The following is a 56,475-nucleotide window of genomic DNA, read 5'->3' as shown; positions in this document are numbered from 1 at the left end:
GATGGGTGTTGCCGGTGACGTCGATCAGGAGGTTGCGGAACAGGCGGTCGACGAGCCAGGGCAGCGGCGGCTGGCCATGGCCCGGCGCCGGCACCTGCGCCATGGCGATCTCCATCTCGTAGAGCGAGTCGTGCCGGGCCTCGTCGATGCGCGGCGCCTGGCTGGTCGGGCCGATGAACATGCCGGAGAACAGGTAGGAGAGCGAAGGATGGCGCTGCCAGTGCAGCACGATGCTCTTCAGCAGGTCCGGCCGGCGCAGGAACGGGCTGTCGCCGGGATTGGCGCCGCCGACCACCACGTGGTTGCCGCCGCCGGTGCCGGTGTGGCGGCCGTCGATCATGAACTTGTCGGCGCCGAGGCGCGTCTGCCGCGCTTCCTCGTAGATCGCCTGCGTCGTCGCGACGCAATCCTCCCAGGAAGAGGCGGGATGGATGTTGACCTCGATGACACCGGGATCGGGGGCGACGCGGATGACGTTGATGCGTTCGTCCTGCGGCGGCGCATAACCTTCGATGTGCACCGGCAGGCCGAGCGCGGCGGCGGCACGCTCGGTCGAGGCGATGAGATCGAGATAGTCCTCGATCGTCACCGTCGGCGGCATGAAGACGCAGAGCCGTCCGTCACGCGGCTCCACCGAGATGGCCGTGCGCACATGGCCGTCGTTTTCTTCGGCATGACCTCCGTGCTGCGGGCTGACCGGTTGCGTGTCGGCGAAGGGCTGGAAGTGCGCCGCCTGCAGCGGCCGGCCCTCGTCCTTGCCGAAATCGGGCAGGGGGCCGCGCGGCACGCTCGGGTCCATCGGATTGATGTAGGGATAGTGCGACGGCGGGATGAAGGCGAGCGAATTCAGGGGCAGACGGTAGCCGACCGGGCTGTCGCCGGGCATGAGGAAGATGCGGCCGCGCCGGGTCGTCCACTTCTCGCTGGCCCAGCGGCGACCGTCGGCGCGGGCGTTCCAGGCCTGCACCGGCAGCACGTAGCCGGTCGGTGTCGTCAGGCCGCGCTCGAAGACGCGGGCGATGCGCTGCCGGTCCTCGGGATTCTCCAATTCGGAGTTCGCCGGATCGACGTTCTCGGGCAGGCTGGCTTCCTTGACCAGCCATTCCGCCGGGTCCTCGAAGGCCGGCAGTACGTTCTCGGTCGCGATATCCAACTCGCCGGCGATCGCCGTCAGCAGCCGGCCGGCATCGTCCGGTGTCACCTTGTAGTCGGTGTCTTCCTTGGCGACGAGGTCGTCGTTCGACCAGACGGGCAGGCCGTCCCGGCGCCAGTACAGAGAAAACGTCCAGCGCGGCAGCGATTCGCCCGGATACCACTTGCCCTGGCCGTAATGCAGGAAGCCGCCGGGGGCGAAGCGTTGGCGCAGGCGGCGGATCAGCAGGTCGGCCTTGTCGCGTTTGGTCGGACCGACGGCGTCGGTATTCCATTCGGCGGATTCGAAGTCGTCGATCGAAACGAAGGTCGGCTCGCCGCCCATGGTGAGGCGCACGTCCTGCGCCGCCAGCGTGCGGTCGACCTTGCGGCCGAGCGCATCGAGCGCTTCCCAGGATTCCTCCGAAAAAGGCTTGGTGATGCGCGGGTGCTCGGCGACGCGCCGCACCTTCATGTCGAAGTCGAATTCGGTCTTGGCATGGCCGGAATAGCCGCCGGAGATCGGCGCGGCGTTGCGGTAATGCGGCGTCGCCGCCAGCGGGATGTGGCTTTCGCCGGTCAGCAGGCCGGAGGTGGGATCGAGGCCGACCCAGCCGGCGCCGGGCAGATAGACTTCCGCCCAGGCATGCAGGTCGGTGAAATCGACGTCGGTGCCGGAAGGACCGTCGAGCGCCTTGAGGTCGGGCGTCAGCTGGATCAGGTAGCCGGAGACGAAGCGGGCGGCGAGGCCGAGATGGCGCAGCACCTGCACCAGAAGCCAGCTGGTGTCGCGACAGGAGCCCTTGGCGCCGATCAGCGTGTCGTCGGGCGTCTGCACGCCGGGCTCCAGGCGGATGACGTAGCCGATTTCCTGCTGCAGCCGGGCATTGAGGCCGACGACCATGTCGACGGTGCGCTGCTCGGAGCGGTTGACCGTTTTCATGAAGGCGGCAAAGGCGTCGCCGGTCGGTTCCGGCTTCATGTAGATCGAAAGATCCTCCGTCAGTTCCGCCGGATAGGAGAACGGCCATCTGGTGGCGCTTTCCTCGACGAAGAAGTCGAAGGGATTGTAGACCGTCATGTCGGCGACGAGGTCGACCTCGATCTTGAACTCCGTCACCGGCTCGGGAAAGACGAAGCGGGCGAGGTAGTTGCCGTAGGGGTCCTGCTGCAGGTTGACGAAGTGCTTGGCCGGCGTGACCTTCAGCGAGTGGCTGAGCACCTTGGTCTTGGAATGCGCGGCGGGCTTCAAGCGGATGATCTGGGGGCCGAGGACGACGGGGTTATCATATTTGTAGTGCGTCAGATGGTAGATGCTGGCTTTGATCGACATCGTGCTGCTTGCCTGACCCGTTCTGCGATACGCGCTTCATGATCGGGTGATCTTGTGCAATGCAGCGCAAGAAAGCAAGAACGATTGCGGCATTCCGTCGCCCCCGAAAGCAGCCGCGTTCAGCCTCAGTCCAGCGTCCGCCGGAAACGCCTCACCGCGATCAGCATGGCGATGCCCGTCAGCCCCGCGAGGGCCAGCGCGTCGGTGGTCAGGTCGGAAAGATCGGCGCCTTTCAGCATGATGGCGCGGACGATGCGGATATAATGCGTCAGCGGCAGCGCCTCGCCGATCCATTGCGCCCAGGCCGGCATGCCGGCGAAGGGAAACATGAAACCGGAGAGCAGGATGTTGGGCAGGAAAAACATCATCGCCATCTGCATCGCCTGCAACTGGTTGGTCGCCACCGTCGAGAAGGTGTAGCCGATCGACAGGTTGGCGAGCACGAACAGGCCGGTGAGCAGCGAAAGCGAGGCCGGGTCGCCGAGGATCGGCACGCCGAAAACCCAGAAACCGGCAGCAATGATCAGTACCGCCTGCAGCAGACCGATCAGCACATAGGGCGCGATCTTGCCGAGCATGATCTCGATCGGCCGGATCGGCATCGACAGCAGGTTTTCCATCGTGCCGCGCTCCACCTCGCGGGTGACGGAGAGCGCGGTGAAGATCAAAAGTGTCATGGTCAGGATGGTGCCGAGCAGGCCGGGCACGATGTTGAGCGTCGAGGAGCCGGCCGGATTGTAGCGGCGATGCTGGACGATGCGGAAGGCGGGCGGCGTCGGCTCGCCCATCGTGACCTGCCGGTCGCGGGCCAAGGCGGTGTTGACGATGCCGGACAGCGCGCCGAGCGCCGAGCTTGCTGCGACGGGATCGGTGGCGTCGGCGGCCACCAGCAAGGCCGGCTGTTCGCCGCGCCGCAGCGCCCGCTCGAACCCTTCGGGGATCTCGATGACGAACAGCGCCCGGCCGGATTGCAGCATCTCGTCCATCTCTTCCTCGCGCTGGAGCACGAAGCGGATGTCGAAGAAATCGGTGTTTTCGAGCGCTGCCAGGATCGACCGGCCGACATCGCTCGTCTCGCGCATCAGCACGGCGGTCGGCAGGTTGTGCGGCGTGGAGTTGATGGCGAAACCGAAGAGGAAGAGCTGCATGACCGGGATCATGATCATCGTCGCCAGCGTGATCCGGTCGCGGGTCATCTGGATGAACTCTTTGGTCGTCATCGCCCAGAAGCGGCCGAAGGCGCCGCCGGTGCCGTCTACGCTCATCGGAAATTGTCCTCCGACCGTTTCATCAGGTCGATGAAGGCATCCTCCAGCGTCGGCTCGCCCTTCTGCCAAGTCAGGCCGGCGCGGCTGCGGAACGGGGCGATCGCCGCTTCCAGCGCCGTCTCGTCGCGGCCGGAAACATGCAGGCTGGTGCCGAAGGGGGCGACCATGTCGATGCCCCCGGTCTTTTCCAGTTCCATCTGCAGCGGGTGGATGTCAGCGCCGGTCACGGTCCAGGTGTAGAGATGCGAGGCGGCTATCACCTCGTCCACCGTGCCGGTCACCAGCAGCTTGCCGTAGGCGATGTAGGCGATCTCGTGGCAGCGCTCCGCCTCGTCCATGTAGTGCGTCGAGACCAGCACCGAGAGGCCTTCGGCGGCGAGTGCATGGATCTCGCTCCAGAATTCGCGCCGCGCCTGCGGATCGACGCCGGCGGTCGGCTCGTCGAGCAAAAGCAGCGCCGGCTGCGGCAGGATGCAGGCGCCGAGCGCCAGCCGCTGCTTCCAGCCGCCGGAGAGATTGCCGGCCAGCTGGTTTTCGCGGCCCTTGAGGCCGAGCCGGTCGATGGCGCCCTGCGCCTTGCCGCGCGGATCGGGCAGATTGTAGATGCGGGCGACGAATTCGAGGTTTTCGCGGATCGACAGGTCCTGGTAGAGCGAAAAACGCTGCGTCATGTAGCCGACGCGGCGGCGGATGCGGTCGCTTTCGGTGAGGATGTCGAACCCGAGGCAGGTGCCGGTGCCGCTGTCCGGCGTCAGCAGGCCGCAGAGCAGGCGGATGGTGGTGGTCTTGCCGGAGCCGTTCGGGCCGAGAAAACCGTGGATGCGGCCCTTGCCGACCTGCATCGACACATGGTCGACGACGGTGCGGCCGTTAAAACTCTTCGTCAACTCGTGAACGTCGATGACGATGTCGCGGGCGGGCGGGGCTTCGGCGCTCTCGGGGAGGGCGGGTGCGGCGGCTGTCATTGCGCCTCTCCGCTGCCGGCCGCCGGCTGGATGTCGACCGGCTGGCCGACGCGCAGCAGCGCCGGTTTTTCCGGCACGGCCTCGATGCGATAGACCAGCTTTGCCCGCTCCTCCGGCGTGTAGATCTCCGGTGGCGTGTATTCGGCGGATGATGCGATGAAGGTGATGCGCGCCGCGCTCGTCTCGCAGCCGTCGCAGGAGACCGTCACCCGGTCGCCGAGTCGTGTGCCGGCAAGGGCTGCCTGCGGGATGAAGAAGCGCAGCTTGATGTTCTCCGGCGGCAGGATCGCCACCACCGGCCGCCCTGCCGGCACCACTTCGCCGGTCCGGTAATACAGTTCTTCCACCGTGCCGGCGGCCGGCGAGGTAACGGCACGGCGGGCGAGTGCGGCTTCCGCCGCGGCAAGATTGGCCTGGACGGAGCGCACCGTCTTTTCCGCCGCGCGGATCGTCTCGTCGCGTTCGGGCAGCCGGCCGAGGTCGATCTGGCGGCGGATGTTGTCGAGCGCGGCCTTGCTCGCCGCGTAGTTGGCCTCCGCGCTGTCGAGGTTGGATTTCGAAGCCGTGCCCCTATTGAACAGCGCGGTGGTGCGCTCCAGTTCTTCGGAGGCCAGGTCGAGCTTTGCCTGCGCCTCCCGTTCGCTGGCGGCCAGCACGGCGATCTCTTCCGGCCGTTTCTGCGCCGCCATCACCAGCGCCTGCTGCGCTTGCGCCTTGGCAAGCTCGGCGCGGGCGCCGTCCACCGCGGCAAGCTCCGTCCGGTCGTCGAGGCGGAAGAGCGGGGTGGCGGCGGCGACCGCTTGCCCTTCCGCAACGGCGAGTTCCGTGAGCCGCCCGCCGTTTTCAGCCCCGATGAACAGCGTGTCGGCTTCAACCCAGCCCTGGTAGGGTCGCGGCTTGTCATCGGACAGCAGGAACGGAAGGGCGCAAAGTACCGCCAGGAGCACCACGGCGAGGGGAAGGATCTTGCGCATCACGCGTCTCCGGGCGGCATGAAAAGAGTGTCGAGAAAGGCATCGAAGAGTTTTTTCGTATCGAGCGGTTCCAGCCGTTCGAACAGCGAACCCCAGACGATGGAGAGAATGAGCGGCGAGGCGACGATCTGCGGTACCGCGGCGACGGCCGGCGCCCTCAGTTCGCCCCGCTCCGCCGCCCGCGACAGCACCTGCTGCAGCGCCTTGAGCCCGACCGAGATGACGTCGCGGTGATAGATCTCGGCAATCGCCGGAAAGGCCGGTCCTTCGGAAATAATCAGGCGGATGAGGTGGCGGCGCTCGGTGCGCAGCACCAGCCGCACGAACGTATCGTAAAGCAGCGTCACCGCCTGCCGGCCCGTCAGGCCGTCGCGGATCGCCACCGCGCCGATTTCCGCCAGCACCGGCGAGGCGAGGCCGGCGACCAGTCCGGTGAACAGCGCCTCCTTGTCGGCAAAATGCAGGTAGACCGTGCCCTTGGCGATGCCGGCCCGCGCCGCAATATCCTCGATCCGCGTCGCGGCGAAACCGCGCTCGGTGAAGACGGCAAAAGCGGCGTCGAGGATCTCACGCTTGCGCTGCTCCGGGCTGACGGCCTTGCGTTTGCTTTCCTTCATCGAAGGAATCCTTTTATGACTGACCAGTCAGTCATTATAGTAAACAAGAAATTCACGCAACAAAAAAGCGAGCCGGCCACGGGGCCGGCTCGCCTTGCAGAATGGTCATCCTGCCGTCAGCTGCGGCCGAATTCGTCAACGATGCGGATGATGTCGTCCTCGCCGAGATAGGAACCTGTCTGAACCTCGATCATCTCCAGCAGGATCTTGCCCGGATTGGCAAGGCGATGCACCTCGCCCTGCGGGATGTAGACGGACTCGTTTTCGCGCAGGGTCTGGACTTTTTCGCCGACGGTCACTTCCGCCGTGCCCTTGACGCAGATCCAGTGCTCGGAGCGGTGATGATGCTTCTGCAGCGACAGCTTCTTGCCCGGCAGAACGAAGAGGCGCTTCACCTGGAACCGGTCGCCGTTGAGCACCGAGGTATAGCCGCCCCAGGGGCGGTAGGAGGTCGGGTGCGTCTGCGTCAGGTTCGAGGTGGCGCTCCGGGCGGCGAGATGCTTGACCAGCCTGCCGACCTCCTGCGCCTCATCGAGGCGGCCGACATAGACGGCGTCCTCGCTGGCGATGACGGCGATGTTGTCCATGCCCTGCACGGCCAGGTGGCCGTGATGCGACATGACCAGCGAATTGCGGGTGTTCAGAACGGTGACATTGCCTTCGACGACGTTGCCGTCCTCGTCGTTCTTGCCGAGCTTCCACACCGAATCCCAGCTGCCCAGATCCGACCAGACGATCGGCGAGGGCACGACGGCGGCGTTCCTGGTCTTTTCCATGATGGCGTAATCGATGGAAATATCCGGGCTCGCCGCGAAGGCGTCGTGGTCGAGGCGGGTGAAATCGAGGTCGCGCACGGCCTTTTCGACGGCCAGCGTTGCCGCTTCCATGACGGCAGGCGCATAGGCCTGGAATTCCTTGGTCAGCTGCGGCAGCGAGAACATGAACATGCCGGAGTTCCAGAGATAACCGCCGGCGGCGAGCATCTCTTCGGCTTTTTCCTTGTTCGGCTTCTCCACGAACCGTTTCACCGCATGGGCGCCGGTGGGCAGCGGGTCGCCGGATTCGATGTAGCCATAGCCGGTTTCGGCATGCGCCGGCGTGATGCCGAAGGTCACCAGTTTGCCGGCCGCCGCAGTGTCGCGGGCGATGCGGATACAGTCGAGATAGGTGGCGTCGGCGACGATCTCGTGGTCGGAGGCGAGAATCTGGATGATCGCATCGTCGTCGAACAGGCCGGCAACCGCGGCCGCGGCGGCCGCGACGGCCGGCGCGGTGTTGCGGGCCATCGGTTCCAGGATGACGGCGGCGAGCTTGACGCCCATTTCGCGCGCCTGCTCGGCGACGAGGAAGCGGAATTCCTCGTTGGTGACGATGACGGGCGCTTCATAACGATCCGGATCGGCGACGCGGGCGAGCGTGTTCTGGAACAGCGTCTTGTCGCCGATCAGCTGGATGAACTGTTTCGGCGCCGTGGCCCGCGACAGCGGCCAGAGCCGCGTTCCCTTGCCGCCGGCCATGATCACCGGAACTATTCTCTTCGTCATGAATGCAATCCTCTCGGCTGGTCCCATCCCGTCGGCGCCTCGTCATAGGGCGCGTCATTAGGCACGCTTGCTAACGCGATGCGCCTTGTTTGGCAACGCCGGGTAAGCAGAGGATTCAGGCGAATATCGGATGGTTGCAGCAGAAATTCCCGAAAGCCCTTCAAGAAGTAGGGGTAGTGGGCGCCGAAAGATGCTCGTGCACCGCTTTCCAGGCGCCTGCGGCATCGCGGGCGAAGACGATGGTTTCGCGCTCCTGCGTGGTGGCCTCGTCGTCGCCGAAGGCGACATCGGTGGAAACGGCATGGGTGAAGATGCCCGTCTCGCCCACCATCTGCAGCCGCTGTTCGCTCGACCGGCAACCGCGGACGCGAAATCCGTCGCGGCTTTCCCAGAGCGCCCATTCCGCCTCGTATTCGGCGCGGCTTTTCAGCGTGCGGTCGAGATTGTGGAAGATGAAGGTCGCTTCCGGGGCGAAAGCGGCAAAATAGGCGTCGCGGTCGTGGCGCGCGAAAGCGTCGATGAGCCGGCGTGCGGCACCGAGGATCTCGTCTTCCAATAGTCTCTCCCTGTCATGCTTGTTTGTCGGGTCTTATCGCGGGGCGCTGATCAGCGTCGCTAAGGGCCGGTTCTGGCGGGCGACATTGTCCTTCAGCGCCTCGAGCGTCGCCGGCTCGTCCTTGACGAATTCCGTGAACATCATGTTGAGGTTGTTGAACACCATCTGGCCGACGGCGACGGCATCGATGCCGGTCATGATCACGCCGCGCAGCTGCAGCTTCTGCATCAGGGCGGCGATCTGGTCGCACAGCCGGTTGTCGAGATCGGTGTAGCGCCGGCTGAAAGGGCTTTTCGGCTGCTGGATCGAAATCGCCATGGCGGTGCGCCACATCTCCTTCGTCAGATAGACGAGCGAGTGGTCGTAATACTGGTTGATCAGCACTTCCAGCGCCTCGCCGACGGAGGCGGGCGGGTTTTCGACGATGGATTTGCCGGCTTCCAATACCTCCTCCACTTCCATGGAGACGGTGGCGACGAGGATGTCGCCCTTGTTTTCGTAATAATTGTAGAAGGTCCCGACCGACACCTCGGCGCGTTCGGCGATGTCCTCGATCCGCGCGCTGTCATAACCCACCTCACGAAACAGGCTCGATGCCGCCTCCAGGATGCGCCGATTCCTGTCGGCCTTCTGCCGTGCCCTCAGCCCTGCCATTTCAGTCTTTTCCGTTTTTTGAATATCCTCAAAATTGATATTGACTTAAAAATTGAACTCATTCAATCTTTTTCCGAAAGGCGCCGGAAATGAGCGTCGGGAAAGAGGGAAACGAGATGAAAACCGGGAAAAGGCCTGGCGCTTGCATGCGCCGTTTTCTGCAGTCCGCCACCGCGCTTGCGGCCATCGCCTTTGCCGCGCCGACACTGGCGCAGGATGAGCTGAACGCGCTGGTCTGGTGCGACCACACCGATCCGACGCTGATCGAGCCGTTCGAGCAGGCCAACAACGTCAAGGTCAATCTCAAGGATTTCGAGGGCACGGGCGCCGGCCTGTCGATCATCGAGCAGTCGCAGCCGGGTGACTGGGACGTCATGGTCATCGACGGCGTCGATGTGCAGCGCGCCCTTGACATGGACCTGTTTGCCGAACTGCCGGCCGATGCCCTGCCGACGGCGGATATCTTCCCGGAGGTTCGCCTCGACAAGAACAACAGCCGCGACGGCAAGATCTACGCCGTCACCGAAAAATTCGGCTACAACACCATCGCCTACGACAAGTCGAAGGTCGATGTGAACGACATGAAGAACCTGTCGTCGCTCTGGTCGGAAAAATACAAGGGCCGCATCGCGATCTACGATTATTACCTGCCGTTGATCGGCATCGCCGGCCTGGAGCTTGGCAAGAAGACCGCGGAACTCACCGACGCCGATCTACCCGCCATCAAGGACAGGCTGGTGGCGCTGAAGCAGAATTCCAAGCAGGTCAGCGACGTCGTCTCCTCGCAGACGGCGCTGGCGACCGGTGAAGTCGACATCCTGCTCGGCGGCGGCGAATGGATCACCGGCGTGCTCTCGGCCGACAAGCCGGACCTCGACTGGACGATCCCGGACGAGGGCGGCCTGCTCTGGACCCAGTCCATCGCCGTGCTCAAGACCTCGAAGAAGCAGGAACTGGCGCGCAAGTTCGTGCAGTATATCGTCAGCCCCGAGGGCCAGGCGCGGCTTGCCACCTCCTCCTGCTACTGGGCGATGCCGGCCAACAGCAAGGCGGGCGATCACCTGACCGACGCCCAGAAGGCGGCGCTGCGCTGGAGCGACCAGGCATCGTACCTGCCGAAAACCCAGCTCTATCCGGTGCCGAGCGCCGAGCTGGACCAGAAGATGCAGGATGTCTGGACGGAGATGTTGCAGCAGTAAATATTGGCTGCCTATGGCGGGTTTGACGGCTCGTCGCCCCTCTTCCCCTTCTCCCCAGCGGGGAGAAGGTGGCCCGAAGGGTCGGATGAGGGGCGACACACGGCAGGACTTTCCCCCGTGGCACCCCCTCATCTCGCTGCGTCCTGCGGACCTTTTTCCCCGCGGGGGAGAAGGGGCACGGGGCACCCTTTCGTTCTATGTGCGATACCCTGCCGCTCGGGGGAGTAAGGGACGCAGGCGGATCAGGGGCAATCCCCCAACACGAAACAGAGGCCGAAAGCCACCCATGACCACCCTCTCGCTCGAAAATGCCGATCGCCGCAAGGCCTGGGGGTTTGTGGCGCCGGCGCTCGTCTGGACCGTCGCCTTCTTCGTCGTGCCGTTCCTGTTCATGGCGGCGATGAGCCTGTGGTCGCGGCAGGGCCGGGAGATCGTGCGTGCCTGGAACCTCGACAACTACCTGCGCTTCTTCGGCGAAAACGCCCTGCTCAAGGGCCTGAGCAATTCCCTCGAAATCACCCTCACCGTCACCGTGCTTTCGGTGCTGCTCGCTTATCCGCTTGCCTGGATCATTGCCGAACGGGTGCCGAAGCGCTTCCAGCGCACGGCGCTGATCCTCGCCATCCTGCCGTTCTGGACGTCCTATGTCGTGCGCTCCTATTCCTGGCTGCTGGTACTGACCAAGAACGGCGTCATCAACCAGGCGCTGCTGGGCATCGGCATCATTTCCGAGCCGCTGGAAATCGCCAGCACCCGCACCGCCACCGTCATCGGTTTCGTGCATTTCTTCGTCATGCTGCTGACGCTGACGATCTACGCCAATCTGGTGCAACTGTCGCCGAACTACCGCCGCGCCGCCGCCGATCTCGGCGCCAACGGGCTGCAGACCTTCTGGCACGTCATCCTGCCGCTGACGCTGCCCGGCATCATGACCGGCGCCTTCCTCACCTTCGTGCTCTGCATCGGCGACTATATCACGCCGCAGATTCTCGGCGGCAACAACGAGCTGGTGCTGCCGCAGATCATCATGCTGCAGATCGGCCGGCGCGCCGACCTGCCTATGGCCTCGGCGCTCTCCATCGTGCTGATGCTCGCCGTCACGCTGGCCTATGCGCTCTGCGCCCGCTGGCTGAAGATCGATCGGGTGTGACCATGCTGCGCCACCGTCTCTCCACCCTTCTTGCCGTTATCTACGCCGCCGCCCTGTTCGGCTTCATCTTCCTGCCGGTGGCGGTGCTGGTGCTGTTCTCCTTCCAGGACGGCCGCTTGCCGGTACCACCCTTCAACGGCTTTTCTCTGCAATGGTACGAGGCGATCTTCGCCGACCGCAAGCTGATGGCGGCCCTGCTGAATTCGCTGATCGTCGCCACCGCGTCGTCCGCCGTCGCCTGCCTGCTCGGCTTCATGGCGGCGTACGGTTTTGCCCGCTACAAGCTGCCGGGCTCGGTGCTGCAGCGTGGCCTGCTGATCGCGCCAATGACGGTGAGCTACCTGATCATAGCGCTCGGCCTGCTCACCGTGCTCAATACGCTCGGCATCGGCCTGTCACTGTGGACGGTCGGCATCGGCCATGTCGTCATCAACCTGCCGCTCTGCTTCGCGATCATCTATTCCTCGATGGGCGATCACCATGTGAACATCGAGCGCGCCGCCCGCGACCTCGGCGCCAGTGACTGGAAGGTGATGCTGCTCGTCACCGCGCCGATGCTGATGCCCTCGATCCTCGCCAGCTTCTTCCTCTCTGTTACCTTCAGCTGGGACGAATTCATCATCGCCTTCCTGCTGTCGCGTTTCAACGTCACCCTGCCGGTGGAGATCTGGAGCCTGTTGCGCTCCGGCCTCAACCCCAAAACCAACGCCATCGGCTCCGTCGTCTTCCTGGCGTCGATCGCGCTGCTCGCCATCCTCGAACTGACCCTCTTCCGGAAAAAGAACACGCCATGACCGCCGCCGTCTCGATCCGCACCGTCTCGCGCCTTTTCCACCAGTTCACGGCGCTGAACGAGGTCTCGCTGGAGATCGCCGCCGGCGAGTTCATCGTGCTGCTCGGCCCCTCGGGCTGCGGCAAGACCACGCTGCTCTCCATCCTTGGCGGCTTCCTGCTGCCCTCGAGCGGCCAGGTGCTGATCGCCGACAAGGACATGACCTTCGTGCCGCCGGCCCGGCGTCCGACCACCACCATGTTCCAGGATTATGCGCTTTTCCCGCATATGTGCCTGCGCGACAATGTCGGCTTCGGCCTCAGGATGCGCGGCATGGCGCGTGCCGAACGCTATGAGAAGGCCTTCGGTTTCCTCGATCTCGTCGGCCTGAAGGCCTCGTCGGCCAAGAAGCCGCACGAACTCTCCGGCGGCCAGCGCCAGCGCGTGGCGCTGGCCCGGGCGCTCGCCGTCGATCCCGACGTGCTGCTTCTCGACGAGCCGCTCGGCGCGCTCGACCTGAAACTGCGCCGCCAGATGCAGGATGAGTTGAAGGCGATCCAGAAGCGGGTCGGCACCACCTTCGTCCACGTCACCCACGACCAGGAAGAGGCGATGGCGATCGCTGACCGCATCGTGGTGATGAATGCTGGCCGCATCGAGGATGTCGGCGCGCCGGCCGAGATCTACATGCGGCCGAAATCGCTGTTTTCCGCCGGCTTCATGGGCGAGGTGAATTTCCTCGACGGCAAGGCGATCGCCCGCGACGACGACGACGTGCTGGTGGAAACGCCGCTCGGCCGGCTGGCCCTGCCGGCCACGGCCTTTACCGCCGGCGATGCGAGGGCCGGGCAGAAGCTCAGCCTCGTTATCCGCCCGGAGCATTTCCGCGGTCCCGCGGAGACGGCGGGCAGTCCCGGCAGCCTGTCGCTGGGCGAGGCGCGTATCACGTCCAGTGCCTTCTTCGGCACCCACCAGCGTTGCCATGTGGCGCCCGTATCCTCGCCTTCGCTGAGCCTCGTCGTGCACATGCCGCAGACGGCGCAGCTTGCCGATGGCGTTTGCGTGCCGCTCGCCGTGCAGGCCGCCGATATCGTCGCCCTGCCGGCCGTGACGGAGGCCTGACCATGCTGCGCATCAGCCCGGACAAATGGTACGCCGTCGAGCGCCGCGGGGACGACGTCACCGCCATTTCCGAACCCTACATCCAGGAATTCTACCGCTGCAACATCTGGCACGTCCGTGGTCGCGACCGCGACATGCTGGTCGATAGCGGCATGGGTGTCGTGTCGCTGCGCGAGTGGGTGCCGCTGGTCACCGAGAAGCCGTTGATCGCGGTAGCCAGCCACACCCATTTCGATCACATCGGCTGCCATCACGAGTTCGAATGCCGTGCCGTGCATGAGGCCGAGGCCGATCTTCTCGCCCACCCGACCCGCGCCAACACGCTCGCCGAACCCTATGTCACCGACGACATCTTCGACGCCCTGCCGCCGGAACCCTATTGCTCGACATGTTATGCTGTGAAGGCGGCGCCGGCGACCCGCATCCTTCGGGACGGCGATCATATCGATCTCAGCGATCGCGTCTTCGAGGTCATTCATACGCCCGGCCACTCCCCCGGCGGCATCGCGCTGTGGGAGGAAAAGACCGGCATCCTGTTTTCCGGCGACATCCTCTATGACGGCCCGCTGATCGAGGATACCTACCATGCCGATGCCGGAGATTACCTGCGGTCGATGCAGCGCCTGCTGTCGCTGCCGGTGCGCCTCGTGCATGGCGGCCACTTCCCGAGCTTTTCCGGCGAGCGCTACCGGGCGCTCATCCGCGACTGGCTCGACGAAAAGCAACGGGCCTGACCGACGCAACGTTCGGGCAGGGTTGGACGGATATCGAGTGTGTTCGAATCGGTGGCATGCGCCGCCCGCATGAAGAGGGACACATGAGAAACGTCGCCATCGCCATCCTCGGCCTGCTTGCCGTCAGCGGCTGCACCAATCCGGGCGCCTACGTGCCGCCGGACGGGTTCGTGGATCCGATCTCCAAACAATGCCGCGGCGTCATCCGCGAGCAGGAATTTGTCGCCTGCACCAATGCCGTGCGCTCCGGCCAGTATTATTTCGTGCCCAAGCGTGGTGTCGAGGCGATGCAGGAGGAACTGGGCGAAACCGGCACCAGCGGCGAAAAGGGTGCCCGGCGCTATATCAAGTAGCCTGGGGATCACTGAGCCGCGACGGCCCAATCCTTTGCCGTGCAGGCGGCTTGGCTCCTGACCCTCTGCTGTAAGACGTGGAGGGGTGCATCACATTTTCTTCTCCCCGCCGTAACGGGGAGAAAAGCCCGCAGCGCGAAGGCGAATGAGGGCCTGTCGAGCCCTCATCATTTCAGCCGCAGTCCCTTATGCCGCAGCCCGCCGGCGTGCCTGGACCGACCGTGCCAGATCTTCCAGCACCGAAACCGAGGTCGCCCAGTCGATGCAGCCATCGGTGATGCTCTGGCCGTAGACGAGCGGTTTGCCCGGCACCAGGTCCTGCCGGCCGGCGACGAGGTGGCTTTCCACCATGACGCCCTTGATGCGCCGGTCGCCCGCCGCCACCTGGCGGCCGACGTCGGCGGTCACCTTCGGCTGGTTTTCCGGGTTCTTGCTGCTGTTGGCATGGCTGGCGTCGATGATCAGCCGCGGCGCAAGCCCGACCTTTTCCGAGAGCGCCGACACGGCGTTGACACTGTCGGCATCGTAGTTCGTCCGGCTGCCGCCGCGCAGGATGACGTGGCAATCCTCGTTGCCGCGGGTCGAGGCGATCGCGGCGCGACCGTCCTTGGTCACTGCCGGGAAATGATGCGGCCGCGACGAGGCCATGCAGGCGTCGAGCGCGATGCGGACGTTGCCGTCCGTGCCGTTCTTGAAACCCACCGGGCAGGACAGGCCGGAGGCCAGTTCGCGGTGTACCTGGCTTTCGGTCGTGCGCGCGCCGATGGCGCCCCAGCTGACCAGGTCGGCGATGTATTGCGGCGTGATCGTGTCGAGGAATTCCGAGCCGGCGGGCAGGCCGAGCTTGTTGACGTCGATCATCAGGCCGCGGGCAAGCCGCAGGCCGTCCTCGATGCGGTAGCTGCCGTCGAGATGCGGATCGTTGATCAGGCCCTTCCAGCCGACGGTGGTGCGCGGCTTCTCGAAGTAGACGCGCATCACCACTTCCAGCTCGTCGGAGAAGCGGCGGCGCTGCTCTTCCAGCAGGCCGGCATATTCGCGGGCGGCGACCGGATCGTGGATCGAGCAGGGGCCGATGACGACGATCAGGCGGTCGTCCTTGTCGTGCAGGATGTCGTGCACCGTCTGGCGCGAGCGGGTGACGGTCTCGGTCACCGCGTCGGTGCGCGGGATCTCCGTCAGGATGCGCTCCGGCGAGCTCAGCGGGGTGATGTCGACGATACGCAGGTCGTCTGTGGTATGCGGCATGGCATGCTTTCCTCTGTTCTGGGGGTCATACCGTGCCGACAAAAAAGCCGCCAGGGTGACCAGCGGCTGTTCGGGTGATGTCGTGACGTCAGTCTAGTCTACGCACAGGCCCGCATCCGCTGGAAGCAGCGGTACGAATAAAATCGATAGGCGTAGGTGTTCAGCATCGACATGCGCCCTCTCTAAGGCAAATTTTCCGGCTTGTCACCTGTCTTGTCGGGCGAAAAAAGCCGGATGCGTGCGACGCTCCGGCTTTTTTCGTCGATTGTTTCGGCCCTGGCTCAGGCGAGCGAGACCGGCACTTCGGTCGAGGTGCGCATCGCATGGCTGTAGGGGCAGACGATGTGGGCGGCGGCGATCAGTTTTTCGCCGACTTCGCGGTCGATGCCCGGGATGTTGACCGACAGCGACACCTCGATGCCGAAACCCTGGCCGTCGTCACGCGGGCCGATGCCGACGGTGGCGGTCACGGTCGTGTCTTCCGGGATCTTTACCTTTTCCTTGCCTGCCACAAATTTAAGGGCACCGAGGAAGCAGGCGGAGTAGCCGGAGGCGAAAAGCTGCTCGGGATTGGTGCCGCGGGCGCCGTCGCCGCCGAGTTCCTTCGGCGTGGTCAGCGTCACGTCGAGGACACCGTCCTCGCTGACGGCGCGGCCCGAACGGCCGCCGGTGGCTGTGGCTTTGGTCGTATAGAGGATCGGCATCTCGTGTCTCCTTGGGTTTGTCGAGAATGATTTTTATATATAGAACAATTTAATTGCGCGCAATATAATTTTGCACATTGAAAAAAAGAATTTGAACTGCGATTATGGTGGCACGTGACGATGACGGTGAAACGACGGGGCAAGGCGATGGAACAGGCGGTTTTGGACAAGCATCTGGTGCTCGACCGGCAGCTCTGTTTTGCCGTCTATGCCACGGCGCACGCGTTTACGCGCGCCTACAAGCCGCTGCTCGATCCGCTCGGGCTCACCTATCCGCAATATCTTGTCATGCTGGTTCTGTGGGAGAAGGGCGAGGTGCCGGTCAAGGCGATCGGCCAGTCCCTCGATCTCGATTCCGGCACGCTGTCGCCGCTGCTCAAGCGGCTGGAGCAGGCGGGGCTGATTACCCGGCTGCGCGACGTCAACGACGAACGGCAAGTGCTGGTTCGCGTAACGGCGAAGGGGCTCGCGCTGAAACAGCAGGCCGCCGGCGTGCTGGGCGCCATCGGCAAGGCGATCGGCTGCGATAGCGACGAGATCGACGCCCTTCGCCAGCGCCTGCATGACCTGCGAGCGCAATTACAGTCATCCCAGGACGGTTGAAGGCTGATGGAGTAGGGATCGGCAATGCCCCGGCGCTTTCGCTGCCGGGGTTTTTATCGCCGGCTTACTGCCAGACGACGATGCGGGCCTTTTCCGGCACGCGGTCGTAGAGGTCGATGACATCCTGGTTTATCAGCCGCACGCAACCGGAGGAGACGGCCTTGCCGATCGAGTTCCATTCCGGCGAGCCGTGCAGCCGGTAGAGCGTGTCCTGGCGGTTCTGGAAGATGTAGAGCGCACGCGCGCCGAGCGGATTGGTCAGGCCGGGATCCATGCCGCCGTTTTCGATGGAATATTTCGCCAGTTCCGGCTTGCGGGCGACCATTTCGTTCGGCGGCTTCCAGCGCGGCCACTTCTGCCGCCACCAGATGACGCCTTCGCCCTGCCAGGCGAAGCCTTCGCGGCCAATGCCGACACCATAGCGCATCGCCGTCGCCCCGCCCGATTCGACGAGATACAGGAACCTTGCCCGCGTATCGACGACCACGGTTCCGGCCGGCTGGCCAGTGGTGTTGCTCACCCGCTGGCGGTAGAATTGCGGCGGGATCTTCTGGTAGGGCACGGCGGGAATAATGAAGCCGCTGTCTTCCATCTCGCCATAGATGAGGTCGAGTTCGGCCGAGCGCGGCGTGTATTCGACGCTGCCGGGAATTTCCGGCCGGGTGAAGGCCACGGTGCGCACCGGCATCACCGGCGGCGTCGAGGACGAGGCGCAACCGGCCAGCGTGGAAGCGGCGGCAACCCCGGCGAAAGACAGAAAACGGCGCCGGGAGAGGAAATGAGGATCGTTCATGGCAGGAAGACAAAATCCGTGGGACGACGTTGCATATGCGGCATGGAAACGGTTGGCGGGGCCGCTTGGTTCCGTGCCGCAGCAAGAATGTTGCCACCCTTACCCCAGCGCGACTGGCCGATCCACCGGTGATAGCCGATAGTCACACAGAAGTGTTGTCAGTTTATTGATCGTTATGGCGAAAGAGCGGCGACCGCGCCGTTTCTTCACGCCTCCGCCGCATCGCCGTCGATCATCGCCATCAGCGTTTCCAGCCGGTCAGCCTCGTAGGGTGGCTTGTCCTCGCGCAGCCGGGCGATGCGCGGAAAACGCATGGCGACGCCGGATTTATGGCGGGTGGAGCGGTTGATGCCCTCGAAGGCGACCTCGACGACGAAACCGAAGTCATGGGTGGCGCGGATGGCGCGGACGGGGCCGAAACGATCGGTGGTGTTGTTGCGGACGAAACGGTCGAGCTGCTCCAGCTCGGCATCGGTGAAGCCGAAATAGGCCTTGCCGACCGGCACCAGCTGGTCCTTGCCATCCAGCTCGGTCCAGACGCCGAAGGTGAAGTCGGAATAATAGCTGGAGCGTTTGCCGTGGCCGCGCTGGGCATACATCAGCACGGCATCGATATTGTAGGGATCGCGTTTCCACTTGAACCACGGCCCCTTGGCGCGGCCGGCCTGGTAGGTGCTGTCGAGCCGCTTGATCATCACGCCTTCGATCACCGGATCGGGCGGCGCCTTGCGCAGCGCGTCGAGGTCCGTCCAGTTGGAGAAAGGCACAAGCGGCGAGAGGTCGAAACGCTCGTGCGGGCTGCTATCGATGATCGCGGTCAGGCGGTCGCGGCGCTCGACATAGGTTTCGCCGCGCACGTCGCGATCGCCGGAAAACAACAGGTCGTAGGCGCGGATGAAGGCCGGGTAGTCGTCCAGCATGCGGCTGCTCACCGTCTTGCGGTTCAGCCGCTGCTGCAGGTCGCCGAAGGTGCGCGTCGGATTGTTGGAGCGCGCCGTGCCGCCGACCAGAAGCTCGCCGTCGAGCACGCCTTCGAAATTCATCGCGTCGATGATATCCGGAAAGGTGCCGGAAATGTCGTCGCCGCTGCGGGAATAGAGCCGCCGCTCGCGGCCGAAACCCGTCAATTGCACGCGAATCCCGTCCCATTTCCACTCGGCGGCGAAATCGGCCGGGTCGAGCCCGTCGAGGTCGCCGTTGCCGACGGGTGTCGAGAGCATCACCGAATGGAAGATCGCCGGCGTTGCCAGCACCGGCCTGTCGGTCCTGCCCTCCAGCCAGGCGAACAGCGGCTCGTAAGGCGGGGCGAGCCCGTGCCACAGGGTTTCGATCTCCGTCACGTCCTTGCCGCCGAGGTCGGCGAGCGCCTGCTTGGCAAGCCTGGCCGAAACGCCGATACGTAACCCGCCGGTGACAAGCTTCAGGAAGGCGAAGCGGCTCGACGTATCCAGCCGGTCGAGCAGGCCGCGCACATAGGCGCGCACCTCAGTGCGGCCGAGCCCGTTCATTTCGCGGATCACCGCGCCGAGGCGCGGCTGCAGCGGGTGTTCGGCATCGCTCTCGCGATCCCACACCAGCGATATGGTTTCGGCGAGATCGCCGACGTAATCGTAGGAATAGCGGAACAGCACCTCGTCCATGCGTTCCAGCACCAGTTCGCGCAGCATGGCCGGTTTGACGCTGCGCACCTCCAGCGTGCCGGCGATGGCGGCGAGGCCGTAGCCACGATCCGGGTCGGGGGTGTCGCGAAAATAGTCGGTCAGCAGTTTCAGCTTGCCGTTGCGGGAGGGCGTCAGGACGAGACGGTCGAGCAGGGTGGCGAAGGCTTTCATGCGCGGGCTCCCGGGATCTCCATGCGGCCGGCAAGGCTAACGCACATCCCCTTCTCCCCGCCGGGGAGAGGGGACGAGCCGCACGCATCGCTGGAGAAAGGGTCTGCTCCCATCCTCAATCCCCCTCGTCCTCGTAACCGACGAGATGCAGCGGCCGGGCGGCGATGCCCTGGAGTTCGCACCAGCGCACCAGGGCCTCCTCGCGGCCATGGGTGACCCAGACCTGCTCGGGGGCGATCTCGCGGATGGTCTGCGTCAGTTCCGGCCAGTCGCAATGGTCGGAGATCACCAGCGGCAGCTCGACGCCGCGCTGCTTGGCGCGCTGGCGCACCATCATCCAGCCGGAGGCGAAACTCGCCACCGGATCGGAGAAGCGCCGCGCCCAGCGGTCGGCGAAGGCCGAGGGCGGGCCGACGATGACGGCGCCGCGGAATTCGTCCTGGTTGCCGCGCTCCACCGTCGCCGGCCGCAATTCGCCGAGATCGATGCCCTGTGACCGGTAATAATCGCACAGTTTGGCGAGTGCCCCGTGGATGTAGATCGGCTCGCCATATCCCGCCTGCCGCAGAAGCGCGATCACCCGTTGCGCCTTGCCCAGCGCATAGGCGCCGACGAGGTGGCTGCGCTCGGGAAACTGTTTCAGCGAGGTGATCAGCTTGCCGATTTCGGCGCGCGGATCGGGGTGGTGGAACACCGGCAGGCCGAAGGTCGCCTCGGTGATGAAGACGTCGCAGGCGACCGGCTCGTAGGGGGTGCAGGTGGGATCGGCGCTGCGCTTGTAGTCGCCGGAGACGACGATGCGCATGCCCTCCTTCTCGATGGCGATCTGCGCCGAACCCAGCACATGGCCGGCCGGATGGAAGCTGACGGCGACGCCGCCCACGTCGAGCTCGCTGCCAAGATCGACGGCCTGTTCGCTTTCGCAAAAATCCTCGCCGTAGCGCAGCTTCATGATGTCGAGGGTCTGGCGGGTGGCCAGGACCGCCCGGTGGCCGGAGCGGGCATGGTCGGAATGGCCGTGGGTGATCAATGCGCGGTCGACTGGCCGGACCGGATCGACATGGAAGGCGCCGGCCGGGCAATACAGGCCTTCCGGCGTCGGGAAGAGCAGTTTTTCAGGTCGCATGGCGATAGAGATAAAGCACGCCGCGCAAAAGTGTACGGCGGTTTTGCGAAAACGACAGGCAAAGGGCAAAAAGCCAGCAAGCGGAGGACTGCGGCGCGCTGCGACGACAAGGTCGGCTTATGCCGGAGGCGCGGCCAGCAGCCGTTCGATGCTTTCGGGCGCCACCGGCCGCGAGAAATGGAAACCCTGCACCTCGTCGCAGCCGTTGTGGCGCAGATAGGCCATCTGCTCGGCATTCTCGACGCCTTCGGCCACGACGCTCAGGTTGAGCCCGCGGGCGAGGCTGATGACGGCGGAGGCGATGGCGGCCATGGTCGGGTCGTGCGGCAGGGCTTCCACGAAGGAACGGTCCATCTTCAGCCGCCGCACGGGAAACGTCTTCAGCGCCGCCAGGTTGGCGTATCCGGTGCCGAAATCGTCGATCGTCAGGCGTATGCCGAGCTTTTCGAGCTCGGCCATGGTGGCGAGCGCCCGCGGCACATCCTGGCTGATGGCATTCTCCGTCAGTTCCAGCTCGAGGAATTGCGGCTCCAGCCCGCTGTCCTTCAGCGCCAGGCTGACCTGGTCGATCAGCATCGGGTCGCAGAACTGCCGGGGGGAGACGTTGACGGCCATGACGACCGGCGGCAGGCCGAGATCGTGCCAGCGCTTGTTCTGCCGGCAGGCGGTCTTGAGCACCCACAGGCCGAGCGGTAGGATCAGGCCGCATTCTTCCGCGAGCGCGATGAAGCTTCCCGGCGCCAGGACGCCGAGGCGGGGATGATTCCAGCGCACCAGCGCTTCGACGCCGCGCACATGGCCGGAGGCGAGATCGATCTGCGGCTGGTAATCGAGGAACAGCTGGCCGCCGGCGATGGCGGTGCGCAGCTCCTCCTGCAGGTTGAAGCGCTCGGCCACCCGGCTGCCGCCGTCGTTGCGGTGCACCTGCAGCGAATCCCGGCCCAGCTCCTTGGCCCGGTACATCGCCGCATCGGCGCTGGCGATCAGCTCCTCGGCCGTTTCGCCGTCTTCGGGAAAGCTGGCGACACCCATGCTGCAGGTGGTGGCGATGGTGACGCCGTCGACGACGATCGGCCGCGAGATCGAGCGGCGCAGCTCGGCGAGCCGCGGCAGGATATCGCCCTCGCCACGCGCCTGGTTGGCGAAGACGAGAACGAATTCGTCGCCGCCGAGGCGCACGACGAGATCGGAGGCGCGGGTGAATTCCAGCATGCGCGCCGCCACGTGGCGCAGCAGCTCGTCGCCGGCATTGTGGCCGTAATTATCGTTGATCTGCTTGAAATTATCGAGATCGACATAAGCGACGATGACCCGCTGGCCGCTGATCTTGGCCTGGTGCAGCACGTCGGCGATCTTGTCCTTGAAGTAGGTGCGGTTGGGCAACCCCGTCAGCGCGTCGTGATGCGCCATGAAGTGGATGCGGTCCTCGGCGCGCTGGCGCTCGATGGCGATGCCGGCAATATGCGTCGCCATCGCCACCAGCTGCATCTCGTTTTCGGTCGGGTGGCGCACGCTGCCCGAATACAGCGCCAGCGTTCCCAGCACATTGCCCTGATGCGTCAGGATCGGTGTCGACCAGCAGGAGTACAGGCCGTACTGGACTGCGAGATCGCGGAAGTTCGCCCAGCGGTAGTCGGTCTGAACGTCGCTGACGATGACCGGTTTTCCCAGCCAAGCGGCCGTGCCGCAGGAACCGATGTTCGGCCCGATGGCGACGCCGTCGATCAGCTTGTTGTAGCCGGCCGGCAGGCTCGGCGCCGCACCCTGGTGCAATGTTTTGCCTTCCGGATCGAGCAGCAGCACGGAGGCCTGGATGTTGTCCAGCTGCTCTTCGACCAGCAGCACGAGCGCTTCCAGGATGGCGGGCAGCGGCTCGCTGCGGGCGATCATTTCCAGGAGGTTCGCCTGGCCGCTGCGCAGCGCTTCCTCGCGCTTGCGGGTGGTGATGTCGCGGGCAATGCCGATCAGCCCGACAACACGGCCGTCGCGGTCGCGCAGCGGCGTCTTCGAGGTCAGCCACCAGAACTGGCGGCCGTCCGGCGCGATCAGCGTTTCCTCAATGTCCAGTTCGGGGATACCGCACGCCAGCAATGTTTGCTCGCTCTCGTAGAACCCTCCGGCGACATCGGCTGGGAACAGGTCGAAATCGGTTTTGCCAATGAGCTGGTCTGCCGATTCCAGGCGGTTGGTGCGCACCGTCGCCAGGTTGGCGAACAGGAAGCGGCTGTCGAGGTCCTTCACATAGATCTGGTCGGAAACCTGGTCGAGGGCGGCGGCGAGGACAGGCCATGACTGACCGTCGCCGAAAGCCTCGTTATTGTCGAGGAGCGCTTCGGTTGCCGCCACAAGTCGTCTGGTCTGTGCTTGAAAGGTTTCTTCGTCACCATCCGGCAGACAAGTACGCCGCATTCCGGTCTCGCCCATTCCGTGTCCCAACCTTGCGCCGTAACTTCGAATGTCGTCCGCCCCGGCGATGGATACTGCCATCGAATATAGGGGCCATTTCCTTATTCTTGTTTAAGAGCGATACACGGTAAGCGACTCAGCGGCGCGCATCATAGCTGAAATGCCGAAAGACGAGCGCTTTTTTTGCCCAATATTTATCGTTTGAAATGATCTGTTTCAAAACGGTACGTTTGTCGTTGGCATGAATTCTGCTTGTCGATCGGGACAATTCTGGAGCCGATCATGCCGTCACGCCGTCAACTTCTCCGAATACTGTCGGGCGCCGCCTTCCTGCCGCTGGCGGCAAGCCGCGCCGGCGCGCTCGAACTGACGCCGGTCGACCTGCGCGGGCCGATCGACGCGGCGGAGTTCGGGGTGCTGCCGGGAACGGCCGACAATCAGAGCAAGAGTTTCGAAAGGATGCTGCGCAAGGCGGCGGCCAGCGACGTGCCGGTCTTCCTGCCGCCCGGCACCTACCGCCTCTCCAACATAGACCTGCCCGACAACACCCGCATCACCGGCGTTCCGGGTGCCTCCCGCATCGTCTATACCGGCGAGGGTCACCTGTTCATGGCCGAGGGCCTGCGGCGCGTGCAGCTGTCCAACATCGTCATCGACGGCGACAACCGCTGGCTCGGCGACTATGCCGGGGCGTTGGTGCAACTGCACGGCGTCGCCGAAGTCATCATCGACAATTGCGAGATCGCCGGCAGCCGCAAGCATGCCGTCCAGATGGAACGCTGCGGCGGCCGCATCGAGCGCTCGCATCTGTCCGGCGCGGCGCTGGCGGCGATCTATGCGGTCGAAAGCACCGGCCTGTCGGTGACCGGCAACACGGTTTCCGATTGCGGCAACGGCGGCATCCTCGTGCATCGCTGGACCAAGGGCGAGGACGGCACGATGATTTCCGGCAACCGCGTGACGCGCATCGCCGCCACCGCCGGCGGCACCGGCCAGAACGGCAACGGCATCAACATCTTCCGCGCCGACGGTGTGATGATCGCCAACAACCATGTCTCCGATTGCGCCTTCTCGGCGATCCGCGCCAATGCCGGTTCGAACGTGCAGATCGCCGGCAACCAGTGCCTGCGCTCCGGCGAGACGGCGATCTATTCGGAGTTCGGTTTCGAGGGCGCCGTCGTCACCGGCAACCTGGTGGACGGCGCCGCCAACGGCGTGCTGATCGTCAATTTCGACGCGGGCGGCCGGCTCGCCACCGTCGCCAACAACGTCATCCGCAACCTGTCGCCGACCGGACCCTACGCGCATGACGGTGCCGGCTTCGGCTTCGGCATCGCCGTGGAAGCCGATACGACCGTCAGCGGCAACGTCATCGAGAATGCCGGCAAGTGGGGCATGATGCTCGGCTGGGGGCCATACCTGCGCAACATCGTCGCCACCGGCAACATCGTGCGCAAGGCACCGGTCGGCTGCGCCGTCTCGGTGGTCGAAGGCTCCGGCACGGCGCTGCTTGCCGACAACCTGTTTCAGGAAACGCCCGAAGGCGGCATCGTCGGCTTCCGCTGGAACGACAAGACCACCGGAGACCTGGCGCTGGCGGGCAATGGCGGATTTGCACACCTGACCATCGAGGGCAACCGGGTGTAGGCAGCCATCAGTTTTGCATGCCCCGCCTTTCCATCAGCAGAGAATCGGCCTCGTCGCAACCTCGATCGATGATCATTGATGATCTTTTCATGCAAAGATTTCATCCTTTCCGCCGGTTCCGTTTTTCCCTGCCGCCGACTATCGTCCGGCAAAAAGGGAGAGGATCATGCTGACGATCTACGGCGTTTACCGTTCGCGAGCTGCGCGCAATTACTGGATGGCGGCCGAGCTTGGCCTGGATGTCAAATCCGTGCCGGTGATCCAGGCGCGCCGGCTTGCCGATCCGCTCGATCCGGGCGCGCCGCTCAACACCCGCTCGCCGTCCTTCCTGGCGGTCAATCCGCTCGGCTTCATTCCCGCCATCGACGACAACGGGCTGGTGCTGACGGAATCGCTGGCGATCAACCTCTATCTCGCGCGCAAGTATGGCGGGCCGCTGGCGCCGCAATCGGTGCAGGAAGAGGGGCAGGCGACGATGTGGACCCTGTGGGCCGCCACCGAGGTGGAGCCGCATGCGGTCAAGGTCGTGCTGGCCTACGACAACGGCATCGAGCAGAGTGAGGAAGGCCAGCTGACGCTCAGGCTTGCCCGCCGCGCCCTCAAGCCGGCCTTCGCATTGCTGGAGGCGCATTTTCAGCGGCACGCCTGGCTTGTCGGCGACCGTTTCACCGTGGCCGATCTCAATGTGGCGGAGGTTTTCCGCTATGCGATGACCGAAAAGGAACTGTTCGACGCCGCGCCGAAGATGGCCGCCTGGCTGGACCGTTGCCAGTCCCGGCCGGCCTTCAAGGCGGTGATGGCGATCCGCGCCGCGGAGGCGTCGTAACGCCGGCTCGCGCTCGCCCGCCGCGATGATGAAAGAATGGCCGGTGCCGGTTTGGCGCGCAGTCCCAGGGGTGCAACGGCCAGCCGTTTCCAGCAGGTAGCCGATCCGCGACGGGTAATCGGCAACGAGGAATTCGGCCAGCGGCTCTTCGAGGCGTTGCTGTGACGATGCGGCGGCCGACCCCGGAACAAGCCTTCGCCACGACAGCCTCGCGCCAGCCGCGTCTGGGATCATGGGACCAGATGTCATCTGTTGCAAAAGCGGTAAGTCCATGATTTTCGATCACGCCCCCGTTCGCCGGTCCCTGTCCGTTGCGGCGCTGTTGACGGCAGCGCTTGCCGTTGCCGGCTGCACCGACACCTCGCGCATGAATGCCGATGTCTTCCGCTACGAGACGGCGCCGGTGTTTTTCCAGTCGGCCGATACGGCGCAGCCGCCGGCGCGGCGGACGACGCTCTACACCACCTCCTTCCACCAGACCTATGGCTTGCCGGTCTCCAATCCGGTGCACCTGGCGAGTTATGCCGCGACCGAGGATGATGGTCGCATGCTGCCGGCCATCCCCTACCGGTCGATCGATCCGCGCTACCTGCGCCAGGAGGTCGAATACCAGACGGTCGAGAAGCCGGGCACCATCGTCGTCGATACCAGGCAGCGCTTTCTCTATCTGGTGCAGCCGGGCGGCAAGGCGATGCGGTATGGTGTCGGCATCGGCCGCGACGGTTACGCCTGGTCCGGCCGCGGCGTGATCCAGTGGAAGCAGAAATGGCCGCGCTGGACGCCGCCCGACGACATGGTCGAGCGCCAGCCGGACCTGAAAATGTTCGCCGCCGCCAATGGCGGCATGAATCCCGGCCTGAACAACCCGCTCGGCGCCCGCGCCCTTTACATCTTCAAGGACGGCAAGGACACGCTCTACCGTATCCACGGCACGCCGGACTGGAAATCGGTCGGCAAGGCAACCTCTTCCGGCTGCGTGCGCATGCTCAACCAGGACGTCATCGACCTCTTTGAACGGGTTTCGGGCAAGAGCCAGATCGTCGTTCTCTGAGGTTTTTCGATAAGGCCTGCCGTCTCCCCGTGAACGGGGAGACAATGCTCCAAGGCCGGTAGTCCTCACCCGAACGACGCGAAAAACGTCTCCGGCCCATCCACCTCCACCAGCCGCCGCCGCTCGACCAACCAGAAACGGTTGCCCACCGCGCGGACAAAACTGCGGTCGTGCGAGACGAGCAGGCAGCTTGCCTGGTGCTGCATCAGCTCGCTCTCCAGCGCTTCCTGTCCCTCAATGTCGAGATGGTTGGTCGGCTCGTCCAGCAGGTAGAAATTCGGCTCGGTGAGCCGCAGCACCAGCATGCCGAGGCGCGCCCGCTGACCGCCGGACAGATGGCCGGCCGGCTTCTCCTGCATGTCGATGGCGATGCCGGCGCCGGCGAGCAGCGTTCGCGCCCGCGGCTCGCCGAGGGCAAAACGCCGGCTCAAGAGGTGAAGCGGCGTTTCGTCGCCCGGCAGATCGGCGAGGTTCTGGTCGGCATAACCGGGAACCAGCGACGGCGTCGGCTTGATACCGTCGGTCACCTCATGGGCATGGCCGATCGCCGCCCGCAGCATCGTCACCAGCCGCGACTTGCCGACGCCGTTTGCGCCGAGCAGCACGATCCGGTCGCCCTGGCAGACGAACTGCCTGCCGGTCATGAACAGCAGCGCGCCGTCCGGCGTCCTCACCGCCGCATCCTCCAGCGTCACCAGCACCTTGGCATGCGTGCCGCGGTTGGAAAGCCGGATAGCGCCGGCCGAGCGCTCAAGGTGCGCCGGCTTCGCCGCCGTCTCCAGCTTTTCCGCCCGCTGTTTCAATTGCTTGGTCTTGACCACCAGCAGGTCGCTGCCGGAATTGATGCCGATGTTGTTGAGCTTCGTCGCCTGCTGGCGCAATTGCTGCGCCGTCTTCATGTCGCGGCGGAAACGCCGGTCCTCGGCAGCATCCGCCTCGTCGAGTGCCGCTCGCGCCCGGCTGTAGGGCAGGGCGAAAAGCTGCGAACGCTCCGGCCGCAGGAACAGCGTCCGGTTGGTGACGGCATCGAGGAAGGCGCGGTCGTGGCTGGCGACGATGACCGGCATGTCGCGGGGCAGGGCGTTCAGCCATGCCTCGAGCGCTGCGATCTTCGACAGGTCGAGATGGTTGGTCGGTTCATCCAGCAGCAGCGCATCCGGCTCGGTGACGGCGACGCCGGCGGAGCTGCGCGATGCGTTGCCAGCCGCCGCTCAGCTGCCTGAGCGGACGCTCGCGCAGCTCCGCCGGCACGGCGAGGTCGTCGAGGACGATATCGACACGCCAGGATTCGTTTTTCGCCTGCTCGGCTGGCAGGGCGGCGGCCACCGCTTGATGAAACGGCATCGCCATCAACTGCGGCGGCACCGTCTGTTCCATATGGCCGATGGTCAGGCCGCGGCCGCGAGTGATCTCGCCGGTGGTGGCATCCGCGGTGCCGGCGATGCAGCGCAGCAGCGTGGACTTGCCGCGGCCGTTGGCGGCGACGATGCCGAGGCGCTCGCCGCGGCCGACCGTCAGCGACAGGTCGGAAAACAGCGGTGCGCCCAGCGTGACGCCGAGGCTGCGGAGGGAAATGAGGGTCATGATCGTTTCCTGGTCTGGCCGGCGATCAGCGCATCCGTGGCATCCGGCCATCGGTCGATGCAGGTGTCGCGCGGCGGATGAAGAAGTGCAGGACATCACAAGCGAAAAGCTCGGCGCCGCACGGGCCACGAGGGGCAGACCAGGAAGAGGGGGTAAGTCTCCGGTCAGCCCTGCAAACGCATTTGCAGGGCCGCTTTCGGGCCAAACTGGCGATGCTGCCGGAAATATGTCATCACACAGCCCTCCATTCGGCTCGAGTTCGATGGATGGTTTTTAGCATTGGACGCATACGAGTGCAACCGGCCGCATAGGGTCGAAGAAGCCCCTCGACATTCTGCACCGGGGGCGGCTTTCCCCCTTCTCCCCGCTGGGGTGGAAGAGGGAGATCGCCTCGACCGTCATCGCCCCCGTTAACCCCTGCCAGCCCGCGCCATGCTAGTCTGGCGGCACTGATTCTCACCCGCCGGCCGCCATGGAAACGTCCCTTTACCTCCCCGTCAAAACCTTCCTCGAAACCGCCGGCTACACCGTCAAGGGCGAGGTGGGCAGTTGTGATCTCGTCGGCCTGAGCGAGGGCGAGCCGCCGGTCGTGGTGGTCTGCGAGCTGAAGCTGAGCTTTAACCTGGAGCTGATCCTGCAGGCCGTCGATCGCGCTGCTGCCGCCGACGAAATCTGGATCGCCGCCCGCGTTTCGGCGAAGGGCAGGGGCCGCGAGGCTGACCGAAGGTTCCGCGATCTCTGCCGCCGGCTCGGCATCGGCATGCTCGGTGTCTCGGATGGCGGCGTGGTCAGTATCATCGTCAGCTCGATTTCGCCGATGCCGCGCACCAACACCAAACGCCGATCCCGCCTCGTCGCCGAGCACCGCAAGCGCCGCGGCGACCCGATGCTCGGCGGCGGCACCAAGGCGCCTGTCATGACCGCCTACCGCCAGCAGGCGCTCGCCTGCGCCGCAGCCCTTGCCGCCGGGCCGCTGCGCCCGCGCGACATCCGCCCGCAGGCGCCGGATGCAGCCAAGATCCTGCTCGGCAACGTCTACGGCTGGTTCGAACGCATCGACCGCGGCGTCTACGCCCTGACGGATGCCGGCCAGGCGGCGCTTGTCCGCTGGCCGCAGGCGGCGGGATAGCTTTCGCGGTCGTATGGATTAAGAGGGTGCCGCCTGCCTCCTTCTCCCCGCGGGGGAGAAGGAGGTATGCCGCGCCGCTTTCGCCAAACTCAACGTCGAGCGAGGCAAGTCCCTCTCCTCATTCTACAGGAAGAGGGTGAGGGGCCGCCACCCAGTCTTCCAAGTCACCGCCGCAGGCTGCCCAGAATCCCGCGCACCAGCGCCCGGCCGACCTGGCTTGCCACGGTGCGCGCAACACTCTTCATCGCCGCCTCGACCACCGTTTCGCGCTGGTAACCGGAGGTGCGCTTGCGGGGCGCCGGGCCAGCATCGTCGTTACGGTCGTTTCCGAAGCCGGGCAGGGTCCAGCGGCCGGCGGCGCTGTCGTCTTCGCCTTGCTGCTGCTTTTCTTCCGGCTGGCGTTTTGCAGCCTCCTGGTCCGCCGCCTGTTTTGCACGGGCGGCCAGAATTTCATAGGCCGACTCGCGGTCGAAATCCTCGTCGTACATCTCGGCGACGGGGCTGACGGCGATCACCTTCTTGCGCTCCTCCTCCGTCACCGGGCCGAGGCGGGAGGCCGGCGGGCGGATCAGCGTGCGCTCCACCATCGACGGCGCGCCCTTGCCCTCCAGCGTCGAGACCAGCGCCTCGCCGGTGCCGAGCGTGGTGATGACGGTGGCGCAATCGAAGGCCGGGTTGGGGCGGAAGGTGTCGGCGGCGGTCTTCACCGCCTTCTGCTCGCGCGGCGTATAGGCGCGCAGCGCATGCTGCACCCGGTTGCCGAGCTGGGCGAGCACGGTTTCCGGCACGTCGAGCGGGTTTTGCGTGACGAAATAGACACCGACGCCCTTGGAGCGGATCAACCGCACCACCTGCTCCACGCGCTCGATCAGCACCTTCGGCGCATCGGCGAAGAGGAGGTGGGCCTCATCGAAGAAGAACACCAGTTTCGGCTTGTCGGGATCGCCGACCTCGGGCAGTTCCTCGAACAGCTCCGACAGGAGCCAGAGCAGGAAGGTGGCGTAGAGCCGCGGGTTCATCATCAGCTTGTCGGCGGCAAGCACCGAGATGGCGCCGCGGCCGTCATTGGTGACGCGCATGATGTCGCTGATCTTCAGCGCCGGCTCGCCGAAGAAATGTTCCGCCCCCTGCTGCTCCAGCACCAGCAGCCCGCGCTGCAGCGAACCGACGGAGGATTTCGACACGAAACCGAACTGGTTGGAAATCTCGCCCGCATGCTCGCCCATGTAGTTGAGCATCGCCTGCAGGTCTTTCAGGTCGAGCAGCGGCAAGCCGCCCTCGTCGGCGATCTTGAAGGCGATGTTGAGCACGCCTTCCTGCGCCTCGGTGGCGTTCATCAGCCGGGCGAGCAGCAGCGGCCCCATCTCGGCGATGGTAGCGCGCACCCGATGGCCCTTTTCGCCGTAGAGATCCCAGAAGATCACCGGGAACTCTTGGAAATCGTAAGGCGAAAGGCCGATCTGTTCGGCACGCTTCAGGAGGAAGTCCTTGGGCTCCCCCATGGCGGCGATGCCGGAGAGGTCGCCCTTGATGTCGGAGCAGAACACCGGCACGCCGGCATTGGAAAAGGCTTCCGCCAGGATCTGCAGCGTCACCGTCTTGCCGGTGCCGGTGGCGCCGGTGATCAGGCCGTGACGATTGCCGAATTTCAGATCGAGATATTCCGGCCTGTTGATGCTGTCATCCGGATTGCGGCTGGCACCGATGAAAAGCTTTCCGTCCTGCAACATCAAACATTCACTCCCTTGGGCGGGCGGCGATGGCGCGGCCGCAGCTTTTCATTGAATCATCTTCATCCTGTTATAAGGATAGCATCGGACGCGGACAACCATCCGCCGACCCTGATTCTGGCGGTTCCGCAGGATGGCCGCAGCAGGGCGGACGGCAAGGACCCGCCCGTCCCATCGATACCGCGCTGGCCGCGATCACAAAGGAGAGAAGCCCATGAATGAACTCGTCACCCAGATCGCCGACAAGATCGGCATCGAGCCGGCGCTGGCGGAAAAGGCCCTCGGCATGATGCTCGGCTTCCTGCAGCGCGAGGCCGACGACGGCGCCGTGGCGCGGATGATCGAGGCCATCCCCGGCGGCGCCGATCTCGTCGCCCGCTTCAACGGCGAATCCGCCGGCGGCGGCCTGCTCGGTTCGGTCATGAGCGCGCTCGGCGGCGGCGGCGGCGTCATGGGCCTCGGCCAGCAACTCATGGGCGAAGGTCTCGGCATGGGCGAGATCACGGCGCTCGCCCGCGAGACGATCGCCGCCGCCAAGCAATATGCCGGCGACGAAGTGGTCGACCAGGTGGTGTCCTCTGTTCCGGGGCTGAGCCAGTTCGTTTGATTGGGTGAAGCAGAAGTTGGGCCGGTGCGAAGGCGCCGGCCTATCTCTTTGCCGCAGCTTGCGAATTGGTTTGTGAAAGCGTTCGGGAACCGTAAGCGCTATAAGCTTCAATGATTTTTCGGCGTATATATCAAATTGGAACGATTGTCTTAAAACGGTATAAGCATCTGGTCGCCTAATCCTTCCATCATTGCAAGCAGTGAGGAAAAAATGGCGACTTTTGAAGTACATAGCGGCACCAACACCGGCACCTCGGATATTGACGTCTATATTTTGAACAAGCCAGTCGGCTATTTTGCAATTTCCGGTGGAACGGAAGCGCACGGCGACAAGTTCATCGGCAACATCGCCTACATGCCGGAGCAGTTCGACATGTACTCCGTCACGGACATCACTCTGCACGGCGTCATCGGCGCGCGCCCCTTCGAAATGTCGACGAATGCCAGCAAGATCGACCTGTCGCAGACCGTCGGCGTCTCGTTTCTGCAGCTCACGGGCACGCAGATGAGCATCATCGGCGGCACCGAGACAATCCTCGATATCGAGGCCGATAGCGGCTGGTTGAAGTTCGACATGGAAAACGGTGTGGCGACATCCAGCTTTGTCGCGCCAAGAATTAATCCGTACGGCGCGCTGCCGCAGAACTACGACCCCGCCGCTCCGAAGGATATCGCCGGGCTCTTCCAGAACATCAAGGGCATCGGCACCGGCAGTACGGACGACACGGTCTTGGGTTCGTCGCGCAACGATATTGCGGATCTCGGTGCAGGCAAGAACTACTTCGATGGGCGTGGTGGCACGGACACCCTGTACCTGACGGGGACACGAGACCAGTATACGATCATGAAGACCTCCAATGGCTTCATCGTGTCCAGCGAGGCGCAGGGCATCCATACCGAGACGGTCAATGTCGAGCGCATCGGCTTCCTGTCGGACAACGAGGAAGGCCTGGATCCCGCGAATGGCACCCTTGCCTTCGACACCGACGGCATCGCCGGTCAGGCCTACCGCATCTATCAGGCAGCTTTCGACCGCACGCCGGACACTGCAGGCCTGTCCTACTGGATTAAGTCGATGGACAAGGGTACGTCGTTGATCGAGGTGGCGTCCGGTTTCGTCGGTTCTTCCGAATTTGCCGCCGTCTATGGCGCCAACGCTTCGGATCAGACCTTTGTCTCCAAACTTTACGAAAACGTCCTCGGTCGCGCAGGTGAGGGGGCCGGTATCGACTACTGGATGGGGCAGCTTGCGGCCGGCCAGACGCGCGCCGACGTGCTGGCAGGGTTCTCGGAGAGTGCCGAAAACATTGTCGGCGTTTCCGGCACCATCGCGGACGGCATCTTCTACGTCTGAACTATATCGAAAAAATCCACTGTGACTGCACATGGCCCCGGCTCGCAACCGGGGCTTTTGTGGTCCCGATCCTTTACTTCTTCACCGCCACCAGGAAGAACCGCGGAAACAGCAGCAGGCATTTCCCGTCTTCCTGCGGCGGATAGGCCTCGGCGATGCGGGCCTGGTAGGCGGCGAGGAATTTTTCGCGATATGTGTCTCCCACCGCGTCGAGATAGGGGCGCAGGCCCGTCGCCTTCACCCATTCGACGATCGCCGCCGCATCGTCCATCGGATGGCGATAGACGGTGTGCCAGAGATTCAGCCCGGCCAGCTTCGGCGACAGGCGTTCGTAATAGGCGATCGGCTGCGGCAGGCTCGGCCGGCGCAGGCTGCGGCCCTCGAATTCGGCCGCCCAGGGGCCGTCGTGCAGCGTCGCCTCCATCGCCTTGTGCGACGGTTCGGCGAGGTTGTCCGGCATCTGCACCGCCAGCACGCCGCCCGGCGTCAGGTGGTCGATGAGCCGGTCCATGACGTCGAGATGATCCGGCAGCCATTGCAGCACGGCATTGGCGAACAGCACGTCGACGGGTTCCGCCGGGCTCCACGCGGCGATGTCGGCCTGCTCGAAACTCAGGGCCGGCAGGCGCTTGCGGGCGGCCTCCAGCATGTCGGCGTCGCTGTCGACGCCGCGGATGGCGGCACCGGGAAAACGCTCGGCCAGCAGTTCGGTGGAATTGCCGGGGCCGCAGCCGAGATCGACGGCGGTGGCGACCGCGTCGTGCCGGATTTCCGCCAGCAGGTCGCGCGCCGGCTGGGTGCGTTCTTCCTCGAATTTCAGATATTGCGATGCCGACCAGGCCATGCCGTCCTCTTCGCTTCCCGTTACAAGGCTTCGAGCGACGGCAATATCAGGGACGGTCCGTAATCGCCATATTCATCCGGCAGATTGTTGCGGTTGATCCAGACGGTGCGGAAACCAAATCTGGTCGCACCGGCCACGTCCCAGCGGTTCGACGACTGGAAGGACACCGCCTGCGGATAGAGCCGGTAGGCGGTCGTCACCAGTTCGTAGACGGCCGGCGCCGTCTTGAAGATTTTCACCGCATCGACGGAAAAGATGTCGTCGATGACGGTCTCCAAGGCCGAATTGGCGACGGCGGCGGAAAGCATCTCCGGCGAGCCGTTGGAGAGGATGGCGACACGGGCGCCGCGCGCCTTCAATCCCTTCAGCACCGCGGGAACCTCCGGATAACAATCCAGCGTCCGGTAGGCATCGAGCAAATCGCCCCGCAACGACGGATCGACGCTTTTCACCCGCGCAAAACTGTAGTCGAGCGCCTGTTCCGTCAGCGCCCAGAAGTCGGCGTAAGCGCCCATCAGCGAGCGCACCCAGGAATATTCCAGCTGCTTGGCCCGCCAGATCTCGGAAAACAGCTGGTAATCCGGCCCGGCCCGCTCGGCATGGCGGCGCACCGCCGCATGAACGTCGAACAGCGTACCGTAGGCATCGAAGACATAGGCGGCCTGGCTCATGGTTCTTGCCTCAGAAGCGGGTGATGACGCTGATGCCGATATCGGTGGCGGTATCCATCGCCATCAGCGCCGGCACGGCCTCGTCCAGGCTCACATGGCGGCCGACCAGCTTTTGCGGCGCAAGCTTGCCGGTTTCTAGCATGTCCATCAGCGCATCGTAGCGCCAGGCCTGCATGCCGTGGCTGCCGTAGATCTCCAGTTCGTAGGCCAGCACCTCGCCCATCGGGATGGCCGGCGTCGCGTGGTCGGCGAGCATCAGCCCCACCTGGATGTGCCGGCCGCGGCGGCGCAGGTTGCGGATCGAGTTGACGCAGGTGGCGGTATGGCCGAGCGCGTCGATGGAAACATGCGCGCCGCCCTTGGTGATCTCCTTCACCGCCTCGGCGACATTGGCGGTCGCGCCCGCATGGATCGTCGCCACCGCTCCCAGCGAACGGGCGAAGGCGAGCTTGTCCTCGGTAATGTCGATGGCGATGACATTGGCGCCCTGCGCCGTGGCGATCATGATCGCCGACAGCCCGATGCCGCCGCAGCCATGCACCGCCACCCACTCGCCGGGCTTGGTGCGGCCCTGGTCGACGACGGCGCGGAAGGAGGTGACGAAACGGCAGCCGAGGCTTGCCGCCGTGGCATAATCAAGGTTGTCGGGCAGGTGGACGAGGTTGAGGTCGGCATAGGGGATCGCGACATATTCGGCAAACGAGCCCCAATGGGTGAAGCCCGGCTGGAACTGGTTGGGGCAGACCTGCTGGTTGCCGGAGTGGCATTCGCCGCAGTGGCCGCAGCCGGAGACGAAAGGCACCGTCACCCGGTCGCCGATCTTGAAGCGCACCACGCCCTTGCCGACCGCCGAAACGGTGCCGGCGAATTCATGGCCCGGCACATGCGGCAGCACGATATCGGCATCATGGCCGATCCAGCCGTGCCAGTCGCTGCGGCAGAGCCCGGTCGCCTCGACCTTGATGACCACGCCGCCTTCGGACGGCGTCGGGTCGGGCAGGGTGCGGATCTCGGGCGTTTCGCCGAAGCGTTCGAAATACATGGCTTTCATCGGGCAATCCTCTTCTCTTCCGCCGGATGATGGCATGGCGCAGGCATCGCCAAAAGCCGTTCATCCATGAATATTTGTGATGCACCTATTCGGCAAGCGTTTGTTTTCACGCAAAATTCCTGCCGGCGTGTCTGTTTTTCGGACAGTTTGTTGCCAAGTGGCGGCGCGCGGCTTTTTTGGCTTGACCGGGCTGGCCGGCGGGCGTTGATAACGGACAAGAACAAAGGAGAGCACCATGCCCGTCAACACCGCTGCCCCCACGCCCACCTGGACCTATGTCGATGGCGAATGGCTCGCCGGCAATCCGCCGCTGATCGGGCCGACCTCGCATGCCATGTGGCTGGGCTCGACGGTGTTCGACGGCGGCCGCTGGTTCGACGGCATCGCGCCCGATCTCGACCTGCATTGCCAGCGTATCAACCGTTCGGCGCTGGCCATGGGCATGAACCCGGTCAAGACGGCGGAAGAGATCGAAAAGCTTGCCTGGGAAGGCGTTTCGAAGTTCGACGGCAAGACGGCGATCTACATCAAGCCGATGTATTGGGCCGAGCATGGCCGCTACGGCGTCGTCGCTCCCGATCCGGATTCGACGCGTTTCGCCTTGTGCCTGTTCGAGGCGCCGATGAACACCGCCAAGCCGAGCCGCCTCACCGTATCGCCCTTCCGCCGCCCGACGCCGGAAAGCGCCATGACCACGGCCAAGACCGGCAGCCTCTACCCCAACAACGGCCGCATGCTGACGGAAGCCGTCGGCCGCGGCTTCGACAACGCGCTGGTGCGCGACATGAACGGCAACGTCGCCGAGACCGCCACCTCCAACGTCTTCATGGTCAAGGACGGCGCTGTTTACACGCCGGCGATCAACTACACCTTCCTCGCCGGCATCACCCGCGCCCGCATCATCGGCCTGTTGAAGCAGGCCGGTTTCGAGGTGCATGAGGCGACGTTGACGGTCGACGATTTCCTCGGCGCCGACGAAGTATTCATGACCGGTAACTACTCCAAGGTCGCGCCTGTCACCCAGATCGACGATCGCAGCTACCAGGAAGGCCCGATCACCCGCAAGGCGCTCGACCTCTATATGGAATGGGCCTACGGCCGCAGCGGCAACGAAGAATAAGCGGGCAGGGGCGCGCCGGCCCCCGCCGGGCGCGCCTCATTTCTTCTTCGGCACCGTCACCTTGATGACGTCGCTGCCGAGTTCGCTACCGATCTCGACCTTCTTCGTCTTCTTGTCGTAGACGCAGATGACGGCGGCCTGCTGGCCCTTGGTCGACTTCAGTTCGCCGCTCACCACCGCAAGGCCGAAGCTTTCGCTGCCGAAAGGATCGACCGCGACCTTGCCGGTCTTGAACGACGGCTTCGCCGCCTCGATGCATTTGGCTTTCACATCGGCTGCGAATTCGGCCCAGGCATCGTCCGACGAGGCATGGGCGGCGCCGGCTGCGGCAGCCATGAAAAGGCTAAGGGCAAGGGTGGTTCTCATCAGGGGCGTCCTTTATCATGTCCTTGGCCGGAGGGCCGAAACGGGGCGTAGCGGATCGCGCAGCAATGCGGTTTTTCTGCGATTCCGGCCAGTGTCCCGGCGAGTTGAATTTTCCTTGACTGTGTTGATTTTTGGCATTTCGCCGGTTGCCACATGCCCCGTCCGCTCCTATGTTCCCGCACGACTGACCTCAGTTAGGCCTCTGCCAATAAGGGAGATTAAACCATGGCTTTCGAACTTCCGCCGCTGCCGTATGACTACGAAGCTCTTGCCCCCTTCATGTCGAAGGAGACGCTCGAATATCACCACGACAAGCACCACAAGGCCTATGTCGACAACGGCAACAAGCTCGCCGCGGAAGCAGGCCTCGGTGATCTCTCGGTCGAAGAGGTGGTGAAAAAATCCTTCGGCACCAATGCCGGCCTGTTCAACAATGCCGCCCAGCACTACAACCACATCCATTTCTGGAAGTGGATGAAGAAGGACGGCGGCGGCAACAAGCTGCCGGGCAAGCTGGAAGCGGCCTTCAATTCCGATCTCGGCGGCTACGACAAGTTCAAGGCTGACTTCGTTGCTGCCGGTACCACGCAGTTCGGCTCCGGCTGGGCCTGGGTTTCCGTCAAGAACGGCAAGCTCGAAATCTCCAAGACCCCGAACGGCGAAAACCCGCTGGTCCATGGCGGTTCACCGATTCTCGGCGTCGACGTCTGGGAACACTCCTACTACATCGACTACCGCAACGCTCGTCCGAAGTACCTCGAAGCCTTCGTCGACAGCCTGATCAACTGGGACTACGTCCTGGAAATGTACGAAGCCGCTGCCAAGTAATCTGGCTCGGCATCCCGCTTGCGGCACCCGGCGTTCGAAAGAGCGCCGGGTGTTTTGTTTGCGGGGTTCTTCTGTCACAATCGTGTTATCCAACAACCATAAGCACGCCTGATGACCCTCACAGACAAGCCCCTTTTTCGCTTCGGCGTCGTTGCCGATCCGCAATATGCCGCCATACCCCCGCATGTCGGCATGAATCGCTATTATGCCAACAGTCTCCAAAAACTGTCCGATGCGATCGACGTCTTCAACGGCGAGGACCTGGCCTTCGTCGTCACGCTCGGCGACATCATCGACCGTTCCTTCAAAAGCTTCGACGATATCCTGCCCGTCTATGAGCGGCTGAAGGCGCCAAGCCGCTTCCTGCTCGGCAACCATGATTTCTCCGTGTCGGCGGAACGCCTCGACTCGGTGGTCGGCCGGCTCGGGCTGGAAGACAGCTACTACGATTTCAAGGTCGGGTCCTACCGTTTCATCGCGCTGAACGGCAACGAGGTCAGCCTGTTTGCGCCGGGCGAGGGCGATGCCCACCGGGCGCTGGCCGCCAGCCACCTGGCGGTGCTGAAGGCCGAGGGTGCGGTCAACGCCCAGACATGGAACGGCGCGCTGAGCGACACGCAGTTCGCCTGGCTGGAAGTGACACTGCGCGCGGCCAAGGCCGCCGGCGAGATGGTGATCATCCTAAACCATTATCCGATCTATCCGCCGAACGAGCACAATCTGTGGGATTTTGCCCGCGTGCTGGAGCTGATCGAAAAATACGACAACATCCCGGCCTATTTCTGCGGCCACAACCACGCCGGCAATTTCGGTGAGCACGGCGGCTGCGGCTTCGTCACCTTCAAGGGCATGGTCGATACGCCCGACGAAAACACCTTCGCGATCGTCGACGTCTATGCCGGCCGGCTGGAGATCCGCGGTTTCGGCCGCGAGGAGAGCCGCACGCTGGTAAAATGAAAATCTTCGATTGCATAGGTAAACAAGGAAGGATTTGAGTTGAAGGCTCTCTCGATTTATTGCATCCTCTGGTGGTAGAGTAAATAGGTGGAGCTGAGATGACAATCGAACTTGATATTCAAAAAGTGTATATTGCTTATTTCAATCGACCAGCTGACAATGCTGGTCTTTCATATTGGAAAGATGTCATCGAAACTGGAAAAGCTGGTTTAGCCGATCTGACATCAATATTCGCCACGACGAACGAATACCGCACGCTGTATGCGGGGGCTACAAATGCGGATATCGTCTCGAAAGTTTATCATAATCTCTTCGGCCGTGCTCCGGAGCCTGCGGGACAGGCATATTGGGTTGAGGAACTTGACGCCGGTCGTCTTGATATCGGGGTTGTTGCCTACAGCGCATTGAACGCAGCTGGCGGCGATGACAAACTTACTATAGATAACAAGGCGAATGCTGCATCAATATTTTCCAAGCATCTGGTCACCGAAGGGGCTGACGGAAAATATAATGATGATTTGTTGTCGGCTGCTCGGCAATGGCTTGGGGGAATCGATAAATACTCTTCATCGGTGGAATTGGCTGAATTAAAACTTAAGAACATCGTTCCGACGATAATCGAACAACCTGACCGGGCGCCGATTATTTACACTTTCAAGATAGGGCAAGATCCCTCGAACGTTTTTGACGGAAATTCGGATCCTGCGCCAATAAAGGACTTTTATTTTAATTATGATAAAATTCAGATCGTGGCCGCTGGTGCCGCCACGGTGACTGCTTCAAATCCATCATTATTCTATTTTGAGGATTTTTACACATTTGGAAGTGTTCCTGAAAGCTCTATGTGGAAGTTTGCGACATTTGGCGCCCTTGGCGGTGCTCACGGCGGGTATTCAAAAGGGGCGCTCGCGCCCTTAATGGCCGGAGAAACGGTCATCTATTCCTTTGAAAAAAATGGACAGCTTCAGACCTATCTGTTTGTCGATGATGGCTCCTCGAGTGGCGTCGGCGGCGGTATGGACAATGGCATTGGTTCAGCCGTTTGGCATTTGGACGGTGATCGAGTCATAAATCTCACTGGAATCGTCGGACTGAAGTTGACGGCCGACGGCTTAAGACTCGATGGAGATCTTTTCGTCTAAACGCCTTGATTGATCAAACGGTTGAGGAGTTTCTATTTGGCGCCGGATATCGGCCAACAATCCACACATAATGAAGTTTTTGCCTTCGCTTGGAGGGATTTATCCAGCGTGAGCATTCCTCCGCCGAGTGTAGGCGTCGACGCGCATTCGCGTCCGGCGCCAATAAGGACGATTGCTTAATAGCAAATCGGCTCTGGAGCATTTCCAGCCGAAGCGGAAGCGCGTCGGCGTCGGACAATGCGGCAAAGACAAGAGGATAGAGCATTTCCCGTGAACCCGTGTTCATGGGAAATGCTTTGTCGGCCGGAGTGCGGACTATGCGTCGCACTAGATCACGATCGCTACTGTCGTGACAGCCGCCCCAACAATCTCAGGCCGTCAATGCCGCGTATAGACGATCCGTCCACTCCTGCACTCCGTCGTCCGTCAGCAGGAGGTCCTGGCGCACTTCCACCAGCACTGCCGGATAGCCGCGGTCTTCGCCGTGGACGGGAATGGCGTAATCCTCCAGCCGGTCGATGATGTAGGGCACGTTACCGTCCACCACCAGCGTCGGGTCGCGCCGCAACTCCGTCATCAACGCCTCGGCATAATCCTTCGACTGGCCGTAGAGGATGCCGACATGCCAGGGGCGCTGCACGCCATGAAACACCGGCGTGAACGAATGGATGCCGACGATGCGGCTTTTCCTGCCCTGTTTTTCACGCGCATCGAGCAGGGTCTCGATCCGCTCGTGGAACGGGGTGAACATCCGCTCGATGCGACGGTTCTTCTCGGTGTCGTCGATGCCGATATTGCCGGGGATGTCCGTCGCTTCGGAGCGCGCCGGAATGCTGGTCGGGCTGTCCACCGGCCGGTTGAGGTCGATCAAAAGCCGCGAATAGGTGCCGAGGAAGGCCGGCGCATCGAGACGCCGCGCCAGCTCGCGGGTGACGGCGGCAACGCCGATGTCCCAGGCGATGTGGCGGGTGAGTTCGTGCGGGGCCAGGCCGAGACCGGCATATTCGGCCGGAATGTGGTTCGAGGCATGTTCGCAGGTAAGCACGATGTCGTTCGTGCCCGCCGCGTTCAGCACCTCGACCGGGGCCGGCCAGTCCGGGGTCGCTGCCGCCGTCATGCGGGTTTCCCGAGCGCCTTGAGGCGTTCGATCACGGTATCGGTGTCGGCCAGCCAGCAATAGCCGCCGAATGCCTCGAGGGCGCCGTCGTGGCGCTCCGGCGTCGCGGTGGCGCAGGCGTCCGTGACGCAGGTGACGAGATAGCCGCGGTCGGCCGCATCGCGCACCGCCATGTCGACGCACTGGTCGGTCATGATGCCGGTGATGATCAGGTACTTGATGCCAAGGTTTTTCAGGAGATAGTCGATATTGGTCGAGTTGAAGACGCCAGAAGATGTTTTCGGAATCATGATTTCGTCGCCGACCGGCATGAGGCTGTCGACGGGCAGGCCTTCCGGGGCGCTGCGCGGAATATGGATCGGCGTCAGCTTGTGGTCGAGCGAGCAGTCGCGGCCGTCCTCGGTCAGGCTCTGGATGATGGTGTGCAGCACCTCGACGCCGTTTTCCCGCGCGGCGGCCAGCAGCCGCTCGTTGTTGGGGATCGTCTCGGTGGCGGTCTGCCTGTAGAAATAATGGTCGGGACCACGCTCCGGATGGGATGGGTCGATGCCGGGAATGAGCCAGATTTTCTGCAGGTCGACGAGCAGGATGGCGGTCGCGCCGGCCTCATAAGCCTGGTCGCGGGTGATGGTCTTGGTCATGGTTTCGGCTCCTGCCTGGTGTTTTTCGGTCCGGGCACCGACCGGACGGATGGTTCGTTGGATGCTGTATCCCCGGCATTCGAGCGGGTGTTGTCGAAGGTCACGCCGTTGCGCTCGCGCACCGCCTCCAGTTCCTCTATGCGGGTGCGGGTATCGTCGTCCATGCGGGCGATGAGGTGCGCGGCGAGCGCCTCGATCTGACCGACCGCCGGCGCCAGCGTGTCGTAGGGCGACGTGACGTCGATCGCGCTCGACAGTGTTACTTCGGCGTAATCCGAGATCGGCGAAAGCCAGGGATCGGTGAAAAGAAGGATCTTGACGCCGCGGGCCGCCGCCTGTTCGGCGAAGGCCACGACGTCGCGCTGGTAGCGGCGATAATCGAAGACGACCAGCACGTCGCGTTTGTCCATGTCGATGAGCCGGTCGAAGCTCTGGGCGGAGAATACGCCGATATCGTGCACGTCGCTGCGCAGCTGGGTGACGTAGCCGGAAAGCATGCCGGCGATGTGGCGGCTGAAGCGGCCGCCGAGCAGGAAGACGCTGCCCTTCGCCTCGCTCACCAGCCGGGCGGCACGCTCGTAGCTCATCGCCGGCGTGCCGGTGATCGTCCGGTCCATGCAGGCGACCACCGAGTGGAGGTAGGAGGTGGCGATGCCATCGGCCGTGCTGCCGCTTTCCAGCCGCTTCGCCTCCATCATCAGGAGCGGCGAATGCAGCCGCGCCTCGACTTCGGCAAGAAGTTTTGCCTGGAAACCGGGATAGCCCTCGAAGCCGAGCTTCATCACCAGCCGCACCACGGTCGGGTCGCTGACGCCGGCACGTTTGGCGAGCGCCGTCGCCGTCCCGAGCCCTGCCGTCGGGTAGTCGGTCAGGAGCGCCTGAACGATCTTTTCCTCCGACGGCGTAAGCGAAAGATCGCTGCGCAGCAGCATATCCCGGATGCTCATGGCCGTCGTGCCTCCCCAAGTGCACACTTGTCGTTATGGTATGAAGAGAAAATTACAGACAAATTCCTGTTCGTCAATTGTGAAGAAGCGTTGACAGCAACGAAGGTGTGGACATAGCATTGGGAAAAAGCAGCGAAAAGCTGCGGGGAACAAGAATGAGGGAAAGCACGCACCCGGCGGTAGTCGAGTCGTTTCGTGCTTTGCAGGGGACGGTGTCTCTTGACCTCGTTTGAAATTCCATTTCAGAGTTAAACCAATAAGACGCATGAAAAGCTTCATCCGGGCCGGCTTTGGGTAAGACCGTCTTTGCTTTCCCGATGAAAGAAAATGCAGAATGCCCGCCGTCCATGCAGGGCGGTGTGCCGGGGAACGACATGAAAAGCTGGTTGAACTGGAAAGAGATGAATCAGGAGCGGATCGTGCTTTTGATCGCGATCCTGATTTTTATCGTCGCCTCTTTCACCCTGCCGGGCTTCTTCACGCCGGACAATATTGTTGCCATCGTCCGTTCCGTTTCGGTGCTCGGCATCCTGGCGCTCGGCATGGCGATCGTCGTCATCGGCCGTGGCATCGATCTTTCGGCCGTCGCCATCATGGCCATGTCGGTTGCCTGGTATCTGCAACTCCTGAACGACGGCATGGCAGACGGCGCCGCCTTCCTGCTGGTGATCTCCGGCGTGCTGGCGATCGGCCTGCTCAACGGCTTCCTTGTCGCCTACGCCGAAGTGCCGGCGATCTTCGTGACGCTGGCGAGCGGCTCCTTCGTCTTCGGCTACGTGCGGTCGCAACTCATCGCCCAGGATGCCGTGCCGGTGCCTTTAGGCCACTGGATGCAGCTTTTCGGCGGCGTGCGTTATTTCGACATTCCGGTGGAAGTGTTCATCTTCGCTGCGCTCGCCTTCCTGATCTTTCTGTTCCTGCGCTACACCAAGTGGGGACGCTACGTCTATTTTGCCGGCGACAATCCGGTTTCGGCCCGCAATGCCGGCATGCCGGTGCGGCCGATGCTGGTGCTGCGCTACGTCATTTCGGCGCTGATTGCCTTCATTGCCGGCCTGCTCACGGCCGCCAGCCTGCATTCGATCAATACCCGTGTCGTCAACTCGACGCTGCTCTACGACATCGTGCTGGTGGCGGTCATCGGCGGCATCGGGCTGTCCGGCGGCAAGGGCGGGGTGCGCAACGTGCTGTTCGGCGCGGCGCTGATCGGCATCATGCTCAACGCCATGACGATCATCGATATTCCATTGATCTACCAGAGCCTGATCAAGTCGTCGATCCTGCTCGCGGCGATCATCATCGACGGCTTTTTGAATCCGCGCGATGAACAGACGGCGCAGCAGGGCGACATTTGAAACAGTGCCGCGCCCCTGCGGCGCGGTGCCCGAAAGATTGTTTACCCACCAACCGCAACAGGGGATTGCCATGAAATATTTGCCTACGCTTCTGGCGGCAGCCGCCGCGCTTTCCGCCTCCTTCTTCGCCACGGCGCCACAGGCGGCGGACGATCCCTCGCCAGCCGTCTACGCCGAGGCGCTGAAGGGCAAGCGCATCGTCCTGGTGCCGATGGCCATGGGTTTCGACCTGGCCCAGGGATGGACGGCGATCCTGCAGCGTGAAGTCGATGCCTTCGGTGGCATCCTGGAAACCCGCGATCCGAACTGGAGCGTCGAGGCCGGCGCCCAGGCGATCACCGAGGTGATCTCGTCCGAAACCAAGCCGGACGTGCTGATCATCATGTCGTTCGACCTGAACTCCTACTCCAAGCTGATGAAGCGGGCGCAGGCGGAAGGCATCTATGTCGTGCTCATCGACAATCCGGCGAACTTCAAGCCCGACGCCTATGTCGGCAGCGACTGGACGCAGCTCGGCCGCCTGGAAGCGGAAGCCGTGGTCAAGGGTTGCGGCCCGAATTCGTCGAAGAAGATCGGCCTCGTGCAGGGCGACCAGGTCAACGCCACCAGTCTTTACCAGTATGCCGGCATCATGGACGTGCTGGCGAAATATCCGGATTTCCAGGTCGTCGCCAAGCCGGATTCCAACTGGGATGCCACGACGTCGCGCAACGTGACCACGACCATGCTGCAGCAGAACCCCGACATTTGCGGCATCATCGACTTCTGGGATGGTGACGCGACCGGTGCAGCGGCTGCGATCCGCGATGCCGGCAAGCAGGACCAGGTCTTCCTCGTCACGACGGGCGGCGGCGAAAAGGCGGCCGATTGCGACCGTATCGCCGACGGCACCTATGGCGCCGTGGTCATGACGGACCTTGCGCAGGAAACCCACAACATGGTGGCGATCATCAAGTACCTGCTGCAGAGCGGCCAGGCCCCCGGCACGTCGTCGCCCTTCATCTACACGCTGCTGAAGGCGACCACGAAGGAAAACCTCCGCCCCGACAGCTGCTGGGATCTGAAGGCCCTGCAGGCGGACGTGGCAGCGAAGTAAGGCTTTTGGCCGCGCAGAACGAGCGTTGCTTGTGGAATGAGGGTGCGCCTTGCCCCCTTCTCCCGCGCGGGGAGAAGGGTCCGCAGGACGCAGCGGGATGAGGGGTGCCACACGGCAGACCCTGTCCTCTTGACCCCCCTCATCCGACCCTTCGGGCCACCATCTCCCCGATGGGGAGAAGGGCAAGCGGCGACAAAATACGACATGTCCTCTCCCTTTGACGGGGAGGGGCCGAGGCAAGGGGCGGCTGCCCAAGCCACCACCACATCCACAATCTAGGCCCGACCGATGACCTTCCGCGAACGCCTGCAAGCCTGGCGCTACAATCTTATTCCCGATCACCTGGTGGGCGAAATCCTCACCAAGCGCTGGACGGACAACGCCATCCCCTTTCTGGTGCTGGTGGTCACGGTGGCCTCCTTCGGGGCATCGATCCCCGGCTTCTTCAAGCCCTATTCGCTGCAGGAATCGACCCGCCAGCTCGGTGAGTTCTCGGTCGTCGTTACCGGCCTGACCGTCGTCATGCTCGGCGGCGGCATCGACCTGTCGGTCGGATCGATCTTCGCGCTGGCCACGTTCGCGGCCGTCTCGACCTTCTTCATCTTCGAGATGCCGGTCTGGGTGGCGCTTGTGGCCGCACTCGCCACCGGCATCGTCTGCGGCGCGATCAACGGTTATCTCGTCGGTTTCCTGCGCCTGCGCGCCTTCCTCACCACGCTGGTCACCTTCATCATCGGCCGGGCGATCTTCGATATCCTGGTGGTCAATTACGGCGCCGACATCCAGACGTCGATGGCCTCGTCCGATGCCTGGGATTTCATCGGCGACGGCACGGTCTTCGGCTTTTCGATCCCCGTCATCACCGCCATTGTCATCGCGGTCATCACCCATGTCGCGCTTACCCGTTCGCGGCCCGGATGGCATGTGCTGGCCGTCGGCGGCTCCAGGCGCTCGGCGCACAACGCCGGCATCCGCGTCAAACGCACCGTCTTCCTCACCTATGTCTTCTCCGGCCTCTGCGCCTCGATTGCCGGCTTCCTCATCGCCACAAGGCTTTCCGGCGCCGGTCCCGGCACCGGCCTCAACCTCGAAATCCTGGCGTTGACGGCGGCCGTGGTCGGCGGCAATTCGCTGGGCGGCGGCCGTGGCTCTGTGGTCAAGGGTCTGATGGGGGCGATCATCGTGCTGGTGATGACCAACGGCCTTATCCGCCTTGGATATGGCACCGGCACCAACCAGATGGTGCTCGGCATCATGCTCGCCGTCGCCGTCACCATCGATATCCGCTGGCTGAAGAACCGCCACAAGGTGCTGAACGAGGTCTACGTCGCCCCGGTCTACCTGAAGATGGGCGAGACGCAATCGGCGCTGCCCGGCTCCGGCACTGCCTATGCCCTCGACAATCGCCTGTCGGAAGCCGATCACATCGGTCTCGGTGAGCTGGAAGGCCCGGAGGACGTCATCCTCGATCGCAACGACCACCTCTATTGCGGCACCCGCCACGGCGAGATCGTCCGCTTCTTCGCGCCGGATTACACGCGCTCTGAGGTCTTCGCCCATGTCGGCGGCTTCCCGCTCGGGCTGGCCTTCGACAGGCACGAAAACCTCATCAGCTGCGTCGGTGCCATGGGCCTCTATTCCATCTCGCCCGACCGCGAGGTGAAAAAGCTCTCGGCGGAAACGGCGCGCTCCTGGACCTCCGTCGTCGACGATGCCCGGTTGCGCGATCCGAACGACTGCGACATCGCCCCCGACGGCCGCATCTATTTCACCGACAGCACCAAGCGTTACGACGCGCACGACTGGGCGCTCGATTCGATCGAGAACCGCGCCACCGGCCGCCTGCTGGTCTACGATCCCAAGGACGGCTCGACGAAGACGCTGCTCGACGGCTATCGTTATCTCAACGGCGTGTGCATGGCGCATGACGGCAAGTCGCTGTTCGTCGCCGAAAGCTGGGCATGCCGCGTCCACCGTTACTGGCTGGAAGGCCCGAAGGCCGGCACGGCCGAATGCGTCATCAAGGACATGCCGGGCTATCCCGACAACATCAACCGCGCCTCCGGCGGCCATTACTGGATGGCATGGCTCGGCATGCGCACGCCGAGCTTCGACCTGTCGCTGCGCCACCCCGGCATGCGCAAGCGCATGACCCGCCGCCTGCCGCAGGACGAATGGCTGTTCCCCAACATCAACACCGGCGGCGTGGTGAAATTCAACGACAAGGGCGAAATCGTCGAGACGCTCGGCGACCTGTCCGGCAACGCCCACCCGATGGTCACCTCCATGCGCGAGCACAAGGGTCAATTGTTCATCGGCGGCATCCTCAACAACCGCGTCGGTCGCTACAAGATCGCCGGCGCTGACGAAAGCTGGACCGGACCCGCCTCCTATTGGGGAGGCGCACAATGATCCTCGACCCGATCCTCGATTATTTCCGCGGCAAGGCGGTGACGATCCCGCCACTCGACGGCGCCTTCCGCCCGAACACCCGCCTGGACGATGCTCATGCCTTCGTGGCGCTGACGGAGGCCGACAACCTCGCGTTCCGCAACGGCACGCTCATCGCGTCCAGCGGCAATGCCGTCTATACGCTGACGGCAGGCACGGAACCTGCCGTTCTCGAAAGCTTCCCGTCGCCGGTCACCGCGCTTGCCGTCTCCCCCGCCGGCGAACTCGCCGTGGCCCTCGAAACCGGCAAGCTTTTCGTCGGTGGCAAGGAAGTCGCGCTACCCTCCGCTATCCGTTGCATCACTGCGCTGGCTTATGGCGCTGACGGCGCACTCGTCCTCGCCAATGGCTCGGCAAAACACGCCCCGTCCGCCTGGGCGGCCGACCTGATGGAAAAGGGCGCCTCCGGCTCCGTCTGGAAACGCGAGGCCGCCGGCGGTGACTTCCGCGAGATCGCCTCCGGCCTTGCTTTCCCCTACGGCCTGCATCCGGTTGCAGACGGTTTCGTCGTCAGCGAAAGCTGGCGCCACCGCCTGCTCAGGATCAGCGGCAGCGGCGCACCGAAAACGGTCATCGACAAGCTGCCCGGTTATCCCGCCCGCCTGTCGCCGGCGGAAGATGGCGGCGTCTGGCTGTCGCTGTTTGCGCCGCGCAACCGCCTCATCGAATTCGTGCTGCAGGAAACCCATTACCGGCTGGACATGATGGCGGAAGTGCCGCGCGACAGCTGGATTGCGCCGTCGCTCTCTTCCGGCCGCAGTTTCCTGGAGCCGCTGCAATGCGGCGGCATCCGCACCATGGGCATCCACAAACCCTGGTCGCCCAGCCGCTCCTACGGGCTGGTGGTCAAGCTCGATGCCGGCCTGCAGCCGCTCTTCGGCCTGCACAGCCGCGCCAACGGCACCCGCCACGGCACCACCAGCGCCGTGGAAAAGGACGACACGCTCTACGTCGCGTCGAAGGGCGGCGACAGCGTGCTTGCCATCGATATCGCCACTGCGGAGGGCCGCTGAGATGGAAACCATCGTTCGCCTGGAAGGCGTCACCAAGGCCTATCGCGGCGTGCCGGCGGTGAAGAACGTCACATTCGACCTGCGCAAGGGCGAGATCCACGCGCTGCTCGGCGAAAACGGTGCCGGTAAGTCGACACTGACCAAGGTCATCGCCGGCGTCGTCGAGGCGACATCGGGCACGATGATCCACCATGGCCGGGAAGTGTCCTACAAGACGCCCAACGAAGCGCTGGAAGCCGGCATCGCCATGGTGTTCCAGGAAACCAGCCTGGTGCCGTCGATGACGGTTGCCCAGAACCTTTATCTCGGTGCCGAAAAATTCCTGAACCGCCTGCGCGGCACCTACATCTCGGCACAGCAATTCCTGCAGTCGCTGAATTTCCCGGTGGATCCCACCGCCATGGTCGAGACGCTGGGTGCGGCCAAGAAGCAGATGGTGGAGATCGCCCGCGCCGTCCACCACAATGCCGAGATCATCATCTTCGACGAGCCGACCGCGACGCTGACGCCAGAGGAAAAGCGCCACTTCTTCGCGCTGGTGCGCCGTCTCAAGGCGCGTGGTGTCTCGATCGTCTTCATATCCCATGCGCTTGAAGAGGCGCTGATGATTTCCGATCGCATCACCATCCTGCGTGATGGCGAGCTGGTCGCTTCCGGTGAAACCAGGGAATTCGACCGCGAGAAAATCATCGCCGCCATGGTCGGCCGCACGCTCTCGGCCGAGCTTTACCGCCAGCGCGACGAGGCGAAGCTGCGCAAGCCCGGCCACAAGGTGCTGTCGGTGCAGGACATCTCGATGAGCAACATCGTGCGCAACAACTCCTTCTCGATCTTCGAAGGCCAGATCACCGGCGTCTTCGGCCTGATCGGTTCCGGACGTACCGAAACCTTCAAGGTGGTTGCCGGCATCTACAAGCGCGACTTCAATCGCGGCGGCACCATCGAGCTGGACGACAAGCCGGTGCGGTACTACGTGCCGCGCGAGGCGGTGAAGGACGGCATCGTCTATGTCACCGAGGATCGCAAGAGCGAGGGTTTCTTCGAAACCATGTCGATCGCCGAAAACATCTTTGGCGGCCTGCTTGCTGCCGGCCATGAAAAGGCCTGGGTGATCAACGCCGCCGAGATGCGGGCGCTGTCGGCCGAATGGACGAAGATGCTGAATATCCGCGCCATCAACGACAATGCCCGCGTCGTCGAGCTTTCGGGCGGCAACCAGCAGAAGGTGGTGATCGGCAAAGGCTTGGTGCAGCGCCCGCGCGTCGTCATCTTCGACGAACCGACCCGCGGTGTCGATGTCGGCGCCATCGCCGAGATCCACCAGATCATCAACCGGCTCGCCGACGAGGGCCTCGCCGTAGTGGTGATTTCTTCCTACCTGCCGGAGATCATGAACCTCTCCGACCGCATCCTCGTCTGCCGCCAGGGCCGTATCGTTGAAGAGTTTTCCCCCGCCGAGGCCACCGAGGAGAAGATCATGTATGCAGCGGTGCATTGAGGGCAGGCGAAACAATTGCGCTGCTGCTGCGGGCGGGGTATTCCAGACAGAACGGAAAAGAGGAGACCCAATCCATGGCGACCGTAAAACTGTGGACCGATGCCGAGGCGGACGCACATCCAGAGGTGAAGGCCGTCTTCGACGATATCCGCGCCACGCGCAAATCGGATTTCGTCAACAATTTCTGGCGCGGCCTCGCCAATGATCCGGCGCATCTCAAGCGCATCTGGGGCCAGCTGAAGGAGATCATGGTCGCCGAAAGCACGATCGATCCGCTGACGAAGGAGATGGTTTACATCGCCGTTTCGGTCGCCAACGGCTGCTCCTACTGCATTCATTCCCATACGGCCGCCGCCAAGGCCAAGGGCATGACGGATGCCCAGCACGGCGAACTCCTATCGATCATCGGTCTTGCCGGCCAGACCAATCACCTGGTCACGGCGATGCAAATTCCCGTCGATGCGCAGTTCGAGGTCAAGGGCTGAGATTTTTCTCTCCTGATCTTGCAAAAATAATCTCCCCCTGTCGGATCGGCAGGATCCAGTCCGTCCTTGGATCGTTCATGCAAACAACCGAGAAGGATCACGATCATGCCGAGCACCATCAAACTGCACCGTGTCCTGGCAACCAGCCCGGAAAAGGTCTACCGCGCGTTCCTTGAGGCGGATGCGATGGCGAAGTGGCTGCCGCCGAACGGTTTTGCCTGCACCGTGCATCATTTCGAGCCGAAGGTCGGCGGCACGTTCAAGATGTCCTTCCGCAATTTCACCACCGGCAACAGCCACGCCTTCGGCGGCGAATATCTGGAACTCGTTCCCGGCGAACGCCTGCGCTATGTCGACAGGTTCGACGATCCCAATCTGCCCGGCGAGATGGAAGTCGTGGTGACCTTGAAGAAGGTGTCCGTCGGCACCGAGGTGGAGATCACCCAGGCGGGCATACCGGACGTCATTCCACCGGAAGCCTGCTATCTTGGCTGGCAGGAATCGTTGCGAAACCTTGCCAAGCTCGTCGAGCCGGACATCCAGGAATAAGACGTCCGCAGCCGGATCGGGATCGCTCGATCTGGCCAGTTTTCTCATCCGCACACAGTCTGCCGCGGCGTCGCGTGGCGCCGGCAACGCTTGACGGCGGATCCGTTATTATGTAGATCGGTCTACATAATAACGGAGTTTCGATCTCATGGCGAACCGGGTTCCCGCCCGTGATCGGCTGCTGCGGGCGGCAGCCGAGCTTTTTTATGCCGAAGGCGTGGCCGCGACCGGCATCGATGCGATCACCGCCCGGGCGGGCGTGGCGAAGATGAGTCTCTACAACAATTTCTCGTCCAAGGCCGACTTGCTGGTCGCTTATCTCGAAAGGCGGTGCGTCGAGTGGCATGCGCTTCTGCAGGCGCGGTTGAACGAGGCGTTGACGCCGAAGGACCGGGTGCTGGCCGTGTTCGATTCCTATGTCGATCATGCTGACATGGCCTACGAATGGGGATTTCGCGGCTGCGGGCTTCTCAATGCCGCGGCCGAACTGGCGGTCGATGATCCCGCCCGGGCCATCGTCGCGGCGCAGAAGGAGGAGGTGCAGCAATTGTTCCGGCACTACCTCGATGCCTTGCGCCCCGGGGATGCCGAGTGCGGCGAGATGGCCGAGCACCTGTCGTTTCTTCTGGAAGGCGCGATGTCGCGGGCGGGCCTGGACGGGCATGACCAGCGATTGAAGACCGCCCGCAGGATGGCCGCATCCATGCTTGACCGGTTCGAGGCCGACGGCCAATGACAAGAACCCTCGCGACGTCATTGCGCCCCGGCAACGGGCTGATGGGCCTTGCGCTCCTCGTGCTGATCCAGGCCGCGCTGGTGATCTGCTGGAGCGCCGGTTTCATCGGCATTCGTTTCGCCAGCGATCATGCGCCGATCTTTCTCATCCTCCTGTGGCGCAGTCTGGTCTCGGGCATGGTGCTGTTGCCTTTCGCCCTGACGATCGGGCCGCGGTTGCGCTGGAAAGACGTTCTGCCGCAGGTGCTGTTCGGTGCCTTGGCGATGGCGGCCTACCTGGGCGCCTTCTCCTTCGCCATCTCCCTCGGTGTTCCGACCGGCCTCGTGGCGCTGATCACCGACATGTTGCCGCTGATGGTCGCTGCTCTCTCCTGGCCGATGCTGGGCCAGATGCTGACCGGGCGGCAATGGATCGGTTCCTTCGTCGGGCTGGTGGGGGTGCTCATCGCCTCCGGCTGGTCGGTCAGCATCGCCGACGTGCCGCTCTGGGCCTATGCCCTGCCCATCCTCGGCACGCTGTCGCTGGCGGTAGCTGTGCTGCTGCAGAAGCGCAGCCCGGCAGGCGCCATGCCAATCCATCAGAGCCTGTGCATCCAGTGCCTGTCGGCGGCGGTCATCTTCTCCGTTTTTGCCTGGCGGGAGGGCGGTGTCGCGCCGATCCTCGAAATCGGTTTTGTCGGCGGCATTCTCTGGCTTGTGTTTGTCGCCACCATCGGTGCCTGGAGCCTCTATTACCTTGCGCTGCGCCGGTCGTCTCCGGCGCAGGTGACGGCGGTGCTGTATCTCAGCCCGCCGGTGGTGATGATCTGGGCCTGGATCATGTTCGACGAGCCGCTGACCTGGGCGATGGCCTTCGGCATGCTGGTTTCGCTGGCGGGCATCGTCATCGTTGCCCGGTCGCCCAAACGCGGGTCGGTAAAAAAGCGGCTGGACGAGGCGCTGGCGCACAGCGCCTGAACATGCGAAAGGGGCTTTCCCGGCGGCCCCCAAGCAGCGCCGCCGACGGGCAGCGCAGGGGCATTCCATGAGACATATCCTCGTCGTCGGCATCGGTTCCGGCAATCCCGAACACATGACCATCCAGGCGATCAACGCGCTCAACAGCGCCGACGTCCTGTTCCTGCCGACCAAGGGGGCGAAGAAAGCGGAACTGGCCGATATCCGCCGCGACATCGTCGCCCGCTACGTCACCAATCCCGAAAGCCGCACGGTGGACTATGCCGTGCCCGTCCGCCGCACCGAAGGCCAGAGCTACATGCAGGGCGTCGACGAGTGGCATGCGGCAATTGCCGAGATCCACGAGGCGATGTTCCGCACCGAACTCGGCGAGCATGGCACCGGCGCCTTCCTGGTCTGGGGCGATCCGATGCTCTACGACAGCACCATCCGCATCCTGGAGCGGGTCGGCCGGCGCGGCAATGTCGCCTTCGATTACAGCGTCATTCCCGGCATCACCAGCGTCCAGGCGCTGTGTGCCAGCCACCGCATCCCGCTCAACCTCGTCGGCCAACCGGTGGTGATCACCACCGGCCGGCGGCTGGCGGACAGTTTTCCCGATATCGTCGAAACCGCCGTGGTGATGCTCGACGGCGAGCAGGCGTTCCAGCGTATCGAGGATCCGGATGCGATGATCTACTGGGGCGCCTATCTCGGCACGCCGGACGAGATCGTCATCAGCGGCCGGCTGTCGGAGGTGAAGGAAAAGATCCTCGCCACCCGCGCCGACGCCCGCACCCGCCACGGCTGGATCATGGATATCTATCTGCTGCAGAAAGGCACGGATTTCGAGGAATAGGACCCAGCATCGGTTCCCCTCTTCTCCCCTCGGGGAGAAGATGCCCGAAGGGCAGATGAGAGGGCTTGCTCCGCGGCTGCATGGTGCCACCCGCCACCGCGCAGGGCGCAAAGCAGATCATGCAGGTCGCGTCTTTGATTTCTCGCAAGGCCCGCCGCCGTGTTATGGTTCAGCCTGAGATGATGAACGCGCCGAAAATATCGCCGATCGCCTGCAGCCCGCTTCCCGTCCCCTCGGCCCGCCGCGGCGCCTGCCCGTCGCTCGATGCGCCGATGGCGACCGGCGACGGCCTGCTGGTGCGCCTGCGCCCGCTCGACGGCAGCCTGACGCCCCGTCAGTTTGCCGCCATCGCCGCTGCAGCGAAAGCGTTCGGCAACGGCCTGCTGGAGGTCACCGCCCGCGGCAACCTGCAGGTCCGCGGCCTCGATGCCGAAACGGCGCCGGCTTTTGCGCAAACCATCCTGTCGATGGACATGCCGCTGTCCTCCGGGGTGGCGATCGAAACCCCGCCGCTCGCCGGCATTGATCCCGGCGAAATCCTCGATCCCCGTCCGCTTGCCGATGCGCTGCGGCAGGCGATCGAAATGCATGTGCCGCCGCTGCGGCTTGCCCCGAAACTCTCGATCACCGTCGATGCCGGCGGCCGTTTTCACCTCGGCGGCATCGTTGCCGATATCCGCCTGTCCGCTGAGCGCCGGGCGGATGGGGCTGCAATGTGGCGCCTGTCGCTTGCGGGCAATGCCCGCACGGCTCGTCCGGTGGCGCTTCTGGCTGGGGAGCAGGTCATCGACGCGGTCATTGCCCTGCTGCGCACCCTCGATGCCCTCGGCCCCGCCGCCCGTGGCCGCAATCTCGACGGTGAGGCCTGGCGCCGCCACTTTGCCTTCCCGCCTGCCGGCGACGAAGACATTGAGGCGCCCGCACCGCTTCCCGTCGGCATCCATGCCTTCGATCCGGGCCAGCCCATCCTCGGGGTCGGCTTGTCCTTCTGCCAGATCGAAGCTCCGGTCCTCACCGCTTTCCTCGCGGAGATGGAAAAACTGGGCGCCGGCGAAATCCGCTTGGCGCCGGAACACGGCTTTTTCCTCATCGGCATCGCGCCCGAAACGATCGGCGAGGCGCTTTCGCTTGCCGCCGCCCATGGCCTGCGCACCTCGGCAACGGATCCGGCAAATGCCATCGCCCTCTGCGCCGGGGCGCGCGGCTGCGCCTCGGCATTTTTCGATACGCATGCGCTCGCCCGCACCGTCATCGCCGAAGCGCCGTCGCTGCTCGACGGCTCGTTGACGCTGCATCTTTCCGGCTGTCCGAAAGGCTGCGCCCATCCTGCCGCGGCGGGCCTGACGCTGACGGCAGCGCCAACAGGCTACGGACTTGTCGTAAATGGCTCCGCATCGGGCTCGCCAGATGCTTACATCGCTGCTAAGGACGTCACTTCCGCCTTCCGGCGGCTTGCCGCGCTGGTCGATGCCGGGCGGCGGCCGGGCGAGACGGCGGCGGCCAGCCTCGAACGGCTGGGTGCGGGAGCGATCGGGCAAGGGCTGCAACGGGACTGGGAATGACAGATTACGACTATATCCGCGAAGGTGACGCCATTTACGAGCGCTCCTTTGCCATCATCCGCGCCGAAGCCGATCTCAAGCGTTTCTCCGATGAACAAGCGGATATCGCCGTTCGTATGATCCATGCCTGTGGCCTCGTCGAGGCGGCGCAGCATTTCGTCTTCTCGCCGGATTTCGTGTCTGCTGCCCGCGGCGCGCTGAAAGCCGGGGCGCCGATCTTCTGCGATGCGCAGATGGTGGCGCATGGCATCACCCGCGCCCGCCTGCCGGCCGGCAACGAGGTGATCTGCACGCTCAGCGATCCGCAGACGGCCGTACTCGCCAAGGAAATCGGCAATACCCGTTCTGCGGCTGCTTTAAAACTTTGGGTCGAGCGGCTTGCCGGCTCGGTGGTCGCCATTGGCAATGCGCCGACAGCACTCTTCTACCTCCTCGAACTGCTGCGCGACGGTGCGCCGAAACCGGCGGCGATCATCGGCATGCCGGTCGGCTTCGTCGGTGCGGCCGAATCGAAGGATGCGCTGGCGGAACATTCCTACGGCGTGCCTTATGCCATCGTCCGCGGCCGCCTCGGCGGCAGCGCCATGACGGCGGCGACGATCAACGCCCTGTCGAGGCCGGGCCTTTGAGCGCCGTGGCTTACGGACGCCTCATCGGCGTCGGCACCGGCCCCGGCGATCCGGATCTCCTGACGGTCAAGGCGATCCGTGCACTGGAAAGCGCCGACGTGCTCGCCTATTTCGCCAAGGAAGGCCGCCGCGGCAATGGCCGCGCCGTGGTTGACGGGCTGTTGAAGCCCGGCATGCCGGAACTGCCGCTCTATTATCCGGTCACCACCGAGATCGACAAGAACGAGGACGGCTATAAAAGCCAGATCACCGATTTTTACGATGCCTCGGCGGCAGCCGTCGCCAGCCATCTGGAAGCCGGCCGCACGGTCGCCATCCTCAGCGAAGGCGATCCGCTGTTCTACGGCTCCTACATGCATCTGCATGTGCGGCTCGCCTCGCGTTTTGCGGCGGAAGTCATTCCCGGCATCACGGCGATGTCCGGCTGCTGGTCGATGGCCGGGCTGCCGATCGTCCAGGGTGACGACGTGCTGTCCGTACTGCCCGGCACCATGCCGGAGGCCGAACTGGTGCGCCGTCTCGGCGATACCGAGGCTGCGGTCATCATGAAGGTCGGCCGCAACCTGCCGAAAATCCGCCGGGCGCTCGCCGCCGCCGGCAAGCTCGGCCAGG

The 56,475-nt window shown here is 63.9% G+C and carries 52 protein-coding genes and 1 pseudogene (2 of these 53 running past the window's edge); 30 read left to right on the top strand and 23 right to left on the bottom strand.

All coding sequences use genetic code 11. From position 1 onward, the window contains the following. The 8 genes from DEM27_RS06920 to DEM27_RS06885 form a co-directional block, all read right to left on the bottom strand. Positions 1-2,464: the 5' portion of a transglutaminase family protein gene (locus DEM27_RS06920; RefSeq protein ID WP_109457461.1), read on the bottom strand. The gene continues 866 nt to the left of window position 1, outside the view; 2,464 of the gene's 3,330 nt are visible here — the first part of the coding sequence; its start codon is at positions 2,462-2,464; the stop codon falls past the left edge of the window. Positions 2,465-2,589: 125 nt separating this feature from the next. Then, entirely contained in the window at positions 2,590-3,729 is a 1,140-nt protein-coding gene (locus tag DEM27_RS06915) for an ABC transporter permease (protein ID WP_109457460.1), read from the bottom strand. Then, entirely contained in the window at positions 3,726-4,697 is a 972-nt protein-coding gene (locus tag DEM27_RS06910; protein ID WP_109457459.1) for an ABC transporter ATP-binding protein, read from the bottom strand. Before DEM27_RS06910 ends, DEM27_RS06915 begins: the two co-directional genes overlap by 4 nt. Beyond that, positions 4,694-5,671 carry an HlyD family secretion protein gene (locus DEM27_RS06905; RefSeq protein ID WP_109457458.1) on the bottom strand — a complete coding sequence of 326 codons (978 nt, stop codon included), beginning with the start codon at positions 5,669-5,671 and terminating at the stop codon, positions 4,694-4,696. Before DEM27_RS06905 ends, DEM27_RS06910 begins: the two co-directional genes overlap by 4 nt. Then, positions 5,671-6,288 carry a TetR/AcrR family transcriptional regulator gene (locus DEM27_RS06900; protein ID WP_109457457.1) on the bottom strand — a complete coding sequence of 206 codons (618 nt, stop codon included), beginning with the start codon at positions 6,286-6,288 and terminating at the stop codon, positions 5,671-5,673. Before DEM27_RS06900 ends, DEM27_RS06905 begins: the two co-directional genes overlap by 1 nt. 116 nt (positions 6,289-6,404) lie before the next feature. Next, positions 6,405-7,832, bottom strand: a complete 1,428-nt coding sequence (locus DEM27_RS06895; RefSeq protein ID WP_109457456.1) for a mannose-1-phosphate guanylyltransferase/mannose-6-phosphate isomerase — start codon at positions 7,830-7,832, stop codon at positions 6,405-6,407. Positions 7,833-7,992: 160 nt separating this feature from the next. Continuing rightward, positions 7,993-8,388, bottom strand: a complete 396-nt coding sequence (locus DEM27_RS06890; protein ID WP_109457455.1) for a YybH family protein — start codon at positions 8,386-8,388, stop codon at positions 7,993-7,995. A 33-nt stretch (positions 8,389-8,421) separates the two neighbouring features. Then, entirely contained in the window at positions 8,422-9,042 is a 621-nt protein-coding gene (locus DEM27_RS06885; protein WP_109457454.1) for a TetR/AcrR family transcriptional regulator, read from the bottom strand. Between the two features lie 146 nt (positions 9,043-9,188). Here DEM27_RS06885 and DEM27_RS06880 point away from each other — a divergent pair, with 146 nt between their 5' ends. The 6 genes from DEM27_RS06880 to DEM27_RS06855 all read left to right on the top strand — a co-directional run bounded on the left by DEM27_RS06880 (position 9,189) and on the right by DEM27_RS06855 (position 14,372). Then, entirely contained in the window at positions 9,189-10,241 is a 1,053-nt protein-coding gene (locus tag DEM27_RS06880) for a polyamine ABC transporter substrate-binding protein (RefSeq protein ID WP_245445690.1), read from the top strand. A 286-nt stretch (positions 10,242-10,527) separates the two neighbouring features. Next, positions 10,528-11,391, top strand: a complete 864-nt coding sequence (locus tag DEM27_RS06875; RefSeq protein WP_109457452.1) for an ABC transporter permease — start codon at positions 10,528-10,530, stop codon at positions 11,389-11,391. A 2-nt stretch (positions 11,392-11,393) separates the two neighbouring features. Beyond that, positions 11,394-12,185 carry an ABC transporter permease gene (locus DEM27_RS06870; protein ID WP_109457451.1) on the top strand — a complete coding sequence of 264 codons (792 nt, stop codon included), beginning with the start codon at positions 11,394-11,396 and terminating at the stop codon, positions 12,183-12,185. Further along, complete coding sequence (locus DEM27_RS35185; RefSeq protein WP_109457450.1) at positions 12,182-13,285, top strand: ABC transporter ATP-binding protein; 1,104 nt, start codon at positions 12,182-12,184, stop codon at positions 13,283-13,285. Before DEM27_RS06870 ends, DEM27_RS35185 begins: the two co-directional genes overlap by 4 nt. A 2-nt stretch (positions 13,286-13,287) precedes the next feature. Then, entirely contained in the window at positions 13,288-14,019 is a 732-nt protein-coding gene (locus tag DEM27_RS06860) for an MBL fold metallo-hydrolase (protein ID WP_109457449.1), read from the top strand. A gap of 83 nt (positions 14,020-14,102) precedes the next feature. Further along, positions 14,103-14,372, top strand: a complete 270-nt coding sequence (locus DEM27_RS06855; protein ID WP_109457448.1) for a hypothetical protein — start codon at positions 14,103-14,105, stop codon at positions 14,370-14,372. A 186-nt stretch (positions 14,373-14,558) separates the two neighbouring features. Here the strand turns inward: DEM27_RS06855 and DEM27_RS06850 are convergent, their stop codons facing one another. Then, positions 14,559-15,620 (bottom strand): 3-deoxy-7-phosphoheptulonate synthase, encoded by a 1,062-nt coding sequence (locus DEM27_RS06850; protein ID WP_109457447.1) that lies wholly within the window; start codon positions 15,618-15,620, stop codon positions 14,559-14,561. A gap of 281 nt (positions 15,621-15,901) precedes the next feature. After that, entirely contained in the window at positions 15,902-16,324 is a 423-nt protein-coding gene (locus tag DEM27_RS06845) for an organic hydroperoxide resistance protein (protein ID WP_109457446.1), read from the bottom strand. A gap of 120 nt (positions 16,325-16,444) precedes the next feature. Between DEM27_RS06845 and DEM27_RS06840 the strand changes: the two genes are divergently transcribed. Further along, on the top strand, positions 16,445-16,927 hold the full coding sequence (locus DEM27_RS06840) for a MarR family winged helix-turn-helix transcriptional regulator (protein WP_109457706.1): 483 nt from the start codon (positions 16,445-16,447) through the stop codon (positions 16,925-16,927). A gap of 64 nt (positions 16,928-16,991) precedes the next feature. Here DEM27_RS06840 and DEM27_RS06835 read toward each other — a convergent pair whose 3' ends face one another. From DEM27_RS06835 to DEM27_RS06820, 4 genes are all read right to left on the bottom strand, one after another. Further along, complete coding sequence (locus DEM27_RS06835; protein ID WP_109457445.1) at positions 16,992-17,720, bottom strand: L,D-transpeptidase family protein; 729 nt, start codon at positions 17,718-17,720, stop codon at positions 16,992-16,994. Positions 17,721-17,926: 206 nt separating this feature from the next. Next, a complete protein-coding gene (locus DEM27_RS06830; RefSeq protein WP_109457444.1) occupies positions 17,927-19,552 on the bottom strand; it encodes a cisplatin damage response ATP-dependent DNA ligase in 1,626 nt (541 codons plus the stop codon). A 115-nt stretch (positions 19,553-19,667) separates the two neighbouring features. Beyond that, entirely contained in the window at positions 19,668-20,678 is a 1,011-nt protein-coding gene (locus DEM27_RS06825) for a ligase-associated DNA damage response exonuclease (protein WP_109457443.1), read from the bottom strand. Between the two features lie 117 nt (positions 20,679-20,795). Beyond that, positions 20,796-23,087: a sensor domain-containing protein gene (locus DEM27_RS06820; protein ID WP_109457705.1), complete on the bottom strand. Its 2,292-nt coding sequence runs from the start codon at positions 23,085-23,087 to the stop codon at positions 20,796-20,798. 279 nt (positions 23,088-23,366) lie between these two features. Here DEM27_RS06820 and DEM27_RS06815 point away from each other — a divergent pair, with 279 nt between their 5' ends. The 3 genes from DEM27_RS06815 to DEM27_RS06805 all read left to right on the top strand — a co-directional run bounded on the left by DEM27_RS06815 (position 23,367) and on the right by DEM27_RS06805 (position 26,608). After that, a complete protein-coding gene (locus DEM27_RS06815; RefSeq protein ID WP_109457704.1) occupies positions 23,367-24,731 on the top strand; it encodes a TIGR03808 family TAT-translocated repetitive protein in 1,365 nt (454 codons plus the stop codon). A gap of 166 nt (positions 24,732-24,897) precedes the next feature. Further along, positions 24,898-25,557: a glutathione S-transferase family protein gene (locus DEM27_RS06810; RefSeq protein ID WP_109457442.1), complete on the top strand. Its 660-nt coding sequence runs from the start codon at positions 24,898-24,900 to the stop codon at positions 25,555-25,557. Positions 25,558-25,828: 271 nt separating this feature from the next. Then, positions 25,829-26,608 carry a L,D-transpeptidase gene (locus DEM27_RS06805; RefSeq protein ID WP_109457441.1) on the top strand — a complete coding sequence of 260 codons (780 nt, stop codon included), beginning with the start codon at positions 25,829-25,831 and terminating at the stop codon, positions 26,606-26,608. A 65-nt stretch (positions 26,609-26,673) separates the two neighbouring features. Here DEM27_RS06805 and DEM27_RS06800 read toward each other — a convergent pair. Beyond that, positions 26,674-28,192 (bottom strand): annotated as a pseudogene (locus DEM27_RS06800) (ABC-F family ATP-binding cassette domain-containing protein). A 472-nt stretch (positions 28,193-28,664) separates the two neighbouring features. Here DEM27_RS06800 and DEM27_RS06795 point away from each other — a divergent pair. After that, on the top strand, positions 28,665-29,321 hold the full coding sequence (locus tag DEM27_RS06795) for a DUF2161 domain-containing phosphodiesterase (protein ID WP_109457440.1): 657 nt from the start codon (positions 28,665-28,667) through the stop codon (positions 29,319-29,321). Between the two features lie 164 nt (positions 29,322-29,485). Here the strand turns inward: DEM27_RS06795 and DEM27_RS06790 are convergent, their stop codons facing one another. After that, complete coding sequence (locus DEM27_RS06790) at positions 29,486-31,051, bottom strand: helicase HerA-like C-terminal domain-containing protein (protein WP_109457439.1); 1,566 nt, start codon at positions 31,049-31,051, stop codon at positions 29,486-29,488. A gap of 214 nt (positions 31,052-31,265) precedes the next feature. On the opposite strand from DEM27_RS06790, the gene DEM27_RS06785 reads away from it, so the two are divergent. After that, positions 31,266-31,658 carry a hypothetical protein gene (locus tag DEM27_RS06785; protein ID WP_109457438.1) on the top strand — a complete coding sequence of 131 codons (393 nt, stop codon included), beginning with the start codon at positions 31,266-31,268 and terminating at the stop codon, positions 31,656-31,658. Between the two features lie 210 nt (positions 31,659-31,868). Then, positions 31,869-33,011, top strand: a complete 1,143-nt coding sequence (locus DEM27_RS06780) for a DUF4214 domain-containing protein (protein WP_109457437.1) — start codon at positions 31,869-31,871, stop codon at positions 33,009-33,011. 73 nt (positions 33,012-33,084) lie between these two features. Here DEM27_RS06780 and tam read toward each other — a convergent pair whose 3' ends face one another. The 3 genes from tam to DEM27_RS06765 are packed head-to-tail and all read right to left on the bottom strand — an operon-like array spanning position 33,085 to position 35,577. Next, complete coding sequence (gene tam / locus DEM27_RS06775) at positions 33,085-33,855, bottom strand: trans-aconitate 2-methyltransferase (protein WP_109457436.1); 771 nt, start codon at positions 33,853-33,855, stop codon at positions 33,085-33,087. Positions 33,856-33,875: 20 nt separating this feature from the next. After that, positions 33,876-34,526: a haloacid dehalogenase type II gene (locus DEM27_RS06770; protein WP_109457435.1), complete on the bottom strand. Its 651-nt coding sequence runs from the start codon at positions 34,524-34,526 to the stop codon at positions 33,876-33,878. Positions 34,527-34,536: 10 nt separating this feature from the next. Further along, positions 34,537-35,577 (bottom strand): zinc-dependent alcohol dehydrogenase family protein, encoded by a 1,041-nt coding sequence (locus tag DEM27_RS06765; RefSeq protein WP_109457434.1) that lies wholly within the window; start codon positions 35,575-35,577, stop codon positions 34,537-34,539. 235 nt (positions 35,578-35,812) lie between these two features. On the opposite strand from DEM27_RS06765, the gene DEM27_RS06760 reads away from it, so the two are divergent. Next, positions 35,813-36,697, top strand: coding sequence for a branched-chain amino acid aminotransferase (locus tag DEM27_RS06760; RefSeq protein WP_109457433.1), 885 nt, complete (start codon positions 35,813-35,815; stop codon positions 36,695-36,697). Positions 36,698-36,733: 36 nt separating this feature from the next. Here DEM27_RS06760 and DEM27_RS06755 read toward each other — a convergent pair whose 3' ends face one another. Then, complete coding sequence (locus tag DEM27_RS06755) at positions 36,734-37,063, bottom strand: hypothetical protein (protein WP_109457432.1); 330 nt, start codon at positions 37,061-37,063, stop codon at positions 36,734-36,736. 225 nt (positions 37,064-37,288) lie between these two features. On the opposite strand from DEM27_RS06755, the gene DEM27_RS06750 reads away from it, so the two are divergent. The 3 genes from DEM27_RS06750 (at position 37,289) to DEM27_RS06740 (ending at position 39,990) form a co-directional block, all read left to right on the top strand. Continuing rightward, positions 37,289-37,891 carry a superoxide dismutase gene (locus DEM27_RS06750; RefSeq protein WP_109457431.1) on the top strand — a complete coding sequence of 201 codons (603 nt, stop codon included), beginning with the start codon at positions 37,289-37,291 and terminating at the stop codon, positions 37,889-37,891. A gap of 111 nt (positions 37,892-38,002) precedes the next feature. Beyond that, positions 38,003-38,848 (top strand): metallophosphoesterase, encoded by an 846-nt coding sequence (locus DEM27_RS06745; RefSeq protein WP_109457430.1) that lies wholly within the window; start codon positions 38,003-38,005, stop codon positions 38,846-38,848. Between the two features lie 98 nt (positions 38,849-38,946). Continuing rightward, entirely contained in the window at positions 38,947-39,990 is a 1,044-nt protein-coding gene (locus DEM27_RS06740) for a DUF4214 domain-containing protein (protein ID WP_109457429.1), read from the top strand. 370 nt (positions 39,991-40,360) lie between these two features. Here DEM27_RS06740 and DEM27_RS06735 read toward each other — a convergent pair whose 3' ends face one another. Genes DEM27_RS06735 through DEM27_RS06725 form a run of 3 tightly spaced genes read right to left on the bottom strand, consistent with a single transcriptional unit; the run spans position 40,361 to position 42,695 of the window. Continuing rightward, positions 40,361-41,107, bottom strand: a complete 747-nt coding sequence (locus tag DEM27_RS06735) for an N-formylglutamate amidohydrolase (RefSeq protein WP_109457428.1) — start codon at positions 41,105-41,107, stop codon at positions 40,361-40,363. Further along, entirely contained in the window at positions 41,104-41,748 is a 645-nt protein-coding gene (locus DEM27_RS06730) for a cysteine hydrolase family protein (RefSeq protein WP_109457427.1), read from the bottom strand. The genes DEM27_RS06735 and DEM27_RS06730 overlap by 4 nt, the downstream gene beginning before the upstream one ends. Next, positions 41,745-42,695 carry a MurR/RpiR family transcriptional regulator gene (locus tag DEM27_RS06725; protein ID WP_109457426.1) on the bottom strand — a complete coding sequence of 317 codons (951 nt, stop codon included), beginning with the start codon at positions 42,693-42,695 and terminating at the stop codon, positions 41,745-41,747. The genes DEM27_RS06730 and DEM27_RS06725 overlap by 4 nt, the downstream gene beginning before the upstream one ends. A gap of 374 nt (positions 42,696-43,069) precedes the next feature. On the opposite strand from DEM27_RS06725, the gene DEM27_RS06720 reads away from it, so the two are divergent. The 13 genes from DEM27_RS06720 to DEM27_RS06660 form a co-directional block, all read left to right on the top strand. Then, positions 43,070-44,050: an ABC transporter permease gene (locus tag DEM27_RS06720; protein ID WP_109457703.1), complete on the top strand. Its 981-nt coding sequence runs from the start codon at positions 43,070-43,072 to the stop codon at positions 44,048-44,050. Between the two features lie 70 nt (positions 44,051-44,120). Further along, positions 44,121-45,146: a sugar ABC transporter substrate-binding protein gene (locus DEM27_RS06715; protein WP_109457425.1), complete on the top strand. Its 1,026-nt coding sequence runs from the start codon at positions 44,121-44,123 to the stop codon at positions 45,144-45,146. A 288-nt stretch (positions 45,147-45,434) separates the two neighbouring features. Further along, on the top strand, positions 45,435-47,558 hold the full coding sequence (locus DEM27_RS06710) for an ABC transporter permease (protein WP_109457424.1): 2,124 nt from the start codon (positions 45,435-45,437) through the stop codon (positions 47,556-47,558). Next, positions 47,555-48,610, top strand: coding sequence for an SMP-30/gluconolactonase/LRE family protein (locus tag DEM27_RS06705; protein ID WP_109457423.1), 1,056 nt, complete (start codon positions 47,555-47,557; stop codon positions 48,608-48,610). Before DEM27_RS06710 ends, DEM27_RS06705 begins: the two co-directional genes overlap by 4 nt. A gap of 1 nt (position 48,611) precedes the next feature. Continuing rightward, positions 48,612-50,108: a sugar ABC transporter ATP-binding protein gene (locus tag DEM27_RS06700; protein WP_109457422.1), complete on the top strand. Its 1,497-nt coding sequence runs from the start codon at positions 48,612-48,614 to the stop codon at positions 50,106-50,108. A 74-nt stretch (positions 50,109-50,182) separates the two neighbouring features. Continuing rightward, complete coding sequence (locus DEM27_RS06695) at positions 50,183-50,593, top strand: carboxymuconolactone decarboxylase family protein (protein ID WP_109457421.1); 411 nt, start codon at positions 50,183-50,185, stop codon at positions 50,591-50,593. A gap of 105 nt (positions 50,594-50,698) precedes the next feature. Beyond that, a complete protein-coding gene (locus DEM27_RS06690; RefSeq protein WP_109457420.1) occupies positions 50,699-51,142 on the top strand; it encodes an SRPBCC family protein in 444 nt (147 codons plus the stop codon). Between the two features lie 148 nt (positions 51,143-51,290). Then, on the top strand, positions 51,291-51,878 hold the full coding sequence (locus tag DEM27_RS06685; protein WP_109457419.1) for a TetR/AcrR family transcriptional regulator: 588 nt from the start codon (positions 51,291-51,293) through the stop codon (positions 51,876-51,878). After that, a complete protein-coding gene (locus DEM27_RS06680) occupies positions 51,875-52,834 on the top strand; it encodes a DMT family transporter (RefSeq protein WP_109457418.1) in 960 nt (319 codons plus the stop codon). Before DEM27_RS06685 ends, DEM27_RS06680 begins: the two co-directional genes overlap by 4 nt. Positions 52,835-52,901: 67 nt before the next feature. Then, positions 52,902-53,672, top strand: coding sequence for a precorrin-6A synthase (deacetylating) (cobF, locus tag DEM27_RS06675; RefSeq protein ID WP_109457417.1), 771 nt, complete (start codon positions 52,902-52,904; stop codon positions 53,670-53,672). 182 nt (positions 53,673-53,854) lie between these two features. After that, positions 53,855-55,234, top strand: coding sequence for a precorrin-3B synthase (gene cobG, locus DEM27_RS06670; RefSeq protein ID WP_109457702.1), 1,380 nt, complete (start codon positions 53,855-53,857; stop codon positions 55,232-55,234). Next, positions 55,231-55,863 carry a precorrin-8X methylmutase gene (locus tag DEM27_RS06665; protein ID WP_109457416.1) on the top strand — a complete coding sequence of 211 codons (633 nt, stop codon included), beginning with the start codon at positions 55,231-55,233 and terminating at the stop codon, positions 55,861-55,863. Before cobG ends, DEM27_RS06665 begins: the two co-directional genes overlap by 4 nt. Then, a protein-coding gene (locus DEM27_RS06660; RefSeq protein WP_109457415.1) for a precorrin-2 C(20)-methyltransferase crosses the window boundary here: on the top strand, positions 55,860-56,475 show its 5' portion. It continues 122 nt past the right edge of the window; the window shows 616 of its 738 coding nt (coding positions 1-616); it begins with the start codon at positions 55,860-55,862; its stop codon lies off the right edge, out of view. The genes DEM27_RS06665 and DEM27_RS06660 overlap by 4 nt, the downstream gene beginning before the upstream one ends.

It is taken from the genome of Rhizobium album, assembly GCF_003122325.1.
GTDB lineage: Bacteria > Pseudomonadota > Alphaproteobacteria > Rhizobiales > Rhizobiaceae > Metarhizobium > Metarhizobium album.
Note: the sequence above shows the minus strand (reverse complement) of the source record. Positions and strands in the feature narration are given on the sequence as shown.

Bases quoted from the DNA above. Each gene is read 5' to 3' on its own strand.
- DEM27_RS06915 (WP_109457460.1), bottom strand. From the start codon at position 3,729: ATGAGCGTAGACGGCACCGGCGGCGCCTTCGGCCGCTTCTGGGCGATG.
- DEM27_RS06910 (WP_109457459.1), bottom strand. From the start codon at position 4,697: ATGACAGCCGCCGCACCCGCCCTCCCCGAGAGCGCCGAAGCCCCGCCC.
- DEM27_RS06905 (WP_109457458.1), bottom strand. From the start codon at position 5,671: ATGCGCAAGATCCTTCCCCTCGCCGTGGTGCTCCTGGCGGTACTTTGC.
- DEM27_RS06900 (WP_109457457.1), bottom strand. From the start codon at position 6,288: ATGAAGGAAAGCAAACGCAAGGCCGTCAGCCCGGAGCAGCGCAAGCGT.
- DEM27_RS06895 (WP_109457456.1), bottom strand. From the start codon at position 7,832: ATGACGAAGAGAATAGTTCCGGTGATCATGGCCGGCGGCAAGGGAACG.
- DEM27_RS06885 (WP_109457454.1), bottom strand. From the start codon at position 9,042: ATGGCAGGGCTGAGGGCACGGCAGAAGGCCGACAGGAATCGGCGCATC.
- DEM27_RS06880 (WP_245445690.1), top strand. From the start codon at position 9,189: ATGCGCCGTTTTCTGCAGTCCGCCACCGCGCTTGCGGCCATCGCCTTT.
- DEM27_RS06875 (WP_109457452.1), top strand. From the start codon at position 10,528: ATGACCACCCTCTCGCTCGAAAATGCCGATCGCCGCAAGGCCTGGGGG.
- DEM27_RS06870 (WP_109457451.1), top strand. From the start codon at position 11,394: ATGCTGCGCCACCGTCTCTCCACCCTTCTTGCCGTTATCTACGCCGCC.
- DEM27_RS35185 (WP_109457450.1), top strand. From the start codon at position 12,182: ATGACCGCCGCCGTCTCGATCCGCACCGTCTCGCGCCTTTTCCACCAG.
- DEM27_RS06860 (WP_109457449.1), top strand. From the start codon at position 13,288: ATGCTGCGCATCAGCCCGGACAAATGGTACGCCGTCGAGCGCCGCGGG.
- DEM27_RS06855 (WP_109457448.1), top strand. From the start codon at position 14,103: ATGAGAAACGTCGCCATCGCCATCCTCGGCCTGCTTGCCGTCAGCGGC.
- DEM27_RS06850 (WP_109457447.1), bottom strand. From the start codon at position 15,620: ATGCCGCATACCACAGACGACCTGCGTATCGTCGACATCACCCCGCTG.
- DEM27_RS06845 (WP_109457446.1), bottom strand. From the start codon at position 16,324: ATGCCGATCCTCTATACGACCAAAGCCACAGCCACCGGCGGCCGTTCG.
- DEM27_RS06840 (WP_109457706.1), top strand. From the start codon at position 16,445: ATGACGGTGAAACGACGGGGCAAGGCGATGGAACAGGCGGTTTTGGAC.
- DEM27_RS06835 (WP_109457445.1), bottom strand. From the start codon at position 17,720: ATGAACGATCCTCATTTCCTCTCCCGGCGCCGTTTTCTGTCTTTCGCC.
- DEM27_RS06830 (WP_109457444.1), bottom strand. From the start codon at position 19,552: ATGAAAGCCTTCGCCACCCTGCTCGACCGTCTCGTCCTGACGCCCTCC.
- DEM27_RS06825 (WP_109457443.1), bottom strand. From the start codon at position 20,678: ATGCGACCTGAAAAACTGCTCTTCCCGACGCCGGAAGGCCTGTATTGC.
- DEM27_RS06820 (WP_109457705.1), bottom strand. From the start codon at position 23,087: ATGCGGCGTACTTGTCTGCCGGATGGTGACGAAGAAACCTTTCAAGCA.
- DEM27_RS06815 (WP_109457704.1), top strand. From the start codon at position 23,367: ATGCCGTCACGCCGTCAACTTCTCCGAATACTGTCGGGCGCCGCCTTC.
- DEM27_RS06810 (WP_109457442.1), top strand. From the start codon at position 24,898: ATGCTGACGATCTACGGCGTTTACCGTTCGCGAGCTGCGCGCAATTAC.
- DEM27_RS06805 (WP_109457441.1), top strand. From the start codon at position 25,829: ATGATTTTCGATCACGCCCCCGTTCGCCGGTCCCTGTCCGTTGCGGCG.
- DEM27_RS06795 (WP_109457440.1), top strand. From the start codon at position 28,665: ATGGAAACGTCCCTTTACCTCCCCGTCAAAACCTTCCTCGAAACCGCC.
- DEM27_RS06790 (WP_109457439.1), bottom strand. From the start codon at position 31,051: ATGTTGCAGGACGGAAAGCTTTTCATCGGTGCCAGCCGCAATCCGGAT.
- DEM27_RS06785 (WP_109457438.1), top strand. From the start codon at position 31,266: ATGAATGAACTCGTCACCCAGATCGCCGACAAGATCGGCATCGAGCCG.
- DEM27_RS06780 (WP_109457437.1), top strand. From the start codon at position 31,869: ATGGCGACTTTTGAAGTACATAGCGGCACCAACACCGGCACCTCGGAT.
- tam (WP_109457436.1), bottom strand. From the start codon at position 33,855: ATGGCCTGGTCGGCATCGCAATATCTGAAATTCGAGGAAGAACGCACC.
- DEM27_RS06770 (WP_109457435.1), bottom strand. From the start codon at position 34,526: ATGAGCCAGGCCGCCTATGTCTTCGATGCCTACGGTACGCTGTTCGAC.
- DEM27_RS06765 (WP_109457434.1), bottom strand. From the start codon at position 35,577: ATGAAAGCCATGTATTTCGAACGCTTCGGCGAAACGCCCGAGATCCGC.
- DEM27_RS06760 (WP_109457433.1), top strand. From the start codon at position 35,813: ATGCCCGTCAACACCGCTGCCCCCACGCCCACCTGGACCTATGTCGAT.
- DEM27_RS06755 (WP_109457432.1), bottom strand. From the start codon at position 37,063: ATGAGAACCACCCTTGCCCTTAGCCTTTTCATGGCTGCCGCAGCCGGC.
- DEM27_RS06750 (WP_109457431.1), top strand. From the start codon at position 37,289: ATGGCTTTCGAACTTCCGCCGCTGCCGTATGACTACGAAGCTCTTGCC.
- DEM27_RS06745 (WP_109457430.1), top strand. From the start codon at position 38,003: ATGACCCTCACAGACAAGCCCCTTTTTCGCTTCGGCGTCGTTGCCGAT.
- DEM27_RS06740 (WP_109457429.1), top strand. From the start codon at position 38,947: ATGACAATCGAACTTGATATTCAAAAAGTGTATATTGCTTATTTCAAT.
- DEM27_RS06735 (WP_109457428.1), bottom strand. From the start codon at position 41,107: ATGACGGCGGCAGCGACCCCGGACTGGCCGGCCCCGGTCGAGGTGCTG.
- DEM27_RS06730 (WP_109457427.1), bottom strand. From the start codon at position 41,748: ATGACCAAGACCATCACCCGCGACCAGGCTTATGAGGCCGGCGCGACC.
- DEM27_RS06725 (WP_109457426.1), bottom strand. From the start codon at position 42,695: ATGAGCATCCGGGATATGCTGCTGCGCAGCGATCTTTCGCTTACGCCG.
- DEM27_RS06720 (WP_109457703.1), top strand. From the start codon at position 43,070: ATGAAAAGCTGGTTGAACTGGAAAGAGATGAATCAGGAGCGGATCGTG.
- DEM27_RS06715 (WP_109457425.1), top strand. From the start codon at position 44,121: ATGAAATATTTGCCTACGCTTCTGGCGGCAGCCGCCGCGCTTTCCGCC.
- DEM27_RS06710 (WP_109457424.1), top strand. From the start codon at position 45,435: ATGACCTTCCGCGAACGCCTGCAAGCCTGGCGCTACAATCTTATTCCC.
- DEM27_RS06705 (WP_109457423.1), top strand. From the start codon at position 47,555: ATGATCCTCGACCCGATCCTCGATTATTTCCGCGGCAAGGCGGTGACG.
- DEM27_RS06700 (WP_109457422.1), top strand. From the start codon at position 48,612: ATGGAAACCATCGTTCGCCTGGAAGGCGTCACCAAGGCCTATCGCGGC.
- DEM27_RS06695 (WP_109457421.1), top strand. From the start codon at position 50,183: ATGGCGACCGTAAAACTGTGGACCGATGCCGAGGCGGACGCACATCCA.
- DEM27_RS06690 (WP_109457420.1), top strand. From the start codon at position 50,699: ATGCCGAGCACCATCAAACTGCACCGTGTCCTGGCAACCAGCCCGGAA.
- DEM27_RS06685 (WP_109457419.1), top strand. From the start codon at position 51,291: ATGGCGAACCGGGTTCCCGCCCGTGATCGGCTGCTGCGGGCGGCAGCC.
- DEM27_RS06680 (WP_109457418.1), top strand. From the start codon at position 51,875: ATGACAAGAACCCTCGCGACGTCATTGCGCCCCGGCAACGGGCTGATG.
- cobF (WP_109457417.1), top strand. From the start codon at position 52,902: ATGAGACATATCCTCGTCGTCGGCATCGGTTCCGGCAATCCCGAACAC.
- cobG (WP_109457702.1), top strand. From the start codon at position 53,855: ATGAACGCGCCGAAAATATCGCCGATCGCCTGCAGCCCGCTTCCCGTC.
- DEM27_RS06665 (WP_109457416.1), top strand. From the start codon at position 55,231: ATGACAGATTACGACTATATCCGCGAAGGTGACGCCATTTACGAGCGC.